The sequence below is a fragment of the Roseicyclus mahoneyensis genome, from assembly GCF_003148775.1.
GTDB classification, from domain to species: domain Bacteria; phylum Pseudomonadota; class Alphaproteobacteria; order Rhodobacterales; family Rhodobacteraceae; genus Roseicyclus; species Roseicyclus mahoneyensis.
On the sequence record NZ_QGGW01000009.1, the window covers coordinates 57,672 to 114,036 of the forward strand.

The window sequence follows — 56,365 nt, forward strand, 5'->3', positions numbered from 1 at the left end:
GTTGAGGGTGAGCCTGTTGCCGTCGACGACCTGCCGGACTGGTTCCGCACCTGGTCGGCCACCGGCCTGCTCGGCGTGGAAGACAAGAACGGCGATGGCCTGATCCAGTACTACAACGAACGTAGCCCGGCGATGCAGGAAATGGCCGCCGAGCGTGGCTGGGAAGGCAACGAACTGGTGACCTTCAACCAGGACATCCTCGTTCTTGCCAACCCTGAAATCGCGCAGCTTCCGGGCTGGGTCATCGCGCTGATCGCCGCAGGCGGCATCGCGGCGGCACTGTCCACGGCGGCGGGCCTTCTGCTGGCCATCTCTTCGGCCATCAGCCACGACCTCATCAAATCTGTGATCAACCCCAACATCTCGGAAAAGGGCGAACTTCTGGCCGCCCGGATCTCGATGGCGGGTGCGATCGCGCTGGCGACATGGCTGGGCCTCAACCCACCGGGCTTCGCGGCCCTTGTGGTGGCGCTGGCCTTCGGTCTGGCAGCGGCCACGCTGTTCCCGACCCTGATGATGGGGATCTTCTCGAAGCGGATGAACGCAGCCGGTGCGACGGCGGGCATGCTTGCCGGTCTGATCCTCACCTGCGCCTATCTGTTCACCTACCTCGGGATCTTCTTCATCCCCGGCACCAACCTGCTGGAAAACACCGCGGCCAACTACCTGTTCGGCATCCCGCCGACCCACTTCGGCCCGATCGGTGCGCTGGCCAACTTCGCCGTGGCCTATGCCGTGTCCAGCATGACGGCAGCCCCGCCGCAGCACATCCAGGACCTCGTGGAAAGCGTTCGCATTCCGCGCGGCGCCGGTGGTGCGCTGAACAAGTAAGGCGAAAGCCGATCCCGGAGCCTGCGACACCGCGGGCTCTGGTCAATCACGCGGCGCATCCCGACCCTTCGGGGTGCGCCTTTTTCTTGGAAAGCACTGGCCATGACCGCCGACATTGCCGCCATTCTTGCCCAGACCCATCCCTATGACCTGCTGACGCCCGAGGAACGGCAGGCGCTGGCCGAACAATCCGGCATCCGAAAGGTGGCGCCGGGCGAAACGGTCTATGTCATCGGCAAGCCCGTGACCGCCCTGTGCCTGATCCTGAGCGGTCGGATCGAGATCACGGACGATGGTGGCGACCTCTTGTCGATCCTCGGCCCTCGCAATTCCTTTGGCGAACGCGGGCTTTTGCGCGACGGCATAGCACCCGTCACCGCCACAGCGACCGAGACCAGCGAGGTGCTGGCCATCCCCGCGCCGGTGTTCAAGGCGCTGGTTGCGGCCCAGCCAAGGGTGCTCAAATTCTTCGACCGCACCCGGCCCACCGCTGCGCGACGGCAAGACATCACCACGATGGCGCTGTCCGACCTGATGACGCGCGACCCGCTGACCTGTGCACCGGAGACCCCGCTGATCGAGGCGGCGCGCAAGATGCGCGACCTGCATGTGTCGTGCATCATTGCAACCGTCGATGGCGTGGCGAAGGGCATCTTGACCACCGGCGACATCACCGGCCGTGCCGTGGCAGAGGGACGCCCGACCGACACGCCCGTCAGCGCTGTGATGACCTTGGATCCCATCGCCCTGCCTCCGACTGCATTGGTGGCAGATGTGCTGCACGCGATGGTCGAACGTGGCATCACTCACATGCCCGTGGTCGAAGGCGGACTGCTGGTCGGCATCCTGACCCAGACAGACCTCACCCGGTTTCAGGCCACCTCCTCCGCTGCGCTCATCCGCGAGATCGCGGCATCACCCGACAGCGCGACGCTCGCCCGGATCGTCGCCCGCATCCCCGACCTTCTGGTGCAACTGGTCGGCGCGCAGAACCCGCATCAGACCGTGACGCGCCTGATCACCGATATCTGTGATGCCACCACGCGCCGCCTGCTCGTGCTGGCCGAGGCGAAACTGGGCCCGCCGCCAGTGCCCTACCTGTGGCTGGCTTGCGGATCGCAGGGGCGGCAGGAACAGACCGGCGTGTCCGATCAGGACAATTGCCTGATCCTCGACGATGCCGCCACGCCCCCCGATGACGCCTATTTCGCGGAACTTGCCAAATTCGTCAGCGACGGCCTCAACGAAGCGGGCTATTTCTACTGCCCCGGCGACATGATGGCGACCAACATCAAGTGGCGCCAACCGCTGCGGGTCTGGCGGCAGTATTTCCGCGGCTGGATCGCCACCCCCAATCCCGAAGCACAGATGCTCGCCTCGGTCATGTTCGACCTGCGCGCCATCGGCGGTACAACCGCGCTCTTCTCCGACCTGCAGGCCGAAACGCTGGCCGCCGCCTCGAAGAACTCGATCTTCGTCGCCCACATGGTGTCGAACTCGCTCAAGCATCAGCCGCCGCTTGGCCTTTTCAGGGGCTTTGCCACCGTGCGGTCGGGTGAGCACAAGAACACCATTGACCTCAAACACGCGGGCGTCGTGCCCGTGGTCGACCTTGGCCGCATCTACGCGCTGACCGGGCAGCTGACGCAGGCCAACACCCGCGCGCGCCTCTTGGCCGCGATCGAGGCGCGCGCCGTCTCCTCCTCGGGCGGGCGCGACCTGCTCGATGCCTATGACATGATCGCCGACACGCGGCTCGCCCATCAGGCCGCCCAGATCAAGCGCGGCGACAAGCCCGACAATTTCATGCCGCCCGCCGATCTCAGCGATTTCGAGCGCAGCCACCTGCGCGACGCCTTCGTCGTCATCAAGACCATGCAGAACGCCGCCGCTTCCGGCCGCGGCTACCTCAACTGAAAGAACCCCCAAACTCATGTTCTGGTCCCTTGTCACCGTCATTTTCGCAGGTCTCTCCGGGGCCGGCATCGGCCTTGTGCTGCGGTCTCTCACGCGCGACCGCCTGCCCAAGGGTATCATCCCGGTCTGCGCGGGCCTGACCATGATCGTGGCGACCATAGCCCTTGAATACAGCTGGGAATCCGGCGTACGGCGCACAATGGCCGGGGATCTGGTGACCGTGACCACCCGCGAGCAACAGGCCTGGTATCAGCCTTGGACCCTTGTGCGGCCATGGGTGCGCGGCTTCATCGGCTTCTCGCCGTCCGAAAACGTGGAAACCGCGCCCGGATCGGGCATACTTGCGGTGCAATTGCGCATCCAGGAGCGCTGGCAGCCGCAGATCGTCCGTCCGGCGCTGGTTGATTGTGAAAACGCCCGCTGGACCGACCTCATCGCTACCACGACCTTCACCGAAGCCGGAGAGCCCGAGGGCGCGATCTGGCGCGAAACCGGCATGGAAGATCCCATCGTCAGCGCCGTCTGCGGCGGGGAGACTGCAGGCAGCTGACACCGCAAGACCGGGCCGGGGGCGTCGCGCGGACCGCCACTGACCCACCCAGAGACCGGGGCAAGGAGGAGGCCCCCGACCGATGTTCACCCGGCTATCCCTGCGTCTGCGCATCTTTTTGTTCTTCGCCCTTCTGGCCTTGGGCGGCTCGGCCCTCGTGATTGCGGGCCTGACCATCGGCTACATCCGGCTGGGCGAGGCGCATGCGCTGAATTCCTTCGTTATGGCAGGCCTCGTCGCGGTCTTCGCCATCGGCGGTCTGACCACGTGGGTCTGGGTGCTGTTCGACGAGCATGTCGCGCGCCCCGTCGAACGGCTGGCCGCCGACCTGCGTGCCCGCGCCCATGCAGATGTGGACCAAGGCATCGACCACGCCATCGGCCGCTATCTTGGCGATCTGGCCCCCGCCGCCGATGCAATGGCCACCAACCTGACCCAGACACGCAATGCCATGGCCATGGCCGTGGGGCGGGAAACCGCGCGTCTGGCCACCGAAAAGACCCGTCTGGAAACCCTGCTGGCCGAGGTGCCCGACGGCGTCTTGTTCTGCACGCCGCATCATGCCATCGCGCTCTACAACGGTCATTGCCGCGAACTGCTGGGCGAGGCCGAGGGTCTTGGCCTTGGCCGCCCGGTCGGTGGCCTGCTGCGCATGGGCCCGATCCTGCAAGCCTATGATCGCCTCGCCGCCAAAGACACCGACGAGGGCACCGACATCCTTGTGACAACGCGCGCGGGCGCCCGCCTGCTTGAGGCGCGCTTGCGCCTGTTGCGGCTGGAGGGGCAGGAAACCGACCGCCCTGGCTATGTTCTGACGCTGCGCGATGTGACCGCCGACCTCAAGGTGCAGGCAGAGCGCGCGCATCTGCTCAACCAGTTGCTCGACGGCGTGCTGGCCCTGCTGCCTGAGCTTCCCGAGAGCCCGGCCCGGAGCCGCCTTGCCGGACTTGCCGCCACAACGGCCGCCCAAAAGGCCCGGACCGACACTGACTGGTGGCCGATGGAGGCGCTGTCGGCCCCGGATCTGGGCGCGGGCCTTGCCGACCGTCTTGCGCGCAAGGGCCTGACGATCACCTCCGACCTGCCCGATACGGCGCTGCGCTGCGACGGCTTCGCCATCACGCGCCTGTTCGAACGTCTCGCCCTTGACTGGACCGGCATCGGCGCGACAACCCTGACCCTGACGCTGGCCAGCCGGACCCCCGAGACCGCCATTCTCAGCCTCGAAGGTGCCGCCGCCCGGCCCGACGCGGCGCTGGATTGGCTGGCCGCACCCTTGTCGCCCGGCATGGTCGGATTCACCGGGGCCGATGTGCTGCTCAGCCACGGCACCACCCTCACGGTCGAACCCGCAGGGCCCGGTCGCCACGCCCTGCGGCTTAGCCTGCCGCGCGCGAACCCCCGCGCCACCGGGCCGGCACGCGTGGTGATGTATGATTTCGACCTGCTGAACGCGGCCATTCCCGAAAACCTCGCGGCGACCGCACTGAAATCGCTCAGCTTCGTGATCTTCGACACCGAGACAACCGGGCTGAACCCGCAGGTCGACGAGGTCTGCCAGATCGCGGCCGTGCGTGTGGTCAACGGCAAGATCGTCCCGGGCGAACGTTTCGACATGCTGGTCAATCCCGGTCGCACGATCCCGGCCGGCTCCACCGCCGTCCACCACATCACAAACGAGATGGTGGCCGATGCCCCCCCGGTGGAACAGGCGCTGGACCGCTTCCATGCCTTTGCCCAAGGTGCGGTGCTCGTCGCCCATAATGCGCCTTTCGACATGAGCTTTCTCAGGCGGCGCGAAATCCAGATCGGCAAACGCTTTGACCAGCCGATCCTCGACACGGTCCTGTGTTCTGCGATCCTCTACGGGCAGTCGGCGGAACACACGCTCGACGCGCTTTGCGCGCGGCTTCATATCGAGATCCCCGAGGCCGACCGCCACACCGCAATCGGCGACGCGCTTGCTACAGCGCAGGCCTTTCGCAAGATGATCCCGATGCTCGAAGCGGCAGACCTGCCCAATCTGGGGGCACTCATCAAGGCTTTCGACCGCCACAGCCGCCTGATCGAGCATCTGAATTGACCAAGGTGGCCGCATCGGCCAACCCTGCGCCAAAAGGACATTTGTAAGCACCATGGCCCGAACGCCGCTCTACAAGACCGCCGAGACCGAGATGATCCGCCGCATCCGTAGCGGAGATTGGGCCGTGGGCCTTCGCCTGCCCAATGAATTCGTTCTGGCCGAAGAATTCGGCGTCAGCCAAGGCACCATGCGTCGTGCGCTCATGTCGCTCGAGGGCATGGGCTATCTCGACCGCAAACCGGGACGGGGCACGCTGGTCGCCGATCAAGACAGCGTGGCCGCACCGCCGGCCCCCGCGGCCTGCCTGCGCGACATCACCGGCGAGGTGCCGGCTTTCGAGGTGTTCCGCGCCCGTGCCCTGACCCGCGGAGCCGATCCGGCCGAGGCCGATCTGTTCGGCACCAACCGCCTGTCGGTGCTGGAGCGGACCCTGCGCCGGGACGGCGCTCGCGCCGGTCTGGACAGCGTCATCATGCCCGAGGCGATCTTGCCCGCGCTAGACGAGGATGCCGCCGTGCCGCTGGAAGACCTGCTTGCAGATTCCGGGCTGACCTCAGCCGCAATCGAGGATCAGCTCAGCGCCACCGTCACCAGCATGAGCGACAGCGTGGCGCTGTCATGTGACCGCTACACAGCACTGCTGGTCCTGACACGCACCGCCCGCGACAGAATGGGCAGGCCCCTCGCGCGCCAGACAATGCGCCTGATCGCAGACGGTCTGACCTACGGCCGTTAACCCTGCATCAAGGTTAACGGCCCGGCGCGCTCCCGTCCCAGCTTCTCTGTTTCGAAAATATCCCCGCCGGAGGCATCCACGCTCACCCACAAGCGCAGCGCATAATCGCTGCGCCTCAGATCCCGTCGATGCAGACGTATTTCGTGTCGAGGTAATCCTCGAGCCCCTGGCTTCCGCCTTCCTTGCCCATGCCGCTCTCCTTTACCCCGCCGAAGGGGGCCTCGACGGTCGTGATCAGGCCCGAGTTGATGCCGATCATCCCGTATTGCAGCGCATCGTTCATGCGGAAGGCCCGACCGAGGTCGCGGGTGTAGACATAGGACGCAAGGCCAAAGACGGTATCATTGGCCATGGCCACGGCCTCCGCCTCCGTCTCGAAGGCAAAGACCGGTGCCACCGGCCCAAAGATCTCTTCGGTCGCAAAGGCCATGTCCTGCGTCGCCCCGGTCAGCACCGTGGGCTGGAAGAAGGTCCCGCCCAGCTGGTGACGCGATCCGCCCAGCACAACGGTCGCGCCCTTGCCCTTGGCGTCATCGAGCAATTCCTCGACCTTGGCCACGGCGTCGAGATCGATCAGCGGCCCTTGGGCCACGCCCGCCTCGCGCCCGTCGCCCACCTTGAGCGCCTTGGTCTTTTCAACCAGTTTCTCGACAAAGGCATCATGGACCGAGGCCTGCACATAGATCCGGTTCGCACAAACGCAGGTCTGCCCCGAGTTGCGGTATTTCGACACGATGGCCCCGTCGGCCGCCGCGTCCAGATCGGCATCCTCGAAGACGATGAAGGGCGCGTTGCCGCCCAGTTCCATCGACAGCTTCTTGACAGTATCGGCAGAGGCGCGGATCAGTTCCTTGCCGACCTCGGTCGAGCCGGTGAAGGTCACCTTGCGCACTTCGGACCGTTCCATCATCGCCCCCGCGATGGCGCGCGCCGATCCCGTGACCACGTTCACCACGCCGCTCGGATAGCCCACCTCTTCGGCCAGCGCCGCCCAGGCAAGGCCCGAATAGGGCGTCGCCGTCGCGGGCTTGGCCACAATGGGGCAACCCACCGCCAGCGCAGGTGCGATCTTGCGTGCCAGCATGGAGGAGGGGAAATTCCACGGCGTGATCATCCCCACCACGCCGACCGGATGCCGCGTCACAAGGATGCGCCGTCCGTTCACGCCCGCGGGCACGATCTCGCCCTTGGCTCGGCGCGCCTCTTCGGCGAACCAGCGGACGTATTGCGCGCCGATGGCGATCTCGCCCTTGGCCTCGGCCAGCGGCTTGCCCATCTCGATGGTCAGGAGTTCCGCCAAAGCGGTCTGATTGTCCATCAGCGCGTCATGCAGCTTCCAGAGCAGGCCCACGCGGCTCATCAAGTCCAGCGCCGCGAAGGCCGGGAAAGCGGCCGCGGCGGCGTCGATGGCGCGATGTGTCTCGGCCGCACCGCAGGCGGGCACGGTGCCGATCACCTCGCCCGTGGCAGGGTTCGTCACGTCGATCGTTTTGCCGCTATCGGCCTGCACCCAAGCCCCACCGACATGGTTCGCCTCACGCTTCCAACTCTGCCAATCGCTCATCGCATCTCTCCCATTCTCTCGGCCAAATCTAGCATCCGGCACGAAAATCCCCATTCATTGTCATACCAGCCAAAGACCCGCAGCATGCCGCCCTTGGCGCGCTTGATCTCGGGACCCTGCACGATCAGCGACTCGGGCCGCGCCCGTAGGTCGGTCGAGACCAGCGTCTGATCCGTGAAGCCCACGATCGGCCCCGCCCGGTCGCGGAAGAAGGCCTGCGCCACCTCGGCTTGCGGCTTTTCGCGGGTGATGACGGCCAGATCGACACAAGACACGGAGGCCACAGGCACCCGCACCGCCGACCCGGTGATCCGCCCCGCCAGATGCGGCAGCACCGCGTCGACCAGCGTGGCCGCGCTTGTCGTTGTCGGCACCATCGACAGGGCGGCCGCGCGGGATCGGGCGAAATCCTCGCCCATCGGCTGATCCACTGTCGGTTGGCTGCCGGTGTAGCAATGCACCGTCGTCATCAGCGCAGACTCCAGCCCCCATTCCGCGTCGATCATCGCGGCCAAGGGCGCCACGGCATTGGTGGTGCATGACGCGTTCGACACGATCTTGTGCGCCGCCGTCAGCGCGCCATCATTGGCGCCGATCACCACGGTGATATCCGCTTGCGGCGAGGGCCCGGAAACCAGAACCCGCGCTGCCCCCGCATCCAGCCCCGCCTCGGCGAAGCTGCGGGTCCGCGCCAGCCCTGTGCATTCCATCACCACATCGATACCGCGCAGGTCCAAAAGCGCCAGATCGGCCACCTGCGTGAAGGGCAACACCCGCCCGCCGACGCGCAAGACTCCCTCACCCACCGCGACTTCCTCGGGCCAGGGGCCGAAGACGCTGTCATACTGGAACAGGTAAGCGCAGGTTTTCAGCGGCGCGATGTCGTTCAGCGCCACGATCTCGATCCCGGGCCAGCCGCCCTTGAGCCAGGCCCTTAGAACAGACCGCCCGATACGCCCGAAGCCGTTGATGGCTACCTTGATGGTCATCCGATCCCCCCTGCCTGCGCTCAGTGATGCCCCTGCCCGAGCCGGGGCGCAAGGCCCCCTCCCCCCCGGCACAAGGCTGGGCTATAAGCGCCGCAGGTGACAGAGCGGAGACGGATCATGGACGGCGAGACCCGGCAAAGGCGCGTGACCTCAAGCCATTGGGGGGCCTTCGAGGTGGTGACGGAGGGCTGTCGCATCATCGAGGCGCACCCATTCGGACCTGACCCGCATCCGCCGTCGATCCCCGCGATCCTGCCTGCCGCCGTGCATCATTCCAGCCGCGTCGCCCGCCCCTCCATCCGCCGCGCCTGGCTTACCACGCGGGACAGGACGGGTCGTGGCGACGGCGATTACGTGACGCCGCCCTGGGACGAGGCGCTGGACATCGCCGCGCAGGAAATCGACCGCATCCGCAAGACCCATGGCAATGGCGCGATCTACGGCGGGTCCTACGGCTGGGCCTCGGCCGGGCGGTTCCACCATGCCCAAGGCCAGATCCACCGCTTCCTCAACTGCATCGGCGGCTATGTGGCCAGCTTCGGCAGCTATTCCACCGGCTGCGCGCAATCCATCATGCCCCATGTCTTCGGGGAGAATTTCCTCACCCTCACCTACGAGGCGCAGGACAGTTTCGCCACCATCGCGCGGCATACCGAAACGCTGGTCATGTTCGGCGGCATCAATCCCAAGAACAGCCAGGTCTCGATGGGCGGCATCACCGAGCATCAGACGGCGGGCTGGTTCGACCGCTTCACCGAGACGGGAATGACCCGCGTCAACATCGGGCCCCAGCGCACGGACGCGCCCGAGGGCTGCGACTGGCTGCCCTGCCGCCCCGGCTCCGACACCGCGCTGATGCTGGCCTTGGCGCATGTGCTGGAGACCGAGGGGCTGGCCGACCACGCCTTTCTCGACCGCTACACGGTGGGCTATGACAGGTTCCGCGCCTATCTGATGGGCGAGACGGACGGCACGCCGAAAAGCCCGGACTGGGCCGCGCCGCTGACGGGTGTCGCGCCCGCTACGATCCACGATCTTGCCCGCCGCATGGCCAGCACGCGCACGCTGATCACGGTCGCATGGTCGCTGCAGCGCCAAGAACACGGCGAACAGCCCTATTGGATGTCGGCCGTGCTTGCCGCGATGCTGGGGCAGATCGGCCTGCCCGGTGGCGGTGTGGGCTATGGCTACGGCGCCATCGGCGGCATCGGCAAGGATTTCAGGCCCTTGGGCGGTCTGACCCTGCCCCAAGGCACCAACGCCGTGCCCGACGTGATCCCGGTCGCACGCGTGGCCGACATGCTGCTGCACCCCGGCCAGCCTTACGATTTCAACGGCCAGCGCCGGGCCTACCCCGACATCCGGCTGGTCTATTGGGCGGGCGGCAATCCGTTCCATCATCACCAGGATCTGAACCGCCTGCACGAGGCCTGGACCCGGCCCGAAACGATCATCGTGAACGAGCCGTGGTGGACCGCCACCGCACAGCGCGCCGACATCGTCTTTCCCGCCACCACGCCTTACGAGCGTGAGGATATCGGGCGCAGCCCGCTCGACGACTACCTGTTCCACATGCCTGCGCTGATCCCGCCCGTGGGTGAGGCGCGCGACGATTATGCCATCTTCGCAGGACTTGCCGAACGCCTTGGCCTTGGCGTGACTTTCACCGAGGGGCGCGACCCTGCGCAATGGATCGGCCATCTCTACGACGGCTTCCAAGCCCGCGCGACCGCGGCAGGTGTCGAGGTTCCGACCCTCGACGCCCTGCGCGCGCGCAACTGGATCAAGCTCGACATTGCGGCGGAGGAACAACCCAAGCCGATCCTCCGCGCCTTCCGCGCGGACCCCGATGGCGCGGCCCTCAAAACCCCCTCTGGCCGGATCGAGATCTTTTCCGCCACCATCGACAGTTTCGGCTACGACGATTGCCCCGGCCATCCGGTCTGGCTTCCCCCGAAAGAATGGCCTGGCACGGCAAGCACCGATGCGCCCCTGCATCTCGTCTCGCCGCAACCGGGCGACAAGCTGCACTCCCAACTCGAAGCGGCCTTGGCCGATATCGAGGGGGCGCGGCCCGAGACTATTCTTATACATGAAACGGACGCTGCCGCGCGGGGCGTTGCCACGGGGGATCTGGTGCGGGCGTTTAACGCGCGCGGCGCGGTTCGGGCAAGGGCGCGGGTGACCTCCGACATCGTGCAAGGCGTTGTGGCGCTTCCTACCGGCGCATGGTTTGGCGCGCCGGGCGGCAACATGGATGCCAATGGCAACCCCAACGTGCTCACGCGGGACGTCGGCACATCACGGCTGGGTCAGGGCACAAGCGCACATTCGGCCTTGGTGGAAGTGGAGCGGCTTTGACAGCCGCAAAACCGCAGTTCTACCTGCCGCACATCTCGAGATTTCCGGCACATTTTCCTCCCGGAAAAGGTTACCGCCGCTCCGCCACATACTCTGCCACCGCCCTTTTGTAGAGCTCCCGGATGCGCGCCGTCACCGGCCGCGACCCATCGCCCACCGGCTTGCCGTCGATCGAGGCCACAGGCGTCTGCGCCCCGAACGTGCCGGTCAAAAACGCTTCTTCCGCACCGGCAACTTCAAAGAGCGAATAGTTCTTCTCGAAGATCTGGATGCCATCCTTGCGGCACAGGTCGATGACCTTTTGCCGCGTCACCCCATTCATGCAGTAATCGCCCGTCGAGGTCCAAACCTCGCCCTTGCGCACGATGAAGAAATTGCACGCATTGGTCGTGTTCACGAAGCCATGCGGGTCCAGCATCAACGCTTCATCCGCGCCCGCCTGTTCCGCCTGAAGGCAGGCCAGAACGCAGTTCAGCTTGGAATGGGAGTTGTATTTCGCATCCTGGCTCATCGGCAGGCCCCGCACCTGCGGGACCGTGGCCAGCCGGATGCCCGCCGAATGCAGTCGGTCCACGGGCTTCGAATGTTCCATGATGATGACCAGCGTCGGCCCTGACCGTGACAGCGATGGGTGCTGGAAGGGCCGCACCTTGACCCCGCGCGTCAGCATCAGGCGGCAATGCACATCCGTGTGCATCCCGTTGGCTTTGCGCGTCATCTCCAGCGCGTCCATGATGCCCGTGCGGTCCATGCCCACATCAAGGCTCACCGCCTTGCAGCTGTCAAAAAAGCGATCCATGTGCTCTTCGAAAAAGGCCCAGACGCCGTCGTAAAGACGCATCCCCTCCCACATGCCATCACCCAGCAAGAACCCGCTGTCATAGACCGAGACCGTCGCCTCGGGGCGGGGTTTCAGCGCGCCGTTGACGTAGATCACGATGTCGGCGTTGCGCGGGTCTTCCAGCGCGTCATGGGTGGTGGAATGGTCGGTCTGCATCTTGCGTCTCCGTGGACTGTCCTGTCAGGGATGACGCGAGGCGCGCGGTGGGTCAATCCGGGGCGAGCATGTAGCCTTCGCCGCGCACGCTTCGGATCGGGTCATGGCCAAGAGCCGCGCGCATCCTGCGGCGGGTGCGGTTGAGCTTGACATCGATGGTGCGCAGCCCGTTCTGGGTCTGTGAGCCATAGGCGAGGCGCAACAGTTCCTCGCGCGGCCACACCCGCCCCGGCATGTCGAACAGCGGCCCGAGCAGGCGGAAATCCTCGAGCGACAGGGTGGCCGAAGACCCTGCTACGCTCACCGTCATCGCCGCCTCGTCCAGCGTCAGGCCGCCCGCCCTGCACCGGCTGGCCAAGGCGACGGGACGGCAGCGCCGCATCAAGGCGCGCAGGCGAAGGGTAAAGGCGTCAGGACCATCGGCCGGGTCAAAGGTCTCGATCCCGAACTGCGGGCCAGGGGCGGGTGTGGCACCTTGCGGTCCGATCAGGACGATACCCAGTGTTGCCGTGTGCATCGCGGCGCGAAGGGCGGCAAGGTCGGCGTCTTCCGCCGCCGCGCCGAGGATCACGTAGTCCGGACGTCCGCGCGCCACGGCGTCCAGCAGCATCCTATGCGTGTTACAGCGCGCAAGGTTGGCCAGCCTGTCTCCCAGCCCGGTCAGGAACGTCCCTACCCCGACGCTCCCCGCATCGGCGACGCCGACGAGGGGCTCTGCTAGATGCACGATATCGCGATTGCACGGGTCCACGCCTGCCCGATCAGCCCAGCGCGTAGCCGGCGCCGCGAACAGTGCGGATCGGGTCGCCATGATCCCCGGCTTTCAGCGCCTTGCGCAAGCGGCCCACATGCACGTCCACCGTACGGCTGTCGACATAGATGTCACGCCCCCAGACCCGGTCGAGCAGCTGCTCGCGGCTCCAGACGCGGCCGGGGCGCTCCATGAAGGCCGTCAGCAGGCGGAACTCGGTCGGTCCAAGGCTGAGCTGTTCCTTGTTGCGGTAGACCCGGTGTTCGGCCAGATCGACAAGGATGTCGTCATATTCCAGCCGCTCGCCCACGGTGGCGGGGCGGACGCGCCGCAACTGGGTGCGCAGGCGCGCAAGCAGTTCGGCCACGGAATAGGGCTTGGTGATGTAGTCATCCGCACCGGTTTCCAACCCGCGGATCTTGTCGACCTCTTCCGAGCGTGCCGACAACATGATGATCGGGATGCGCGCGGTTTCAGCGCCCATCTTGAGCTGACGGCAGACCTCGATCCCAGAGACATGGGGCAACATCCAGTCCAGCACGATCACATCGGGCGGCGTCTCGCGCACCATGTCGAGCGCGATGTCGCCCGCTTCGGCGGTCATCACCTGAAACCCTTCGGCCTGGATGTTGTAGGCCAGAACCTCGCGCTGCGCGGGTTCATCCTCGACCACGAGCACCAGCGGTTCGCCAGCCATCGGCCTGTTCCTTGTTACTTCGTCACGCCCGCGTCATGCGGCGTGCGGTCTTGCTTGGGGCGGTCCTCGTCGGGCATGTCGCCGGTCACAAGGTAGATCACCTGCTCGGCGATGGAGGTGACATGGTCGCCCATACGCTCGATGTTCTTGGCCATGAAATGCAGGTGCATGCAGGTCGTGATGTTGCGCGGATCTTCCATCATGAAGGTCAGGTATTCGCGGAAGAGCGCCGAATACATCTGGTCCACGTCGATATCGCGGGCGCGCACGTCGGCCGCCAGCGCCGCATCGCGCTGGATATAGGCGTCGAGCGCATCCTTGAGCATCAGTTCCACCTGCCGAGCCATCCGCCGCAGCGAGGCGCCGGTGCCGTTGACGGGCGGCTGGTCGATGATCGTTTCGGTCCGCTTGGCGATGTTCTTGGCGTAATCCCCGATGCGTTCCAGATTGGTGGAGACACGGAAGACCGTCAGCACCGTGCGCAGGTCGCTTGCGATGGGCTGGCGCTGCGCGATGATGCGCGCCGCCTCGTCATTGACCTGTTCCTCGAGCGCGTCGATGGCCGCGTCGTTCGCCCGAACCTCGCGTGCCAGTTCGACGTCGCGCAATTCAAGCGCTTGCGTGGCCTTGGCGATGGCATCCTCGACCAGCCCACCCATGCGCATGATCTGCGCCTGTATACCTTCGAGGTCGCGGTCGAAACTTGCGACGATATGTTCGGAATGCGCCATGGTACCTGCCTGCCCTTGTGCCTCAGCCGATCCGGCCGGTGATGTAGCTTTCGGTCCGGGGATCTTCGGGGTTGGTGAAGATCTTGGACGTTTCGCCGAATTCCACCAGCGTGCCGAGGTGGAAGAAGGCGGTCTTCTGACTGACGCGCGCGGCCTGCTGCATCGAGTGGGTCACGATGACGACCGAATAGCTTTGCCGCAATTCGTCGATCAGCTCCTCGACCTGCGCGGTTGCGATGGGGTCAAGCGCCGAACAAGGCTCATCCATCAGCAAAACCTCGGGGCCGGTGGCCACCGCGCGCGCGATGCACAGGCGCTGCTGCTGACCACCCGACAGACCGGTGCCCGGCGCATCGAGACGGTCCTTTACCTCGTTCCAGATCGCCGCGCGCCGCAGCGATTTTTCGACGATCTCGTCCAGTTCGGCCTTGGTGCGGGCCAGCCCGTGGATCTTGGGGCCATAGGCGACATTGTCATAGATCGACTTGGGGAAAGGGTTGGGTTTCTGGAACACCATGCCCACTTTGGCCCGCAACTGCACCGGGTCGATGCGCGGGTCGTAGATATCTTCGCCATCGAGATGGATGTCACCCGTCACACGGCAGATGTCGATGGTGTCGTTCATCCGGTTCAGGCAGCGCAGGAACGTCGACTTGCCGCAGCCCGACGGGCCGATGAAAGCCGTGACGGTATGGTCCTCGATATCCACATCCACCGATTTGATGGCATGCGTGTCACCGTAAAACACCTCGACCCCACGGGCCTTCATCTTGATCTGTTTCGTTTCCACGCCACGCTCCGTCAGTCGCATATCGTTCATGTTGCTATCCTCCACGGCGGTCACCACCGGCGCTCGAATTTGTTTCTGAGGTAGATGGCCATTCCGTTCATCAACACAAGGAAGCCAAGCAACACCAGAATGGCCGCCGAGGTCCGGCTGACGAAGCCGCGTTCGGGGCTGTCGGCCCAAATGAAGATCTGGGTGGGCAGTGCGGTGGACGCGTCAAAGGGCGAGGATGCCGCCGAGGTGATGAAGGCGTTCATCCCGATCAGAAGCAGCGGCGCGGTTTCGCCCAGGGCCTGCGCCAGCCCGATGATCGTCCCGGTCAGGATGCCGGGCATCGCCAGCGGTAGGACATGGCCGAATACCACCTGCTGTTTGGATGCGCCGACACCCAATGCGGCCTCGCGGATCGACGGCGGTACGGCCTTCAATGCTGCGCGGGTGGCAATGATGATCGTCGGCATCGTCATCAGCGCCAGCGTCAGGCCGCCGACGAAAGGCGCGGACCGCGGCAGGCCGAACCAGTTGAGGAACACCGCAAGCGCCAACAGACCGAACACGACCGATGGGACGGCGGCAAGGTTGTTGATGTTCACCTCGATGAAGTCAGACAGTTTGTTCTTGGGGGCGAATTCCTCAAGGTAGATCGCCGCACCGATCCCGATGGGGAAGGAGATCAGGAAACAGGTGAGCAGAGCCCAGAAGGTGCCGACCAGCGCGCCGCGCAGACCCGCAAGCTCGGGAAAGCGCGAATCCGCGTTGGTGATCAGTCCCCAGTTGAGCGGGGTCGCGATCATTCCGGCCGTGTCGAGCGCGTCGAACCAGCCGATTTCCCGATCGTTCACGCGGCGCTGCGCCTCGGGCGTGGCGCGGTCCACGTTGCCCTTGTTGAGCTGGTCGAACGGGTCGGATACGGGAACCGTAATGCTGATGGTCTGGCCAATCAGCGACGGGTTGGCCACGATACGGTCGCGCAGGTAGAATTGCGCGCCGTTGGACAAGATGTTGCGCACGGCGCGGGCGTCGCTCTCGGGGTCAGCGTCAGGCAGGTTGGACAGCAGCGACGCGGTCAACACTTCCTGAAACCCGCCGCGCGGCAGACGCTCCTCGGCCACTTCGGCGGGATCGACGAAAACCTGCAGCGTCACATGGGTCTGCACGAAGGCGGTGTAGCCGGTGCTGACCAACGAGGCGACAAGGATGAAGAGCACCGTGAAAGCGGTCAGGATCGCGCCGATGCCGAAGCCCTGCAGGATCAGGTCGGCGCGCTTGCGCTTGGCGATCTTGGCCGAGCTTTCGGTCAGCGAGCTCTTGCGGGGGCCACCGGTGCCCGAATTGGTGATGTCAGCCATGGGTCCAGCGCCTCAATCGTAGATTTCGCGGTACTTGCGCACGATGCGCAGGGCCAAGATGTTGATCCCGAGCGTCAGGATGAACAGCATGAGGCCCAGCGCGAAGGCGGCAAGGGTTTTCGGGTTGTCAAAGGCCGTGTCGCCGATCAGCAGGGTGACGATCTGCACCGTGACGGTGGTCACACTGTCAAGCGGGTTGATGGTCATCCGCGCGATCAGGCCCGCGGCCATCACCACGATCATCGTTTCGCCGATCGCCCGGCTGACGGCGAGCAAGATGCCGCCAACGATGCCCGGGATCGCAGCCGGGAACAGGACCTTGAGCATTGTCTCGCCCCGTGTCGCCCCCAGCGCGAGCGACCCGTCGCGCAGGCTGCGCGGCACGGCGGTCAACGCGTCATCGGCGAAAGAGGAGATGAAGGGGATCAGCATGATGCCCATGACACCGCCGGCGGCAAGCGCCGTGTTGGACGACACCGCGATACCCAGATCTGCCCCGGTGCCGCGCAAGGCGGGGGCGACGACGAGAATGGCGAAGAAGCCATAGACGACCGTTGGCACACCCGACAGGATTTCGAGCACGGGCTTGACCACTGCGCGAACGCTCTTGGGGGCAAATTCGTTGAGGTAGATCGCCGTCAGAAGCCCGATGGGCGTGGCGATCAGCATCGCCACAGTGCCGATCACGACAGTGCCCAAGATCACCGGCAGCCAGCCGAAGGCCCCGACGGCGGCGACCTGGTCAGCGCGGATCGGGATCTGCGGCTCCCAGCGCGTGCCGAACAGGAAATCCATGACCGGCACCATCTCGAAAAAGCGATAGGCCTCGTAGACGAGCGCAAATACGATACCGACCGTGGTCAGGATCGCTACGAGGGAGCAGGCCACCATGAGGCCATGGACGATCCGCTCTGCCGCTTGCCGGGCGCGAAACTCGGCTGCGACTTGGCGGCGCACGAAGAAAAGGATGACGGCCGAAAGGGCTGCGACGACCACAACCATCAAGAGGTCGGCGCCGGCATAGAGCGATGTCAGGCGCTCGGCGGCGGCCAGTTGCCAATCGGGAGGCGTGCCGAAGGTCTGCCCGCGCGTGATCGACTGGATGGTGGCAAGGACCAAGTCCACTTGGCCCGCACTCATGTCATCCAGAACCCCATCGGGCAAACCGCCTATGACCATGCCGTTGATGACCGGTGTTTTCAGCACGAGGTAGACACAGATCACCACGAAGACGGGCACCAGCACGCTCAGCAGCGCGTAAAGACCGTGGAAGTACGCGAGGGAATGGGTCCGCGTGCCGCCCGCCTGAATGGCAAGCGCAGCGCTGCGGTTGAGCAGGAAGCCCGAGACCGCAAGGGCCGCAAGGATCATAAACGCTAGGAGGGTCATCGGGATCACGCCTGCTATGGTCGGGTCAATTCTGGCGGAAGAAACCTGCCCGGCGCATCGACCGGGCAGGCTGTTTCAGGGCGGTCCTGATTTACTCGGGACGTGCCATCGGGGTCAGTGCCAGCGTCGCCGCCTGTGCTGCAGCGCGGTCAGCATCCGGAAGCGGGACCATGCCGCGCTCGGACTGGTAGCCGCCCGGGCCGATCGATTCTTCGGAGATGAACTCTTCGATGAATTCCATCAGGTTCGGGATCACGCCGACATGTGCGTTCTTGATGTAGAAGAACAGCGGACGTGCAACGCCGTAGTCAAAGCTTGCGATCGTGTCGAAGCTGGGAGCGACACCGTTCAGCGCAACGCCTTGAATCGTGTCGAGGTTTTCGAACACGAAGGAATAGCCGAAGATGCCCAGAGCGTTCGGATCGGACTGCAGACGCTGGACGATCAGGTTGTCGTTTTCGCCGGCTTCGATGAACGGGCCATCGGTGCGCATGCGCGAGCAGTTCTCTTCAACCCAATCACCGTCGAAGCCGCCTGCCTGGACAAACTCAAGCTCTTCACAGCCGACATGCATTGCCAGTTCGACAAATGCGTCGCGGGTTCCGGATGTCGGCGGCGGGCCAAGCACGATGATTTCGATATCGGGCAGGGACGCGTCGATGTCGCTCCAGCGCTGGTAGGGATTGTCTGCCCAAACGCCGTCGACCGGAACCTGAGCGGCCAGTGCGAGGTAGACCTGCTCGAGGGACAGATCCCAGCTGAACTCGCTTGCGCGGCTGATAGCCAACGACAGGCCGTCAAAGCCGATCAACGCTTCGGTGATCTCAGTGACGCCGTTCGAGGCGCAGAGGTCGAATTCCGACTGTGTCATGGCGCGCGACGCGCCGGTCAGGTCAGCGTGTGCAACGCCAACGCCGCCGCAGAAGATCTGCATGCCGCCGCCGGTGCCGGTCGATTCTACGATCGGCGAGGTGGCGCCGGTGTTGTTGCTGAACTGCTCGGCAGCGGCCTGGCTGTAGGGGAACACGGTGGACGAGCCGACAACGCGGATTTCTTCACGGCCCTGCGCGAAGGCGACGGTGGCCGAAGCGGCCAGAACTGCGATCGCAGCCGTGGAAAGCTTGAGGTGAGACATGACTTCTCCTGATATCTGCACGGGACGATTTACGTCCTCGACCCGCTGGCTATCGGCCTTTGATGACGGTCATGTTTCAGAATTGTAACGGCTGTATGACAATGCGCGACGGACGTTGCATGAAAGACGGAAAATCAACCAAACTATTGACGTATATGCAAAAAAAGTTGCGCGCCCGGCAAAACCGGGCGCGCATACCGGGGCGAGGGGGCCCCAGCAAGGTATCCAGAAGCCAATGATGGTCCGGCAGTTCGCTGGTCTAAACGACCGTCACCATCAAATCGCCCACGCCGGACACATGGCCATGCATGACATCGCCGCGCAGGATCGGACCAACGCCCGCGGGCGTGCCTGTCATGATCACGTCGCCCGGCATCAACTCGTCATAGCGCGACAGGATCGAGATCATTTCGGCCGTCTTCCAGATCATCTGGTTCAGATCGCCCTGCTGCTTGATCTCTCCGTTCACCTTGAGCCAGATCGCCCCTTCGGAGGGATGGCCGATGCGCGAGACGGGCACCAAAGGCGTGCAAGGGGCTGATTGATCGAAGGATTTCCCGATCTCCCACGGACGGCCCAGTTTCTTCGCCTCGCCCTGCAGGTCGCGCCGCGTCATGTCCAGGCCCACGGCATAGCCGTAGACATGGTCGAGAGCGGTCTCCACCGGGATATTCCGGCCCCCCTTCGACAAAGCCACGACCAGCTCGATCTCGAACTGCACGTCGCTGGATTCGGGCGGGTAGGGAAAGTCGCCGAAGATGATGTTGTCGGGGCTTTTCTGAAAGAAGAAGGGCGGTTCCTTGTCGGGGTCATGCCCCATCTCGATGGCATGGGCGGCATAGTTGCGCCCGATGCAATAGACGCGCCGCACCGGGAATGTCGCGGTAGATCCGTCGACGGGGAATCGGCTCACGGGCGCGGGCGGGAAAAGATCGGTCATGATTTTTGGTCCTTGATGGGCTGCGACGGTCCTGCGGTTGTCTGCGGGACCGTCGCACGCGATAGCATCACGTTTCGGTCAGGGTCGAGGACTTGTGCCAGAACACGAACCGGCGCTGGGTCCAGACGACGGACATGAAAATCGCAAGGCCGATGAAGCTGAGATAGATGATCAGCGAGAAGACGCGCGCCGTATCGAGGTTGGTGGAGGCCACGCGGATCAGGTCGCCGAACCCGCGACCACCGCCCAGAAACTCGCCGGTGATTGCGCCCGCCATGACACCGACCGAGCCGATCTTGAGACCGGTGAAAAAGTGCGGCATCCCTGTAGGCAGCTTCATCTTGATGAGCGTCTGCCACCGCGACGCGCCCATGGTTTTGAACAGCATGCGCGCGTTTTCATCGGCCGCATGCAGGCCCGCTGCGGTACCGACGATGATCGGGAAGGTGGCGATAAAGGTCGCCAGAGCCACCTTGCTCTCGATGCCAAAGCCAAGCCACGCGATGAAGAGCGGCGCGAATGCCACCTTGGGCATGGTGTCAATGGCGACGAGATAGGGCATCACGGCACGCTCGCCGAATGTCGTCTCACCGACCAGAACGCCGAGCGAAAAGCCAATCCCAGTGGCGAGGATGAAGGCCCACATGACAGTCTTGAGCGTGATCCACAGTGGCGTCAGCATATAGCCGCCGGTCAGCAGGTTGTGGCCCACGAAATAGAGCTCTTCCGCCGTGTCGCCCGGCGAGGGCAACAGGATCGGCGACACGAGACCGGTCATATGCGTGCCCTGCCAGATCGCCAGAAACAGCACGAAGATTGCGGTCATCGACACCCAGCGCGGCACCCGGTCGAACCAAGAGACATTCTCCACCCAGACCGTGCTGGGCGGCGGGGCTTCGCGGTCTGCCCCATCATAGGTCATGGTCATGCCAGCGCTCCTTCATCCAGTTGCGAACGGATACGGTCCACCAGCGCCCCGAACCGGGGCGTTGTCATCATCTCGAGCGTTCGGGGGCGCGGCAGGTCGACCACCACCTCCTCGACGAAGCGGCCGGGACGGGGCGACATGACATAGACCACGTCCGACAAGATCACGGCCTCCTGGATCGAATGCGTCACAAGGAATGCGGTTGCATTGCGTTCCATGCAGATGCGCTGCAACTCCATGTTCATGAAATCGCGGGTCAGTTCGTCCAGCGCGCTGAAGGGTTCATCGAGCAGCAGGACCGAGGGTTGCGACACGAGCATCCGGCAGATCGCCGCGCGCTGCGCCATGCCGCCCGACAGTTCATTGGGGAACACATGTTCGAATCCGGTCAGGCCCGCCATCGCCAGCAATTCACGGGCGCGGCCATGCGCCTCTTTAGCGGCGCGCTTGCCATCCCGGATCTCAATCGGAAGGACGATGTTTTCCAGCACATTGCGCCACGGAAACAAGGTGGCCTGCTGGAACATCATGCCGATGTCCTCGCGCGTGCCAAGCACCGGCTTGCCTTCCAGCATGACGCTGCCCGACGAGGGCGGGGTCAGGCCCGCCATGATCTTGAGTAGAGTGGACTTGCCGCAGCCGCTTGCCCCGATCACCGATGAGAAACTCCCCTCGACGAGCGTCAGATTGACGTCATCGAGGGCGTGAATCCCGCGGCGGGCGTAGAACTTGTTCACCCCCCGCAGGACATAGACCGGCCGCGCGGTGTTCGCGGCCGGTTCCTGTTGGTGTGCGACGTTCACGGCAGGGTGTTCCACGCGTCGACGAAGGCGTTGGTATAGACCACCGAAAGATCCGCGATCGGTGCGTCCAGTTCACCGCTGGCCACGAGGTTGTCATGCCATTCCTGCCAATGCTCGGGCGTGTTGTAGCCCCAGCCCAGCGAAGGATCATGCGGCAGACCCTTGAGCAGCACGGCATCGAGCAGCGCATTTGCAAAGGCGCGATCCTCGATCTCCTGCGGGTTGGCGGCAGCCAGATGATCGAGGACCACGTCACGGTTGGCCGGGTCGCGGGTGAAGATCGTGGCCCGCACCAGCGCGCGGCCAAAGCCTTCGACGATCTCGGGGTTCTCGTTGACGTAGGAGGTCATCGCCGCGTAGCCGTTGCCGAACAGCGTGTCGAACTGCGCCGGCGTGACGTCCCGCATGGGCATGCCGCGATAGGTGATGATCGCCCGGTCGGCGAGTGAGCCGACATAGGCGACGATATCTCCGCGCTGCAGGCCTGCGGTAGCCGGTCCGCCATCGCCCACAGGGATGAAGGTGTAATCGGCAGGCTCACTCATCCCGTATGAATTCAGGATCGCACGCGCAAAGCCCACTTCGGCGCCATCGGCGGTGCCGACGCCGATGGTCTGTCCGCGCAGGTCCTCGGGCGTCTGGTAGGGGGCATCTTCTTGCACAAGGATGCCGAACGAGCTGCGCGGCAACGAGTTGTACAGGAACGTTACCTCGACGCCGCGCGCATTGGCGACGATCACGGGGGCGGGACCCGGCCGGCCGAATTGGGCCTGACCCGAGGCCAGTGCCTGAAGGATCGCGGAGGATCCGTTCACTGCCTGCGCGTCGATCGCAATACCCTCGTCGGCGAAATAACCCTCGCCGATGGCGACGAATACCGGGAACGAGTTGATGGCCGAGGGGCTGGGCGACACGTAGGTCACGGTCGTCATGTCCTGGGCCATTGCCGGAACGGCCAGCGCCACGGGCATGAGCCCGAGCGTCGCCGCGATAACACCCCTGCGGGTGAGCTGTCCAAAGGTCGTCATGGTGTCTGTCCTCCCTTTTTGTCCGATCAAACCGCATGCGACGTTGTCCCGCCGCATACGGGTCTTGCCAAGCGGGTCGATACGCGGATTTTGTCAGGCGGGCCGTCAGGCCTCGACCGCATCCTTTGCGTATTTTCCGCTGGTTTGCGGGGGCAGCGCGGGCAGCCCCTTCTGCGTCCGCTCCAGCCGCGTCTCACGCGGCCATGTGCGGTGCAGATCGTCCTTTACCGTGATGCGCAGCTGACCAAGCCCAGAGCATTCCAGTTCGATCGTGTCGCCGTTCTGGATGCTGCTGAGACCACGGTGGTTCGTGCCGGTTGCCAAGATGTCGCCGGGTTCGAGCGTATGGATCGAGCTTGCCCAGGAAATGCAGCGCGCGATGTTGTGAGCCATGTCGCTGGTGTTGAAATCCTGCTTCAGCACCCCGTTCACCCGCAACTGGATGGCCATGTCATAGGGGTCGGCAATCTCGTCGGCGGTCACGATCCAGGGGCCCGTGGGCGCAAAGGTCTCGCGCGATTTGCCTTGGAAGAACACGTTGCGTTCAGGCGGCAGACCACGGGCGGAGCCGTCCATGAAGTTCATGTAGCCGAAGATATGATCCATCGCTTCGGCCTCCGAGATGTTGGAGGCGCGCTTGCCGATCACCACCGCAACCTCTGCCTCGCATTCGAAGTTCGAGGCGGGCGCGTCGGGCAAGATCATGGTGTCGCCCGGGCCGATGATGGCGCCCATCACCTTGTGAAAGGCGTTGATCGGCGGCGGTTCGGGCAAGGTGCCGTCTTCCATGTAATTGGTCGCCATACACACGATGTTGCGCGGGCGCGGCAGGGGCGCCTGGATTTTGACCGAGGACAGGGGCACGCCCGTCGCCGCCTTGACGAAGCTCTCGATCTGGGCGCGGTAGGCGTCGAATTGCGCAATCAGCGCGGCCATCAGATCCTCGCGCGACAGGTGCGGCAGGTCGGTCAACAGGCTGGTCACATCCACCGCCTCGTCGCCGCGCAGTACGAACACGGCGTGGTCGTTTCCGTAGAACAGACGCATCCCATCCCCCCTTTTCTGATTGGTCGCAACTTTATCGACAATTTCAGGATTGTCGATTCTCTTGGATCTTGCAATACATTTTCGATGAAAGGTGTCGGGCCAGCCCGACGGATGCCGTGTAGGGGTATGCTCCGCCCGCTTGCCATGAGGGATCGAATGACTTACCTGCGGCCAGCCGTTGGCGCCCCGACCGCGTCGCCCCCCGGGAAAACCCTCATGTCTGACAAGCTTCAGTCGCTTGGCATATCCGTTTACCATGAAATCCGGCAGGACATCTTGATGGCGCGACTGCCGCCGTCCCAGAAGCTCGGGCTCAAGTTCCTGTCCGAGCGCTACAATTGCGGTGCCTCACCGATCCGCGAGGCGCTGAACCAGCTGACGGTCGAAGGCTGGGTGGTGCGCATCGACAAGCGCGGGTTCTTCGTGGCGGACGCATCGCCCGAGGATTTCGCCGACATCTTGCACAACCGCTGTTTCATCGAGGGCGAGGCCCTGCGCAGGTCCATCGCACTGGGCGGTGCAGCGTGGGAGGAAGAGGTGCTGCTGACCCATTTCCGGATGAGCAATCTCGACCGCCGGGAAGGCGATCCGTCCAGTGCGGATGTCGCGGCATGGGAAACGGCGCACCGGAATTTTCACAAGGCGCTGATTTCGGCCTGTGGGTCGCGGCTGATGCTGGAAAACTGCGCGCGGCTTTACGACCTCAACATTCGTTATCGCGTGCTGGCGCGGCGCAAGTCACACACAAGCCGCCGGGTCTCGGACGAACATGACGAGATCAAGACCCTGACCCTCAGACGCGATGCCGATGGCGCGGTCGATGCGCTGGTGCGGCATTACCTCGCGACGGGTGACTTCCTGTTTCCGAAAGACTGACCCGCGATCAGCCCCGTGATGCGGCATCGCGCGCGGTCATGCCTTTCATGATCGCACCCAGCACCCGCACGCGCCCCTGTCGTGGCAGCATCGCAAGCGACCATCCCAAGAGCTTTGCCAATCCGCCCGGCCGTACCGTGCCGCGTCGCCCCAATGCCGAAAGGGCCGCGCGCGCGACCGTGTCCGGGCTGGCCGACCGACCCATCTGCATGCCCGCGCGCGCGGCGAAACCTGTCCCGACCGGACCGGGCGCGACCGACAGGACATCGACGCCGCGCTGGCGCAATTCGGGCGCGATCCCTTCGGCGAAACTCTGCACGAACCCCTTGGTGGCGGCATATGTCGCCGACAGGGGCGCGCCGCTGAACCCCACGAGTGAGCTGAACACGATGATCCCGCCGCGCCCCCGATCCGCCATCCGACGCCCCGTGCCATGGACCAGTTCCACAACCGACCGGCAGTTGAGATCGACCATCCCCGCTTCTTGCGCGAGGTCTTGCTGCAAGAAGGTCCCGATCGACCCATAGCCCGCTGCCGCCACCACCAGCCCGATCTGCGCGGTTTCGGGGCGCGTCAGCAGGTCGCTGACCGCACCCGCTTGCGACAGGTCCAGCGCCACCACCGTGACGCGGACGCCGAAGCGTTCGCCCAGATCCAGCGCCAGATCCTGCAAGGCAGCCTCTCGGCGCGCGACAAGGATCAGGTCGAACCCCTGTTCCGCAAGGCGGCCGGCAAAGGCCCGCCCGATGCCGTCGCTGGCCCCGGTGATCAGGGCGGCGGGGCCGAAACGGGCTTTCAGGGCGCTGTCCTGGCCGGGGGTCATGCTCATCTGGTCGTCCTTTTCATGGCGTTTCATCTCATGCCCCGGCCAACCGGGACGGCATCGCGTCGATATCTGATGCGTCAGCGCGAACGCTCGCCGGCCGTGGTCGCGACAGCGTCAGCGCGAACATCTGCGGGGTGAAGGCAAAGGCCAGCGTGACCGACAGCGCCACGCCACCCGCCACCGCCATCGCAAAGGGCGGCCAGAACCCGCCGCCGCCAAGGATCAGGGGCAGGAAGCCGCCAACCGTAGTGATGGTTGTCGAGGTGATGTGCCGGGCCGATCCCGCCACCACATCGACCATCGCCGCGCGGTCGCCCTTTGCCGCGCGCGCGTCCGCCTGAAGGCCGGACAGCACGATGAGCGCCGCGTTGATCGACACCCCGATGGAGCCGATCACGCCGATGATCGCGTTGATCCCGAACGGATAGTCAAAGACCGCCAGAGCCAGCATCGACATCCCCGCCGAAAGGCCCGCGACGGCAAAGGCGATCCCCGTCAGGCGGAAGGAATTGAAGGTCATGACCACGACCGCGATCGACAGGGTTATGAGCAGGCCGAGTGGCGCGATCAGGGCCTGCACAGTGCTGTTGCGCGCATCGCTGTCGCCGCCGGTTTCCAACCTGATGCCTGCGGGCGGGCTGTAGCCCTCGGCGTCCAGCAGCGCCATCGCCTCGGCCAGCGCGACGGCGGGCAGGACGCCGGGCATGAGGAAGGCCTGAACTGTGTTGACCCGTTCGCCATTGCGACGCGTGATCGTGCTTTCCGAAGGTTCCAACCGCAAGCTGCCCAGCGTGGATAGCGGCACGGCGGGATAGCCGCCCGCAGCCGCTACCTGTGCGGCGCCGGGCGGCAGGATCGGCATGTCGCCGATGGCCACCGGGTCGCCGCGCAGGCCGGCACCCAGCCTGACACGCACCGGCAATTCCTCGGTCCCTTCCAGCAGCGAACCGCCGGTGACGCCCTCAAGCCCGGCCTCCATCTGGCGGGCGATCTGGCCAAGGTCGAGACCCAGAAGCCGCGCGCGGGCCTCGTCGACCTGAAGCGTCAGCTTGGGCGTTCCGCCCGCGACGCCTGTGCGCACCATGGCCACGGTCGACACTTCGGCCAACCGCGCCCGCAGATCGTCGCCCGCCAGCCGCAGCGCGTCGATGTCCTGGCCCACCAGCCGCAATTCCACCGGCGCATTGACGGGCGGGCCTTGGGTCAGACCCCGGATGACGAACCGCGCTTGTGGATAGGCAGCCGGCAGATCGGCCTGAAGCGTGCCCAGCAAGGCTTCCGTCGCGGCGGGCGATGCGGTGCGGATCAACGCCTGCGCGAAAGCCGGGGCCTGATCGCGGTCGCCAATCATGTTGTAGTAGAAGGCGGGGGCGGATCGCCCCACCACCCAGGCCACGTCGAGGATGTCGCCTTCGACCGCCAGCCGCGCATCGACGACGCGCACCACGCGCAGCGTCTCGGACAGGCCGGTGCCTTGGGGCAGGTCAAGCTCGATATGGAACTGGTCGCGGTCGACCCCGGGAAAGAATTGCGGCGTCAGGCCGGGCAGCGCCAGGAAGCCGATCAAGGGCATCACCAGCGCCAGCGCCACCGTCCGCACGGGATTGCGCATGGACAGGTCAAGCACGGCGCGGAAGCCGCGCAACAAGACGCCCTCGCGGGGCGGTGTGCCATCACCCGGGCGGAGCCAGCGACCGGCCAGCGCAGGCGTGATCGTGACCGCGACAATCAGCGACCACGCCAGCATGACGATGACCGAGATGGCGATGGAGCCCACAAAATCCCCCGCCGGGCCCGGCAACAGCAGCAGTGGCAGGAAAGACAGGATCGTGGTGATGGTCGAGGCCACCAGCGGCATGGTCAGCCGTCGCACCGACCCCGCCACGGCCTCCAGCCGCGTCAGCCCCGCGCGCAGCCGCTTGCCGACCTCGTCGGTCATCACGATGGCCGCATCGACCAGCAGGCCCAGCGCCACGATCAGGCCGGTCACGCTCATCTGGTGGATCGGCACGGCCAGCACGTTGAGCGTGGCGACCGAGGCCAGCGTGACCACCGGCAGAACCATCGCCACGATCAGCGCCGACCGCGCGCCGAGCGTGACGAACAAAACCGCCACCACCAGCGCGACGCCGATGGCCATGTTCAATCCCACCTCAGCCAACCGGTCGGACGTGTAGCGGCTCTGGTCAAAGACCGTCTCGACAGACAGGCCCCAGGGCAGCGCCTCGGACTGATCCGCCACCGCTGCGCGGATGTCGGCCATCCAGCGATCGACCTGCAACCCCTCGCTCAGCTTGGCGGAAATCAGGATCGCGGGTCGGCCCTGATGCAGCGCCGCCTCGGCCAGCGGCAGGCGCGGGCCGCGCGTGATCTGGGCGACATCGCCCAATAGCGTCACGCGGCCCGCCGCATCCTCGCGCAGCACGACGGCGCGCAGGCGGTCGAGCGAGGTGATCTCGCCGGTCAGATCCAGCACCAGATCGGTCTCGTCGCCCCGCAGCCGGCCCGCCTGCACCTTGGCATCGGCCGCGCCGATGGCGGCCGAGGCCTCATCGGCGGTCAGGCCAAGGGCTGCGGCCGCGTCTGGGTCGAGCGTCACCAGAACCTCTTCGTCGGGAGCCCCGTGCAGATCGACAAGGCTGGTGCCGGGCACCCGGCGCAACCGGTCGGCCAGCGCCTCGGCCTCGCGGGCGGCGCGGGTCAGGCTGAAGCCATCGGGCATCGCCAGAGCGAAGATCGCGGCATAGCCCCCTGCCCCGTCGCTGTCGAATTCGGGGGGCAGCACACCGGGCGGAAACTCGCTTTGGGCATCGGCCACCGCATCGCGGACCTGCGCCCAGATCTGTTCGATGGTGTCGGGGTCAATCGTCTCGATCAGTTCGACCGAAATGACCGAAATGCCGGTCGAGGAGGTGGACTCGACCGTGTCGATCTCGGGGATGGTGCGCAGTTCCGTCTCGATCTTGGCGGTCACCAGCGCCTCGACGCGGGCGGGATCGGCGCCGGGAAAGACGGTGGTGATCGTGGCGAAGATATTGGTGATGGTCGGATCTTCCTGCCGCCCGATCGACACCAAAGCCGAGACACCGGCCGACAAGATGACCAGAAGCGCCAGCATAACCAGACGCGGCTGGCGAAAGAACACGGTATCGAGGCCGGTCATCGCGCCGCACCCACAGCCAGCGCGGCCAGAACCAGTTGGCCCGAGGCCACGCGATCGGGCGATTCGGCCACGATGCGCGCGCCGGGGGGCAACTGACCGCGCAGGTAGACGCGCGCGCCCTCGGTATGGATCACCTCGACGGCTGCGGGCACCGTGCGGTCGCCCTGCGGCGTCTGCTCCAGCGCCATCACCGACCAGCTGCCCCGCACGCCTTCGCGCAGGCCCGAAAGCGGCGCCCAGAACCCCGGTTCTTCTACCCTTTGTTCGAGGATGAGGGCGACCGTGTTGCCCAGCACGGCTTCGGGTCTTGACGGCAAGGTCAGCACGACCGCCCGGCTACGGGTGGCGGGGTCCAGATCCGGGCGGATCTGGCGGATGGTGGCGGCCTGAACGCTTCCGCCCAGATCAACCATGACCGCATCGCCCACGGAAAGACCCGCCGCCAGATCGGGCGGCAACCCGATCCGCGCCCGCGCGGGCGCGGCATCAAACAGCACCAGCACCCTCTCGCCGGGGGCCACCGTCTGGCCAGGATCGGCCAGCCGCGCGCCCACGCGGGCGGCGAAGGGCGCGGTCAGGACCGACTGGTCGAGCCGCACATCCACGCCCGCGATACGCGCCCGGATCGCGGCCATGCCCGCCTCGGCCCGCTGAAGGGCAAGTCGCGCATCATCTTGCGCCGCGACCGACCGGACGCCGCGTTCGGTCAGGGCATCGCTCCGCGCAAGCGTCAGGCGGGCCAGTTCCGCATCGGCGGCCAGCGCGGCAAGGTCCGCCTCCAGCGCCGCGCGTTCGGGGATCAGGATGCTGGTGTCGAGCAGCGCCAGAACCTGCCCTTCGGCGACCAGATCGCCCTCTTCTACCAAAACCTGCCTCACGCGACCGCCCGGCTCGAACCCAAGATCGGTCCGCGCCGCGGCTTCGATCTGGCCAGTGAAGCGGCGGGTGACGGTGTAGCCAGCCGACATCTCGACCGCCATCGCGGCGACAGGCACGGGCGCGGGGGCAACATGCGAGACCGGGGCGGCTGATCCCGCGATCAGACCTGCGCCACCCGCCACAGCCCCGACCGACACGGCCACAACGGCAAGCGTCGCCAGCCCCTGCCCCAGCTTGCGCAGCCCGGACACGCCCCGCGCCATCAGACGGCCCGCCCCTTGGCCTGCAATATCGTGGGCACATTGTTCCAGTCCGGGGCCTGATCGGCCGCATAGCCCGCCACCCAACCGGTTGCGATGCGCCGAAACAGCCGCATGGCCCGCAGATGCGCCCCGGAACGCAGGTAGGCCAGCATCGCGTCGCGGTCGTGCCAGACCGAGACCGTGTGGTGCACCCCGGCGATGATGCGCGCCTGTGCCGAAAGGTTTCCTTCGGCCGCTCTGGCCTGCGCCATCGACCTGACGGCGTGCCACCAGAAGATCGGCGCAAGCCCCGGGTGACGCAGCCGCAGCCCGGTGATCGATACATGGAAACTGCCCGCTGGCATGGACATGTCCTCGTGGTTTCGACGCGGCATGGCACAGGCCATCGCCCGGGCGGGGCGTTGGCGGATAGCTTGCCGTCCGCGGTCTTGTGGGGTTTCATCAGGCTTCTGGAGCTGATAAGTAAGTGATGCTAACTTCGAGTCAAGCAAAAAGTAAGTGCCGCTTACACTGGAGCATGAGATGTCCAAGTCACCGCAGGCACAGACACGGCCCGGCTATCATCACGGCGACCTTCGCGCGCAATTGATCGCGGCGGTGCGCGATCTGGTGGAGACCCATGGCCCCGAAGGCTTTTCCGTGGCCGAGGCGGCGCGGCGGGCGGGTGTCAGTTCAGCCGCCCCCTACAAGCATTTCAAGGACCGCCCGGAACTGCTTCGTGCTGTCGTCAGCGAGGCGATGGACCGCCTGCACGCGGCCATGGCGCGCGGAGCGGCGGCGCATGCGCCCGGCTCGCTCGAGGCCATCGCGGCGATCGGCATGGCCTATGTCGATTTCGCACGCGGCGAACCCGGTGTCTTTCGGCTCGTGTTCGGCCTCACTGAAGGGCATGAAGAGGACGCCGAGTTGATCGAAAAGGGCGAAAGCTGCCTTGGCGTCGTGGTGCAAGCGGTCGCGGTCCGGATGGGGCTTGCCCCCGATCACGCTACGGTCGCGCGCAAGGCCTACATGCTGTGGGCCTTTGTCCATGGTCATTCCTTCCTGACCATCGACATGAAGAACAAGGACATGGGCACCGATACCGATGACTGGACCTATCTGCTGGAGATCAGCCGCGCTGTTCTCGGGCCCGGCTGACAGGTGCGGCGTGGCCGGGCTATTGTGCTTGCTTGGGAACCGGCGCGGGCGGTCGGCCGGCCGCGTCCAGACGGCGCTGCAGCACGGTCAGAAAGGCTTGGGCGGGGCGGATCATCGGCACGCGCGCCGCGCGCAGGATGCAGAGCTGGACCTGACCGAGGGCCAAAGGCAAACGACCGATCCCCTCGGGCAGGGTTGCAGGGTCAAAGACGGTTTCGGGAAAAATCGCGATCCGAGGCGCGGAGTACAGCATCTGCGCGACCTGCGCGGCGGGCAGGGCCGACACCGCACCGGCCGACAGGCGATTGCGGCGCAACAAGTGGCTGACCGCCACGCGCGAGCCCGTGCCCTCGGGCGGCAGCACCAGCCTTTGCGTCACCAGATCCCACAGACCCGCCGGAACCGTCACGGCACCCACCCCCTGCCACGCGACCAGCGCAACGGGCTGCGCATGCAAAACCTCGGTCGTCTCGTCCGTTTCGGGGTTCGTCAAGAGCGCCAGATCGGCTTCGCGCCGTTGCAGTACTGCGGGGCTGTCGGCTGTGGCGATCTCGACAGAAACACCGGGAAAGGCATCCTCGAACTCGCGCACCGCGGCCAGAATGACACCCGCGCCGATGTCAGACCCAAGGCTGAGCCGCAAGACACCGCTCAGCCCCTCGCGCAGGCTGGCCAGCTGGGTGCGGAAATCGTCGAACTCGGTCAGGTGCCGGTCGATCAGATCCAGAAACAACTCCCCTGCCGTAGTCAGCCGAACGCCACCGGGGATGCGGTCGAACAGCGGCAAGGTCATCTCATCCTCGAACGCTTGCACCGACCGGTTCAGAGCCGAGGGCGAAACCGCCAATAATTCCGCAGCCTTGCGGATCGACCCCGTGCGCTGGATCAGCCTGATCGCCCGATAGATCCTGAGATGTCGCATGCCATTTCCAGGGGTGATGCAGAAATTGCATCACGGTGCCGTCAAAATAACGGCAGACAAGACGGGGTCAATCCGTGTTGCCTATGCTGCGGTAGCGAAATGGCTGCCGTTTCCGGGGGACTCACCTATGAAAAAAATTCTTCTGGCCAGCGCATTGTCGTTGGTCACGGCCCATGCTGCATCTGCAGAAATCCGCGTCGGCATCCTGCATTCGCTGACCGGCACCATGGCCATCTCTGAGACAACACTGCGCGATGTCATGCTGATGCTGATCGAACAGCAGAACGCGGCCGGTGGCCTTCTGGGCCAGCAGATCGTGCCCGTCGTGGTCGATCCGGCCTCCGACTGGCCGCTGTTCGCAGAGCGCGCGCGCGAATTGCTGACCGTGAACGAGGTCGATGTGATCTTCGGCGCCTGGACCTCCGTGAGCCGCAAATCGGTTCTTCCGGTGCTTGAGGAACTGAACGGCCTGATGTTCTACCCCGTGCAATACGAGGGCGAAGAATCGAGCCGCAACGTGTTCTACACCGGCGCAGCCCCGAACCAGCAGGCGATCCCGGCGGTCGACTACTACCTCAACGAACTGGGCGTCGAGGTCTTCGCGCTGTTGGGCACCGATTACGTCTATCCGCGCACCACCAACCGGATTCTCGAGCAATATCTGCTTGATGCGGGCATCCCGCAGGAAAACATCTTCGTCAACTATACGCCCTTCGGCCAGTCGGACTGGTCTTCCATCGTGGCTGATGTCGTGGCACTGGGCGCGGGCGGCCAGCAGGTTGGTGTGATCTCGACCATCAACGGCGACGCCAACGTAGGATTCTACGCCGAACTCGCCGCACAGGGCGTTTCGGCCGATGACATCCCCGTGGTCGCCTTCTCTGTCGGCGAAGAGGAACTGGCGGGCTTCGACACCGCTCCGCTGGCGGGCCACCTGGCCGCATGGAACTACTTCATGAGCGCCGACACGCCGGAAAACGAGGCCTTCATCACCGCATGGCACGAATTCATCGGCGACACCAACCGCCCCACCAATGACCCGATGGAGGCCCATTACATCGGCTTCAACATGTGGGTTCAGGCGGTCGAAGCGGCTGGCACCACCGATGTCGATGCGGTCCGCGCGGCGATGTACGGCATCGAGGTTCCGAACCTGACCGGCGGCACGGCGGTGATGCTGCCCAACCACCACCTGACCAAGCCTGTCCTGATCGGCGAGATCCGCGCCGACGGCCAGTTCGACATCATCAGCCAGACCGAGCCCGTTGCCGGTGACGCATGGACCGACTTCTTGCCTGAATCGGCTGTGCTGGAAAGCGATTGGCCGGGTCTGGGCTGCGGGATGTACAACACCGTCACGCAGACCTGCGTGCAGATCGAATCCAACTACTGAGCCTTGCGTTCGAACGGGCGGCCCCGGTGCGGGGTCGCCCATCCTTTTCCTGCCGGGCAGTCCAAAATCATGATCCGACCTCTTTTCGCCGCCATGCTGGGGCTGCTCCTGCTGATCGCACCTGCGTCGCGCACGCAGGCGCAGGACACCGCAGCGGGGCCGCTTCAGACGCTTTTGCAAGCGCAGGCCGATCTGGTGGCCAATGCCTCGCGCGGGACCGTGCAGCAGGTGCTTGATGCCCTGATCGCAAGCGACCTTGACGGCGTGCCGACCCTTCTGACCCGATGGCAGGCGCGCGCGTTGTACCAGCGCAGCAGCGACGGCCTGTTCGTCTATGTCGAAACCGAGGGCGCCAACCCGCTGACCCTGATCGACATCGACACCGGCGCCGAAGTCGGCACCGCGTCCAGCCGCGAGGTTGCCCAGTTGCGCCCCAATCGCGGCGTGCAGACGGTGATCGCCAGCGCTCTGGTCGAATTCCAACTGTCCTCGGAAGACCCAGCCGACCGGCTGGCGGCCTTGGCCGCGATTTCCCGCGCGCCCGAGGATTTTCACCTGCCGATCTTGCAAGATCTGATGGCGACCGAGACCGATGACGATGTGCTTGAGGTGGCCGAAGTGCTGCTGCCGCGCCTGATCATCGCCTTTGATCGCGATGACGCGGACCGGGTCGCCGCAATCGAAAGCCTTGCGGGCAATGTTTCGATCGCCGCCCGCGCGGCGCTGAACCCGCTGCTGGTCACGACGACGGAAGTGGCGGCCTCCCTGCCCGATGGGGCCAACATCGCCCGTGTTCTGGAACCGGGCGCCGGCCTGTCGCGCGAAGCTGCCTATGCCATGTTGGTTGCGGCCGAGCTTGCGCCACCCCTCATCCCCCGCGCGCAGATCCGCGAAACGTTGGCCGCACAGGTGGTCGACGGGCGCGTCGGTGGCCTACCCGTGGCGCAACTGAATACCGAAGACGCCCGCGACCGTGCCTATGCCGCGCTGGTGGCCGAGGGTCTGGCGCCCCCCGCGCCCACCGACGCCGAGATCGACGCCGCGGTATCGTCCCATGTGTTCTACGAGGTCTACCGCGAGCCGTCACAGGCCGTGACCACTGCCGCGCGCGCCACGCTCGACGGGATCGAGACGCGCGTGGGGCTGTTCCGTGTGCTCGACCTGTCGCTCGATGGGCTGTCGCTGGCCTCGATCTACTTCCTGGCGGCCATCGGCCTTGCCATCACCTTTGGCGTCATGGGCGTTATCAACATGGCCCATGGCGAGTTCATCATGATCGGCGCCTATACCGGCTATGTCGTGCAGACCCTCGTGCCCGACTACACGCTGTCCATCGCCATCGCGATCCCGCTGGCCTTCATGGTCACGTTCGCAGGCGGCGTGGCGATGGAGCGGCTGGTGATCCGCTGGCTGTATCACCGCCCGCTGGAAACGCTGCTGGCGACTTTCGGTATCTCCATCGCGCTGCAACAGATCGTGCGCCAGATCTTCGGCACACAGGCCCGCCCGCTGACGCCGCCCGAATGGCTGGCAGGATCCGTTTCGCTCAACGACGTCGTCTCGATCAGTTCGATCCGCATCGCCATCTTCTTGCTCGGCGTGGTCTTCTTCGTAGCATTGTGGCTGACCCTCAATCGCACTCGATTGGGGCTGGAGGTGCGGGCCGTCACGCAAAACCCGCGGATGGCGGCATCGATGGGCATCAACCCCGACCGCATCAACATGCTGACCTTTGGCCTTGGGTCCGGCATCGCGGGGATCGCGGGCGTTGCCATCGGCCTGTTTGCGCAAGTCGTGCCCGACCTTGGGTCGAACTACATCGTGCAGAGCTTCATGACCGTGGTCGTGGGTGGCGTCGGCAACATCTTCGGCACGCTGATCGGCGCGGGGATGATCGGCGGCTTGCAGAAATACATCGAATGGCTGAACCCGACGAACACGCTGGCGGCCCAGACCTACATGATCCTCTTCGTCATCTTGTTCATCCAGTTCCGCCCGCGCGGCATCATCGCCTTGCGCGGCCGTGCGGCGGGGGATTGAGATGGAGAATTCGATCTTTGTCCGCAACCGGTCGGTTCCGATCTTCATCGGTGTGCTGACGCTTCTGGCCATCGCCGTCACCGTCCTGTCCGAAGGCTATGGCACCGGCGCCTTGTCCGTCAGCTTCACCAAGGTTCTGGGCATGACGCTGTGCCTGTGTCTGGCCGCGCTCGCCATGGATCTGGTCTGGGGCTATTGCGGCATCCTCAGCCTCGGGCATTTCGCCTTTTTCGGGCTGGGCGGCTACATGATCGGCATGTGGCTGATGACAGCCCGCACCGAACAGGTGGTGCGCGCCAACCTGCAAAATGCGGTGATCCCGCCCACCGAGGCCGAAATCAGCGCCGCCACCGCGTCGCAGATCTTTTCGGTCGTGGGCGCGACGGATTGGCCATGGATGTGGGCGGCCTCGGACAGCCTGATCCTGAGCCTGTTGCTGGTTGTGCTGGTGCCGGGACTGCTGGCGCTGGTTTTCGGCTGGCTGGCGTTTCGCAGCCGGGTCACGGGCGTCTACCTGTCGATCCTGACGCAGGCGATGACGCTCGCGCTGTCGCTTTACCTGTTCCAGAACGACACGGGCCTACGTGGAAACAATGGCCTGTCTGGCCTGCAGAATATCCCCGGTTTGGAAACAGTGGGTCAGGATCGCATCTCGATCTGGTTCTTCTGGGGCTCCGCCCTTGCGCTTGGTCTGGCCTATATCGGTGCTGCCTGGATGGTGTCGGGCAAGTTCGGCAGCATCGTCCGCGGCATCCGCGACGATGAGCAGCGCGTGCGGTTCCTGGGCTACCGGGTCGAGGTCTACAAACTGTTCATCTTCACCTTCACCGGCATGCTCTGCGGCATCGCAGGCGCGCTCTACTATCCGCAGGCGGGGATCATCAACCCTGATGAAATTGCCCCCATCGCCTCGATCTATCTGGCGGTCTGGGTCGCCATCGGCGGGCGCGGGCGACTTTACGGGGCGGTCATCGGGGCGGCGGTCGTGTCGCTTCTGTCGACCTATTTCACCGGCGGGCGCGCGCCCAACCTGAACCTTGGCCTCTTCACCATCGACTGGGTCGATTGGTGGCCCGTGCTCTTGGGTCTGGGCTTCGTCTTGGTCACGCTCTTCGCACCCAAAGGTCTTGGCGGGCTGGTCGACGTCATTGTGCGAAAGGACCGCAGATGAGCACGCTTCTGGAGGTGCAGGGTATCTCTGTCAGTTTCGACGGGTTTCGGGCCATCAACAATCTGAGCTTCGTGATCGGACTGCCCGAGATGCGCGCCGTGATCGGACCCAATGGCGCGGGCAAGACGACCTTCATGGATATCGTGACCGGCAAAACCCGGCCCGACAGCGGCACCGTGCGCTGGGGCGAGACGGGCACATCGCTGCTGTCCATGTCCGAGGCGCAGATTGCGCAGGCGGGCGTGGGCCGCAAATTCCAGCGCCCGACAGTGTTCGAGGATCAGACCGTCTGGGACAACCTGCGCCTGTCGCTGAAAAAACCGCGCGGGCCGATCGCCGCGCTGATGGACCGCGTGACCGAAGCCGACCGCACCCGCATCAGTGAGGTCGCTGCCGAGATCGGGCTTGCCGACCACCTTGACCGCCCGGCGGGCATCCTGAGCCACGGGCAGAAGCAATGGCTGGAAATCGGCATGCTGCTGGCGCAGGACCCCAAGCTCTTGTTGGTCGATGAACCCGCCGCCGGCATGACGACCGAGGAACGCGAACACACCACGGCGCTCTTGAAACGGCTGGCGCAAAACCATGCCGTCGTCGTGGTCGAACACGACATGGAGTTTGTCCGCCGGCTGGAGTGTCGTGTCACCGTGTTGCACGAGGGATCGGTCTTGGCCGAAGGATCGCTCGATCATGTGATGGCCGATCAACGCGTCATCGAAGTCTATCTGGGGCGCTGAGATCATGCTGGAAACCCGCGACCTCACGCTCCACTACAGCGGCAGTCAGATCCTGAACGGCGTGTCCCTGACAGCCGAAAAGGGGCAGGTGACCTGCGTCATGGGCACCAATGGCGTCGGCAAGACATCCCTGATGAAGGCTATTTCCGGCACGCATCAACGCTCCGGCGGGGAGATCCTGTTCGAGGGGAAGGCCCTGCCCAAACTGCCCTCGCACAAGCTGGCGCAGATGGGCGTGGGCTATGTGCCGCAAGGCCGGATGATATTTCCGCTGCTCACCGTGCGCGAGAATCTGGAAACCGGTCTCGCCTGCCTGCCGCGCGGGGGCCGCGTGGTGCCCGAGCGCATCTACGAGATGTTCCCGGTCCTGAAAGAGATGCAGAACCGGCGCGGCGGCGACCTGTCAGGGGGCCAGCAGCAGCAATTGGCGATCGGCCGCGCGCTGGTCACGCGGCCAAAGCTCTTGCTGATGGACGAGCCGACCGAGGGCATCCAGCCCAACATCATCCAGCTGATCGGGCGCGTGATCGAACAGCTGCGCGCCGAGGGCGAGATGGCGATCGTTCTGGTCGAACAGTATTTCGATTTCGCCTTCGATCTCGCCGACCGCTTCTATGTGCTGAGCCGGGGCGAGACCGTGTTTTCCGCGCGCAAGGCCGAAACCACGCGGGATGCCGTGCAGGCGGCGTTCAACCCGCACGGCTGATGCGGGGATCAGGCCGCCGCTTCGTTCTCGAAGGTCGCGGCGAATTTCTCGAAGAACGACGCCGACAGCTTCTTGGCCGTGCCCTGGATCAGACGGCTGCCAAGCTGCGCCAGCTTGCCGCCGATCTCGGCCTTGGCGGTGTAGCTCAAGGTCGTCACGCCCGGCTCCGCCTCTACCAGCGTCACATCGGCCCCGCCGCGCGCAAAGCCCGCGGGCCCACCGCTGCCCTCGCCGGTCAGCGAAAAACCACCCGGTGCGTTGGTGGTGTCGAGCGTCACCTTGCCGGTGAAGCGTGCCTTTACCGGGCCGACCTTGAGCACCACCTTGGCTTCCAATTCGGTCGGCGAATGCATGATCAGCTCTTCGCAGCCCGGGATGCATTGTTTGAGAATCTCTGGGTCGTTCAGCGCGGCATAGACGCGGTCGCGGGGCGCGTTGATGACGATCTCGTCGGCCAATTCCATGGGGTCAGTCCTTTCAGCAACAGGGAAACTTGATCCGCGCCAGCACATCGGCCTGCGCAGGTGTCAGGGGCGGAAACAGACGGGCGAGCAGGCCGCCGGGGCGGGCAACGACCGGGGCGGGTGCGGGCAGAATATCTTGCATCATGCCACCGCGCCTGCGCGGCGGACCTGCACGATCTGGGCGAGGATCGACAGGGCTATCTCCTCGGGGGTCGTGGCGCCGATATGCAGGCCCGCAGGCGCGACCAGCTGGGCCAGCGCCTCTGGATCGGCACCCTTGGTGGCAAGGCTTTCCTTGAGCGTCGCGGATTTGCGCGCGCTACCGACAAAGGCGGTGAAGCGTGCGCGGCAGGCCAGCGCGCGGCTCAGCGCTGCGGCGTCGCCCCTGCCTTGTGTGGCCACGACCACGAAGATGTCGCGCGGGCTGTCCCCTTCGGGCAGATCACCGGCGACGCGGAAATCGAAGCTGCGCGCGAGCGTCGACAAGGCGCGGGCGACAGGACCATCGCCCAAGATCACAAGGTCGGGCGAGGGCACGAAAGGTTCCACATAGATGTCGAGCGATCCCTTGCTGGCGCAGCCGTTGCGCTCATAAACCATACCGTCGCGGATCTCGCAGGGCTCCACCCCTTCGGCGGCCAGCCGGTCATCGGGGCGCAGCGCGACCAGCACCGGCTCATTGCGCTCGATGGCCTTTTTCGCCGCCCGACCGATCGCGCCCCGTGCACAGCCGCCGCCGACCCAGCCTTCGAGGATCTCGCCCTCGGCCGAGACGATGGCCTTGGCGCCCGCCTTGGCCGATGTGGCATCAACCGTGCGCACGACGGTCGCAAAGGCATGGGGCGTGCCCGCGTCGCGCAACCGGCGGCGGGTGTCATCGAGCGCGTCCATGTCGGGGGGGGCCAGCTTCATATCCGGTCAAGCTCCTGCGCAAGCGCCGCGATGCGGTCGAGCGTGTTGGCGGGGTGAAAGGCGTCGAGATGCGGAAGGGCCGCGGCCATGCCCTGCGCGACCGGGGCGTAATCGGCCCAGCCGGCCAAGGGGTTCAGCCAGACGATGCGGCACCCCCGGCGCTTGAGTTCGACCAGCGCGTCGCCGATTTCGGCACCCTCGCCGGTGTCGTAACCATCAGACAAGATGAACACGATTGTCCGCCCATCGACGAAACGGCGGGCATAGGTCCGGGCAAAACGCGTCAGGTTTTCCCCGATCCTCGAGCCGCCGCCAAACCCATCGGACAGCAGCGTCAGCTTGTTCAGCGTGCGCATCGGATCGGGGTCGCGCATCGCCTCGGTGATCCGCACAAGGCGGGTGTGGAACAGGTAGGCATCGGCGGTGGCGTCGTGGCGCATCAGGCCGACCAAAAAGGCAAGGAAGGGCCGCGCATAGGCCACCATCGAGCCCGACACATCGCACAGCGCCGCAATCTTGACGGGGCGGTCCGGCCTTGTGCGGCGTGGCAGGTGCAGCGGCTCGCCCCCGGTGGCAAGGCTTTGGCGCAGCGCGCGGCGCAGGTCGATCTGCGCGCCCTTGCGTGCCGCGCGACGGCGGCGGGACCGGCGGTCGCGCAAGGCACGGCCAAGGGCTTGGGCCACGCGTTCTGCTTGTGCGATATCCTCGCGGCTGACGATGTCGCGCAGGTCTTTCTTCATCAGGCTGTCGACACCCGTGGCCACCAGCCGCCCCTCGCCGCCGCCCTCGGCCTGCCCTTCGTCACTGCCATCCGGCGCGTGGCGCTCGCCTGCCCCCGCAGCCTCGGGACCTTCGGCGGTGGCGGTGCTGCGGGTGTGGGACAGGTTCGCGTCGCCGCCGGGCGCCATGCGGGTCGCCACCCGCCCGCCGTTCAGCCAAAAAGCATCAAACATCGCGTCGAACGCCCGCGCCTCATCCGCCGATCCGGTGCAAACGGCGCGCAAAGCCATCCGCGCCTCGGCGGGATTGCTCGCCTGCACCTGCGCAAGGGCGGCCAGCGCGGTCTCGGCCTCGCCCACGCCCAGCCGCAAACCATTGCCACGCAGATGCGCCATGAAGCCCGCCACCCGCGCGGCGGGGCCCGCATCGCGCGTGGCGAATTTCGTGACGCGGGTCATGCCGCGACACCCGCCAGCCGCTGCGCGACCTCGGTGGTGAAATTGGCGCGGTCGCGCTGCGTCTTGAGCAGCGTCGCAAGGCTCGCCTGCAAGATCACCGGATCATCGGTCAGGTCATTGACGCCAAGCCCCGCAAGCGCGGCGGCGAAATCCAGCATCTCGGCGATGCCGGGCTTTTTCTCGAGTTCTTCCTTCCGCACCGATTGCACGAAGCCCACGATCTGCGCAGCCAGATGGGCTTCGATCTGGGGGCAGCGGCTGGCGATGATGGCGATTTCCGTCGCGCGGTCTGGATAGTCGACATAGGCGTAAAGGCAGCGACGGCGCAAAGCGTCCGACAGGTCGCGTGTGCCGTTCGCGGTCAGGATCACGATGGGCCGGGCGGTCGCGGTGATGGTGCCCAATTCGGGAATGGTGATCTGGAAATCCGACAGAACTTCCAACAGATAGGCCTCGAATTCCTCATCCGCGCGGTCGATCTCGTCGATCAGCAGGACGGGCGGCATCTCCTGCGTGATCGCTTCGAGAAGTGGGCGCTTCAGCAGGTAATCCTCGGAAAAGATCCGTTCCTCGACGGCCTTGCCGGTCTCGCCCGCCTCGGCGCTGGCGCGGATCGCCAGCAACTGCCGCTGGTAGTTCCATTCGTAGATGGCGTGGCTGGCGTCCAACCCCTCGTAGCATTGCAGCCGGATCAAACGCGCCTCGCGGGCTGCGGCCAGCGCGCGCGCCACCTCGGTCTTGCCGACGCCCGCCGCCCCTTCGAGCAGCAGGGGTCGGCCCAAGGCCACGGCCAAGGCAAGCGCCATCGCCAGATCGGGCGCGGCGACATAGCCCTGCCGGGCGAGGTCATCGGTGAGGGTTTGCCAATCTGCCATAAGTCAGTGGCGGGGACGCGATACGCCCCCGCCCTCCTGTTTCAGCCGTGCAGGCCAAGACCGTTGGCGATCTTCCAGATCCGCCAATGGTCGTGCGGCATATGGCTCTGGCGCAAGCCAAAGGCCCGGAACGCGTCATGCACCGCATTCGAGAAGGCCGGCACACCGCCCACGTTCGGGCTTTCGCCCACGCCCTTGGCCCCGATCGGGTGATGCGGGCTGGGGGTCGTCGTGTGGTCGGTCGTGTAATGCGGCGTTTCCCACGCGGTCGGCACGAAGAAATCCATCAGCGTGCCGGTCTTGCAGTTGCCCATCTCGTCATAGGCAATCTCTTGCCCCATCGCGATCGCCAGTGCCTCGGTCAGACCGCCATGCACCTGCCCCTCGATGATCATCGGGTTGATGCGGGTGCCGCAATCGTCCAGCGCGTAGAACTGCCGGATCTCGTGCACACCGGTATCCACGTCGATTTCCATCACGCAGATATAGGCCCCGAACGGGTAGGTCATGTTCGGCGGGTCGTAATAGCTGACCGCCTCAAGCCCCGGTTCCAGACCCGGAATGGCCTGATTGTAGGAGGCGAAGGCGATTTCCTTCATCGTCTTGAAGCGCTCGGGCGCGCCCTTGACCACGAAACGGTCCACGTCCCATTCCAGATCGTTGTCGTGGACCTCGAGCAGATAGGCCGCGATCATCTGCGCCTTGGCGCGGATCTTGCGGCCCGCCATCGCCGTTGCGGCACCGGCCACGGGGGTGGAGCGGGAGCCGTAAGTGCCGAGGCCATAGGGGGCAGTATCGGTATCGCCTTCCTCGACGGTGATGCTGTCGGCAGGCAGGCCGATTTCCGACGCAAGGATTTGGGCAAAGGTCGTCGCATGCCCCTGCCCTTGCGAAATCGTGCCCAGCCGCGCGATGGCCGATCCGGTGGGGTGGATGCGGATCTCGCAGCTGTCGAACATGCCAAGCCCAAGAATGTCGCAGTTCTTGACCGGCCCCGCCCCCACGATTTCCGTGAAATGCGTCAGGCCTATGCCCAGCAGTTTCCGCGTCTCGCCCCGCTTGAAGGCTTCGACCCGCTCGGCCTGTTCCTTTCGCAGCCCCTCGTAATCGACCGCCGCCAGCGCCTTGTCCCACGCGGTGTGATAGTCGCCACTGTCGTATTCCCAGCCCAAGGCCGAGTGATACGGGAACTGATCCGCCTTGATGAAGTTGATACGCCGCAGTTCTGCCGCGTCCATCCCCAGCTCGATGGCAAGGATTTCAACCATCCGCTCGATGAAATAGGCCGCTTCCGTCACGCGGAAGGAACACCGGTAAGCCACGCCACCAGGTGCCTTGTTGGTGTAGACGCCATCGACGGCCAGATAGGCTACGGGGATGTCATAGGACCCGGTGCAGATGTTGAAGAAGCCCGCCGGGAATTTGGTCGGGTCGGCGCAGGCGTCGAACCCGCCATGGTCGGCGGTGACATGGCACCAGAGGCCGGTGATCTTGCCTTCCTTGGTGGCCGCGATCTTGCCCTTCATCCAGTAGTCGCGGGCGAAGGCCGTGGTCATCAGGTTGTCCATCCGGTCCTCGACCCATTTCACCGGCTTGCCGGTGACGATGGAGGCGACGACCGAACAGACATAGCCCGGATAGGCGCCGACCTTGTTGCCAAAACCGCCGCCGATATCGGGCGAGATCACGCGGATGTTGTGTTCCTCGATGCCGGAAATCAGCGACACAACGGTGCGGATCGCATGGGGCGCCTGGAACGTTCCATAAAGCGTCAGCTTACCGTTCACCTTGTCCATGCTGGCCACGCAGCCGCAGGGTTCCAGCGGGCAAGGATGGGTGCGGTGGTAGTAGACCATTTCCTCGGCCACCACATCGGCCCCCGCCAGAACAGCCTCGGTTGCGTCCTTGTCGCCCTGTTCCCAGGTGAAGATGTGGTTGTGGTGTTTGCGGGGGCCATGCGCGCCCACCATCTTGCCTTCGAGGTCTTCGCGCAGCACCGGCGCATCGGGTAGCAGCGCCTTGAACGGGTCCACGACGACGGGCAGCTCAGAATATTCGACTTCGACGGCCTCGATCCCGTCGGCGGCGGCGTAGCGGTCGGTCGCCACGACGAAGGCCACCTCCTGCCCCTGATAGAGCACCTTGCCATCGGCCAGCACCATCTGCTTGTCGCCCGCGAGCGTCGGCATCCAGTGCAGGCCAAGCGGCGCCAGATCGGCGGCCGTCAGCACGGCCAGAACGCCCGGAACCTTCAGCGCTGCCTCGGTGTTGATCGACACGACGCGGGCATGGGCGTAGGGGCTGCGGACGAAGTCGCCAAAGAGCATGCCGGGCATCTTGATGTCGTCAACGTAGTTGCCCTTGCCTTGTGTAAAGCGCGCATCCTCGACGCGCTTACGCTGGGAACCCACGCCCTTGAGCTTCTCGACGCGGTCCTCGCGGCTGATCGGGGTCTGATCGGTCATTCCGCGGCCTCCTGGCTGGCATTCATCACCGCGGCGGCGGCGAGAATGGATTTCACGATGTTCTGGTAGCCCGTGCAGCGGCAGAGGTTGCCGGCGATGCCGAAGCGGACCTCTTCCTCGGTCGGGTTCGGGATTTCCTGCAGCAACCGGTGCGCGCGGGTGATCATGCCCGGCGTGCAATAGCCGCACTGAAGCCCGTGATGTTCCTTGAACATCTCTTGCAGGATATGAAGCTTGCCGGGTTCGCCCAAGCCTTCGACGGTGGTGATCTCCTTGCCCGCGACCTGCGCAGTGAAGACGGTGCAGGCCTTGATCGACCGCCCGTCGATATCGACGGTGCACGCACCGCAATGGCTGGTTTCACAGCCCACATGCGGGCCGGTGATGTTGAGCTGCTCGCGCAGGGTGTGGATCAACAATTCGCGCGGTTCGGCCAGAATGTCCTTGGCCTCGCCGTTCACGGTGATCTGGTAATGCTGCTTGCCCATGGCTGGCGTCCTCCTCAGGCGCGGCTGACGGCGCGCAGGATGGCGCGGCGGATGATGATGCCGGCCACGTGCATCTTGAACGCAACGGGGCCACGGTTGTCCTCGGTCGGGTCGATGGCGGCAGTCGCTGCGGCCACGGCCGCGTCGATGGCGGCGGTATCGCAAGCCGTTCCCACTAGCGCCGCGCCTGCCTCCTCCGACCAAATCGGGGTATCGGCAAGGTTGGTCATGGCGATCGAGGCGGCGGTGCAAGTGCCGCCTTCCATCGTCACCAGCGCGCCGCAGGCTGCGGTGGCATAGTCACCGATCTTGCGCTTCTGCTTCTCATAGGCGTAGCCGCCCGTGTTCACGTCGAAGGAGATCGCGGTCAGGATCTCATCATCGGCGCGCGCGGTCATGTAAGCGGCCTCGTAATAGTCGCGCGCGGCGACCTCGCGGCTGCCGTCCGGTCCCACCAGATGCAGCGTCGCATCAAGGCATTGCATCAACCCCGGCATGTCGTTGCCTGGATCGCCATTGGCGACATTGCCGCCGACGGTGCCCATGTAGCGCACCTGCGGGTCGGCGATCTGGAGCGCCGCTTCGCGCAAGATCGGCGCGGCCTGCGCCAGCCCGTCATGCACAATAAGATCGTGCTGCGTGGTCATCGCGCCGATGGTGACGCGGCCGCCCTCGATGCGGATGCCCGACAGGTCCGCAATGTCCTGAAGATCGACCAGATGCGAAACCGCCGCCATGCGGAGTTTCATCATCGGAATGAGGCTGTGGCCGCCGGCCAGAACGCGCGCCTCGTCGCCATGCTCCGACAGGAGCGCGATCGCGGACGCCACGTCTGCCGGTCGATGGTACTCGAACCGTGCAGGTATCATGTCTTCCTCCCTTGTGCGCGCTATTGACGCACTCGCCCCATCTGTATGCGGCGGTGTGCGCAGGGCGAGGCGGAAATGAACGACGCGAGACGGACGCTTCACGAACTGCGAAATGGCTGCACGAGTTGCGAGGTCACAGTCCCAGCAGGTCCCGCACCTCGCTCAGGCGCGAGCGGCTGACCGGAACCTTGCCAAGAGACGGGACACCTTCGAAATAGATCACGCCGCTGTCCTTGAGACGTTCAAAGCTGGTCACATGGGCGGGATTGACCAGATAACTGCGGTGAACCCTGACGAAATCAGTACCGTCCAGCCGCTTTTCCGCCTCGGATATCGACCAGGGGCAAAACACCCGCTCGGCCCCACGATAGAGAATCGTGTAATGCCCCTCGGCCCGGAATGCGGCGATGGAGGCAGGCTCAGCGAACAGGGTCCGCCCGTCGCGTTCATAGGGCACAGGCTGAAGGCGGCGGGCAGGCTCAGGTGGTTCGGGCGCGATGGGGGTCGGCGCGGGCACCATTCCAACATCGACGACCGCCTCTCCTTCCGCCGCTTCGGGAAAGAAAGTGGCACCTGCCAGCAAGAAGGCACCGCAGATCACAAAGGCCGCAAGCGTCACCACGATGGCCAGCGTTTCGTTGCCGAGGATCAGGTCGAACTCTGGCAGCGGCGCCTCGAGGAAACTGGTGTTCCAGATGGCGATATAATGCAACGCGACCACCGCAAGCGCGAAACACAGCGTACCCAGAAGGACATTGCGACGCGTCCGATCCCAATAGGCGATCCAGACCGCCAAGGTGGCCAGCACCAGCGAAATGGTGACCGAGATGACAATACCGCCAAGCGTGTATTCAGCAACACAGGCCTGCATCCCCGCCATGCCGGTGTAATGCATGCCGAGGATACCCGTGCCCACGACCAGACCCGCAACGGTGATGCGCACGGGCGTGCGTTTGCGAAAATGCAGAATGATCAGGCCCAGCCCCACCACAAGGATACCAAGCAGCGCCGAGATCAACGTCACCAGCGGATCGTAGAAGAACAGGATCGGCAGTTGCAGGCCCAGCATGGCGACGAAATGCATCGACCAGATGCCGCCGCCCAGAACGAGCGCGGAGAGCGCGACCCGCAGCTTGCGTTCGCCCGCAGGCACGCGGGACAGGCCACGCGCCATGGACAGACCCGTAAAGCCCGCCATCAGCGCAATCGCGAAGGACGCGAGCACCAGCCATGCATTGTGTGAAAAGTCCAATGGCACGACCTCGCCCCTCCCCTGGCTTGCCCGTGTCTGCCAGTGGCGCGATGCGCGATGCGCCCCCAGCCCGCCAACTGTGTCCGAGCGTCGGGCTACGCGCAAGAAGGCGATTGGGCAAAGGACCGGCTCTAGGGGCGGACAACGATCTTGCAGGGAGAAACGTGGTCCTAGGTTCCGCAGGCGTCACGCAACTGGCGCACGGCGGCCTGCGTACCGTCGATGATGGGGATCGGGCAGCGATCCTGCAGTCGATGGGCCAATCCGGCAAGGGGTCCGCCGCCCAGAACCACGCTTTGCGCCCCATCGACGGCGCAAGCCCGGCACAGGTCCAGGATCGCCAGACCAAGAGTATCGGCCACGTCAGCGGGATCATGCCGCAACGGGCCGGGGGGGCTCACGATCCCGACAAGTTGATCGAGCACGCCATGCTCATGCGACTTGTGATGCAAGGGCGCAGCGACCTCGGGGGCGAAGGTGACGATGGCAAAGGGGCCACCCCGGCGCCGAACCTCGGCAAAGGCGGCCTCGGCGATGCCGATAACCGGCAGATGCGCATGCGCCGCCCGGACCTCGGGCGCGCCAGTGTCCCCGAAGGAGGCAAGCACGATCCCGTCGAAATCACCCTCCTGCTGCGCAATGGCCGCCAGCACCCCGGCCACAGCCGCCCGCCCGTCTTCCTCGGTCACGATCAAGGATGGCCCGAAGGCCGCAGGAACGGTGGTAAAGCGGTCCCCCGGGTGCGCCACGGCCTGCGCGGCGGCATTGATGCGCGCCGTCACACCGGGCGACGTGTTGGGGTTCACGATCAACAGCCGCATCACAAGATGACCGATGGTAGCCACAAGACGATGGCGGGGAAGAGATTGACGAGGATCAACGCCACCAGCATCGCGCCGATGAAGGCCATGAGTGATGGAATGATCTTGGCGATGGAGATCTTGGCGATGGCGCATGTGATCAGCACGACCGAGGCCACCGGTGGCGTCTGCTGCCCGATGCCGAGGTTGATGGTCAGGATCAGGCCAAAATGCACCCGGTCGATGCCCAGTTGATCGGCCAGCGGCAGGAAGATCGGGACCAGCATCAAGATCGCGGGCGTCCCGTGGATGATCGTGCCCGCCAACAGGAAGAACACGTTGATCGCCAGCAGCACGACCCAGTAGTTGTCCGACAGGCCCAAGATCGCCTGCGCGATGGTCTGGGGGATCTGCTGGTTGGTCATGTACCAGCCCAGAAGCGTCGAGGTGGCCACGATGAACATCAGCATTGCGCTGCGCTTGCCCGCGATGCGGAAGGTATCGAGAAGATTGCCCAGCCGGATCGTGCGGTAAAGGAAGGCCGCCAGAACGATGGACCAGAAGGCCGCGATGGCGCCCGCCTCGGTCGCGGTGAAAATGCCGCCCAGAATGCCCACAAGAATCAAGATCGGCAGAGTCAGGGGAATGGCGGCATCCTTGCCGGTTTCCAGCACGCGCTTGAGGCGGAACTCGCCCTCGGTCGGATAGCCTTTGCGGACGGAGATGATGTAGGCCGTCGCCATCAAGAGCCCGCAGACAAGGATGCCGGGCAAGATACCGGCGGCGAACAGCTCGGCGATCGAGGCGTTGGCCACATAGGCATAGAGGATCAGGTTCAGCGACGGCGGCACGATGATCGCCATCGTGGCCGAGGTCGATGTTACGGCGGCGGCAAAGGCGGCCGGGTAGCCGCGTTTCTTCATCTGCGGGATCATCACCGAGCCGATGGCGGCAGCATCCGAGGTGGCGGTGCCCGAAATCTCGGAAAAGAACAGCGATGTCAAGATGTTGACATGCGCCAACCCGCCCCGGATATGCCCGACCAGACTGGAGGCGAAGGCGATCAGCTTTTCCGCGATGCGCCCCTGATTCATCACTTCGCCCGCGATCATGAACAACAGCGCCGCGACAAGCAGGTAGTTGTTGGCGCCGCCAAACGGGATCAGGCCGATGATTTGCGGCACGACGGCGGGATCGATGATGATGAGCGTGGCCGCCGTGACGCCCAGCACGAAGGCGATGGGCAGGCCCGCGATCAGCAAGACGACAAGAAGGATCAGGATGATCCAGCCGGGATCGAGAAACATCACGCGTCGCTTTCGGGCAAGAGGTCGTCAGGATGAACCTGCCCGGTCAGCAGACCGGCCAGACGGGTGACACTGATGAGCGCGATCAAGGCTCCGCCGACGGGCATCGTGTAGCGAAACAGCGCCATCGGCAGGTCGACCGAGATCATCATGCGGCTGCCGAAACTGGCCGCCGCGATACCGCCATACCAGGCAAGCAGCACACCGAACCCGGCGATCAGGATCAGGTTGCCCGCCATCACCGCGCGCTTGACGCCCGGCGGCAGGATGCGAACCACCGCATCGAACCCCAGATGTTCCGAGGTGCGGGTCAGGTAAGCGGCGCCGATGAAGGTCAGCGCGGCGAGGATATGGGCAGGCAACTCTTCCGACCAGGAGACGGAATTGTTGAACACGAAGCGGCTGACCACCGCGATGTTGAGCAGCACGAAGAGCAACCCGGCCAAGCCGATCACCGCCGCGTCCAACGCGCGCGTCAGCCAGAGATCGAGGCGGGCGATAAGGGTGGTAAGGCTGGCCATGGCCGGGTGCTCCTGTCGCATCACTCGATGCCAAGCGCCGCGCGGGTCGCTGCGATCATGTCGGCACCGATCACGTCAACGAAGGTCGGGCTTTCGTAAAGCGGTGCTGCAGCAGCCTGAAACGCGGCGAAATCGACCTCATTGATGGCGATACGGTCACCCAGCTCGGCGATCACGCGGGCATCGGTTTCCGTGCCCCAGTCAAAGGTCCAGGGCGCAAGCTCGGCCGCGACGGTCATGACGGTTTCCCGCAGGGCAGGGTCGAGCCCGTTCAAGTAGGGTTCACCGAAAACCAGAAAGGTCGGCAGGTAGACATGGTTGGACAGCGACATGTAATCCTGCACCTCGTAGAGGCGCGCGCTTTCCACGATCTCGGCCGGATTTTCCTGCCCGTCGATCACACCCTGATCAAGCGCGGAATAGACCTCGCCAAAGGACAGCGGTGTGGCGTTCGCGCCCAACGTGTTGAACATCTCGACGCGCTGGCGGCTGGTGGGGGTGCGGATCTTGAGACCCACCAGATCGGCGGGCACCACGATGGGGCGCACGTCATTGGTGATCTGGCGGAACCCGTTGTCCCACATCGCGGCCAGCATCATGCCGGTGCCATCGAAACCCGCGGCCATCATCTCGCCCGCAGGGCTGGCCGCAAAGGTCTGGACCGCGGCGCGGTCCTCGAACAGGTAGGGAAGGTCGAAGATCGCAGTGCGCGCATTGATCTGCGCGATGGCCGAGGCCGAGAGCGAGGCGTGATGCGTACCAAGGCCAAGGCCCTGCAGCACGTCTTCCTCGGAGCCGAGCGTGTTCGACATGAAGATCTGCACGTCGATGGCGCCTTCGGTGGCTGCCTCGAGGCGGGATTCGTATTCGAGCAAGAAGACATGCGCGAACGACCCATCCGGCAGTGAGGAATTGATCTGAAGGACGGTTTGCGCCGAAGCGACGCCCGGCAGGGCGAGGCTCGCGGCCGCGATGAAAAGCGAATTTCTCAGGAGCGTCATGTCTCGATCCTTTCGAGGGGAGGCGGGGAAAAACAATGCCCACCCATGCAAAAATATTTTCCGTTGCCCGCCATGATAAAAATGCATTTTCATGGCCAGCCGGCGCCAAGGATTCTCCGACGCTCAAGAAACGGGCAACAATCGGGGGGGTCTGACCAAGCAATCCGCTCTGGACCGGGTCAGATCTCGTCAAGCGAATCATGGATGGCTTCGATGGCGCTCAGCCTTTCGCGTCCAGCCGGACCCGATCTTTCGATCGCGGCGGCCGCCAGCAGACCGCAGATCGCCATGACGCCGACATGATCGAACAGGGCCCCCGCGCCGGTGGTGCTGCACGGCAGGGTCCACCTGACTGGCCCCGCACCAAGCTCGGTCAGGTCGCCGATCAGGGCCACATCCGCGCCGCAGCCCGTCACATGCCGCAGCACCTGATCGAGCTGGCGTGGCGGCCTGCGCAGGGCGAACACGATCACGCAATCGCCCGGACCGATCCCGGCAAGGCTTTCAGCCAGTGTCTCCCCGTCGCGCGGCAGGGTCGCCACGTCGGACCGGACCTGCATCACCTGCCATGCAAGGTAGCGGGCAAAGCCCTGACCGGCCCGAAAGCCGACCACCCACAACCGGCGCGCCGCGACCATGGCCGTCACGAGGCCCGCGATCTCGGCCTCGTCCAGCGCCGCAAGGCTTTGCTCAAGGTTGCCGTGGCACTGTGCGAGGTGACGGGCCACCAGCCCTTGCGAGGGGGTTCCATCCCCCCCGACCCGGAACAGCGCAGTTCCCGCCACCTGTTCGGCCCGCACGGCTTGCCGCGCCTCTTCAAAGGACGCGTAGCCGATCTTGCGGACAAAACGGGTCACCGTGGCGTTGGACACGCCAGCAAGCTTGGCGATTTCCGTGGCGGTATATCCTGCCAACTGGCCGGGGAAATGCACGATGGCATCGGCAAGGCGCTTTTCGCTGGGATGAAATTCCGGCGTCGCCTTGCGGATGCGGGTCAGAAACGAGGTCTTTGGCGCTGGCGACATGGCGATGAAAATATCCTTTCGCGGCGCGAACCCGCAAGCTCTTATGCGCGTCGCGATCGGGCAGAATCGTCCCGCCGGGCCCTCCGATCATGGTCGGGCTGCCCGCTGCAGGCAGCGCTCTGTCCCCGCAGCGCTCAATTTCCAAGCACCCGATCGCGTGCAAGCCCACAAAGCCGACGATTTCCAACATCGGCCCGGCCGACATCCAAACGCTTTTGACCCATCCCCAAGCGCCATGCAGCCTGTTGGTGCGCAGAGCATTTAGGGTTCCGCCCGGGTTCGGGGTCTGGTCCGAGAAATGCGGCCGCGTCGGCAAATTCCGGCACGGTACACGGCGGGCCAAAATCCCGGGAGAGCACTGCGCATCTTGTTCGGCCGCTCCCCTCGAACGTCGCTGTCTTCGGTCGGACGTCTGCCATCATCCTGTCGGAGGACCCGAAGTTGACGAAAACAACCCTCGCCGCGACCACCGCCCTTGCCCTGACCCTGTCCACAGGCCTTGCCACTGCGCAGGAGCGCACGGAGTTTTCCGTCGCATGGTCGATCTATGTCGGCTGGATGCCCTGGGGCTATCTGGACGAAAGCGGCATCATGGATGCTTGGGCGGAACGCTACGGCATCACCGTCGATATCGTGCAGATCAACGATTATGTGGAATCGATCAACCTTTACACAGCGGGCGAATTCGACGGGGTGTCGGCCACCAACATGGACACGCTGTCGATCCCGGCAGGATCGGGCGTGGACACCACGGCACTCATCGTCGGCGATTTCTCCAACGGCAACGACGCGGTGATCCTCAAGGGCGAGGGGACACTGGAAAGCCTTGCGGGCATGCCCGTCAACCTCGTGGAACTGTCGGTATCTCACTACCTGCTCGCCCGTGCGCTCGACAGCGTGGGACTTGAGGAACGCGACCTTGCGGGTGTCATCAACACCTCCGACGCCGACATGATCGCGGCCTTCGCCACCGATGACGTGCAGGCGGTCGTCACCTGGAACCCGCTGGTCTCCACCATCGCCGAGGACCCTGCCGCCAATATCCTTTTCACCTCCGCCGACATCCCCGGCGAGATCATCGACATGATGGTGGTCAACACGGAAACGCTCGCCGCCAACCCCGATTTCGGGCGCGCCTTGGTGGGGGCGTGGTATGAGTTGATGACGATCATGTCGTCGGACACGCCCGAAGGCGTCGCGGCGCGCACCGCCATGGCCGAGGCCTCGGGCACGGACCTTGCGGGCTATGACGCGCAACTGGCCTCCACCCAGATGTTCTGGAACCCCGCCGATGCGGTCGCCTTCGTGCAAAGTCCGGCGCTGCCGGAGACCATGGTGAGCGTGGCCGAGTTCCTGTTCGAGCGTGGCATTCTTGGCGAAGGGGCACCGAGCGCCGATTTCGTCGGTGTCGAATACCCCGGCGATGTGGTCACGGGTGATCCCGCCAATATCCGCCTGCGCTTCGATCCCAGCTTCATGCAGATGGCGGCCGACGGGGCGCTGTAACGGCAAGCGGACGGGGTCCGGGTCATGCGGCTGATCAACCGATATCCCGGCCCCGTGGGCCGCGTGGCACTGGCCGCCCTGCCCTTCGTGCTGGTGGGACTTGTCTATGCGCAAGCCTCGGCCGCGCGGCTGGCCGAGAACCCGCAGGACCGCATCCTGCCCTCCTTCGCCACCTTGGGCGGAACCGCGTGGCGGCTCTTGACCGAGGAAGACCGGCGGTCGGGCGAGATCCTGTTCTGGGGCGATACCCTGTCCAGCCTGTCGCTTCTGGCGGCGGGCGTTGGCATCGCCGCGCTTTTGGGGCTGGTGCTGGGGGTAGCCATAGGGCTGATCCCGCTGATCCGGTCCAGCCTGCAGGGTTTCGTCGCCGTCGTCTCGATGATCCCGCCGCTGGCGGTGCTGCCGATCCTCTTTATCACGCTGGGCGTGGGCGATACCGCCAAAATTGCGCTGATCGCCATCGGCATAACGCCGTTCCTGATCCGCGACCTCACGGCGCGCACGCTGGAATTGCCGCAAGAACAAGTGGTAAAGGCGCAGACGCTGGGCGCTTCGACGCTGGGCATAGCCCTCTCGGTCGCGCTGCCGCAGATCCTGCCGCGCCTGATCTCGGCGATACGCCTGTCGCTTGGCCCCGCATGGCTGTTCCTGATCGCCGCCGAAGCGGTCGCTTCAGACAGCGGGCTTGGCTACCGCGTGTTCCTTGTCCGCCGCTTTCTGGCGATGGACGTGATCCTGACCTATGTGGCGTGGATCACGCTGCTGGCCTTCCTGATTGACTGGGGGCTGGCGCGCCTGTCGCGCTGGCTGTTCCCGTGGGCGGAGGCGCGGGGATGACGCTGGTTCAGGTCGACGGCATCTTTCAAAGCTACGGCCCGCGCCCAATCTTGGAGCGGGTGTCGCTGTCGGTGGGTGAAGGCGAATTCATCTCGATCGTGGGCGCGTCCGGCTGCGGGAAATCCACCTTCCTGCGGCTGCTCTTGGATCAGGAACGCCCCACGCGCGGCCAGATCACGGTCGACGGCCAGCCGTTGAAGGGAGAGCCAGACCGCACGCGCGGCATCGTGTTCCAGCGTTATTCAGTGTTCCCCCACCTGACCGTCCGCGACAATATCGTGGCCGCCGAAGGCTTGTCGCGCCCGCTGGGCCGCTTGTTCGGCCCCGCCCGCCGCGCCGCGCGCGCCCGCGCCGATGCCACGCTCGACCGGATCGGGCTGGCGCATGTGGCCCACCAATATCCCGCCGCGCTGTCAGGCGGCATGCAACAGCGCCTTGCCATCGCACAGGCGCTGGCGGCCAAGCCCCGTATCTTGCTGCTCGATGAACCCTTCGGCGCGCTCGACCCCGGCACGCGCGAGCAGATGCACGCTTTTCTGACCGATCTGCGCCAGGAAACCCCCATGACCGTCTTCATGGTCACCCACGACCTGCGCGAGGCGTTCAAGCTGGGCGACCGGGTCATCGTCTTCGACAAGACCCGCTGGGACCCCCATGACCCCGCCGCCTATGGCGCGACGATCACCTATGATTTTGACGCCCGCAACGGCGGCATCCCCTATCAACTGAAAGAGGACCAAGATGGATCATCTCACCCCGCGGCGCAGCCGGCCGCATAGCCCGCGCCTTGCGCCGCGCGACGACCGGCGCGCGCATCACCCCGACCTGACGAAGCTGCGCGGCTGGCGCGCGATGCAGGCTGAGGCCGACATTCCCGGTGACCGCTGGGACGAAGAACGCCGCTGGGCGCTGCGCATGGGGCTGACCGGCGCCGACAGCATCGAGGACAAGTCGATCCCCACCTTCGCGCGCGGCGAGCTGCCCCATTACGCGGGCATCAACACCTTCCTCAAGGCGCCCTACGCCGAGGATGTGACCGAGGTGAAGCATTACGACGCCACCGTCCTTGGCATCCCCTTTGACGGCGGCACCACCTACCGCCCTGGAACGCGCTTTGGCCCGCAAGGCTTGCGCAAGATCAGCGCGCTTTACACGCCCTACAACTATGAGCTGGCCGTCGACCTGCGCGAACAGATGACGCTCTGCGATGCGGGCGATGTGTTCACCATCCCCGCGAACCTCGAAAAGAGCTTCGACCAGATCAGCCGTGCAGTCAGCCACGTGTTCAGCTCCGGCAGCTTCCCGATCATGATCGGGGGCGATCATTCGATCGGGTTCCCTTGCGTGCGCGGCATCGCGGAATGCACCTCCAAGAAAATCGGGATCGTGCATTTCGACCGCCACGCCGACATTCAGGAAAAAGACCTCGACGAGCGGATGCACACGACGCCGTGGTTCCACTCTACCCTCCTGCCCAATGTGCCGGCCAAGAACCTCGTGCAGGTGGGCATCGGCGGCTGGCAGGTCCCGCGCGAGGCGGTGAAGGTCGCGCGCGAGCGGGAAACCAACATCATCACCATGTCCGACATGGAGAAGATGGGCATCGACAAGACCGCCGAGATGGCGCTGGAAATGGCATGGGATGGCGTCGACATGGTCTACATGTCCTTTGACATCGACAGCATCGATTGCGGCTTTGTCCCCGGCACCGGCTGGCCCGAACCCGGCGGCTTCCTGCCGCGCGAGGCGTTGGCGCTGGCGTCCAAAGTGGCCGCCGAAGGGCTCTGCGGCATGGAACTGGTCGAGGTCAGCCCGCCCTATGACACCTCCGACATCACGGCGCTGATGGGCACGCGGGTGATCGTGGATGTGCTGGGCTCGATGGTGGCGGCAGGCAAGATGGGCGCGCACAAGCGCCATATCGACAAGCCCGTGACCATCCCGCATGGCGAGTTCACCGGGCGGAGGTGGTCCAATGCCCCATGATCACCACCACCACGGGCACGGGCACCACCATCACCCGCATGATCACAACCATGCACACGGTCCCGCCGATCACCTCCATTCGCACCTGACGCCCGAGGATAGCGCCGCCGATCTGCAGATCCTGACCGCGCAATTCATCGACGGTTTCGTGACCGCCGCCGACAAGGCCGCCTATCTGCAGCTCGCGGGCGTTCCGCTGGAACGGCCGGGCAAGGCCGGGGCCAGCACGCTGAAACTGGTGGATGTGGAGTTGAAAACCGAATGGCAGGTCGGCACTGCTTCGCCGTCCTTTGGCACGCGGGAACTCAGCTACCTGCCCTTTCCGGGGTCGATGATCCGGGAACGCACCAACATGGCATTGGTCTACGTCTCGATGGACGAAAAGGACAGGCTCGACATCCGCGATTTTCTGGCGACGCGCGACCTGCCCTGATGACCCGGTCGGTTTGCCCCTAGCGCTGCGGCTGGGGCAGACCCTCGGGATACTGGCGCGTCACGATGGCCAGCAGATCGTCCCAGACACCGGGTGCCGCCCCCAGCGTCAGGCCAAGCGTGGCATCGGCCGGATAGGCGAATGTGACCCCGCCAGCCTCGCGGATCATCAACAGGCCCGCCAGACTGTCCCACGGGTTCATCGCCGGCTCCACATAGGCGGCAAGCCTGCCCGCCGCGACATTGGCCAGCATGTTGGCACCCGATCCGTTGCGGTAGAACATTCCGCCCGCCTGCATCAACCCTTGGATGATGCCCACGATCGGTTCGGGTTCGGACCGGTTCGAGGCACCTACTGCCACAAGGCCCTGCGTGATCGCCCGCGTCGGATCAAGCGTCAGGCGTTTGCCGTCAAGGGTAACCCCCCGCCCCGCGCGCGCCGCGAAATGTTCGCCCGCCATCGGCACGTCGATCACGCCCAGATGGGTTTCCGTCCCTTCGATCAGCGCGATCACCACGCACCAATGCGGCAGGCCCATGAGGAAGGGCACGGTGCCGTCGATGGGGTCGATGACCCATGTCAGGCCGGACCGCCCGGCCATGGCGCCACCTTCCTCGCCCAGAATTGCGTCATCGGGAAAGGCCGCTGCGATCTCGGCCCGGATCATGTCCTCGACCGCGCGATCTGCGATCGACACGAGATCGAGCGCGCCGGTCTTGG

The 56,365-nt window shown here is 65.1% G+C and carries 53 protein-coding genes and 1 riboswitch (2 of these 54 only partly in view); of the genes, 18 read left to right on the plus strand and 35 right to left on the minus strand.

The window, feature by feature from the left end; all coding sequences use genetic code 11:
- The 5 genes from C7455_RS16090 to C7455_RS16110 form a co-directional block, all read left to right on the plus strand.
- Positions 1–831 carry the end of a sodium:solute symporter family protein gene (locus C7455_RS16090; protein WP_109669951.1) on the plus strand. 951 nt of this gene lie to the left of the window's left edge, so only the last 831 of its 1,782 coding nucleotides appear in the window; its start codon lies beyond the left edge, outside the window; the stop codon is at positions 829–831.
- 102 nt (positions 832–933) lie between these two features.
- Positions 934–2,748: a DUF294 nucleotidyltransferase-like domain-containing protein gene (locus tag C7455_RS16095; RefSeq protein ID WP_109669953.1), complete on the plus strand. Its 1,815-nt coding sequence runs from the start codon at positions 934–936 to the stop codon at positions 2,746–2,748.
- Positions 2,749–2,764: 16 nt separating this feature from the next.
- Complete coding sequence (locus tag C7455_RS16100) at positions 2,765–3,298, plus strand: hypothetical protein (RefSeq protein ID WP_109669955.1); 534 nt, start codon at positions 2,765–2,767, stop codon at positions 3,296–3,298.
- Positions 3,299–3,380: 82 nt separating this feature from the next.
- Positions 3,381–5,381: a 3'-5' exonuclease gene (locus C7455_RS16105; protein ID WP_109669957.1), complete on the plus strand. Its 2,001-nt coding sequence runs from the start codon at positions 3,381–3,383 to the stop codon at positions 5,379–5,381.
- Between the two features lie 52 nt (positions 5,382–5,433).
- Positions 5,434–6,117: a GntR family transcriptional regulator gene (locus C7455_RS16110; RefSeq protein WP_109669959.1), complete on the plus strand. Its 684-nt coding sequence runs from the start codon at positions 5,434–5,436 to the stop codon at positions 6,115–6,117.
- Positions 6,118–6,232: 115 nt separating this feature from the next.
- Here the strand turns inward: C7455_RS16110 and C7455_RS16115 are convergent, their stop codons facing one another.
- Together C7455_RS16115 and C7455_RS16120 are read right to left on the minus strand one after the other, a co-directional pair.
- Positions 6,233–7,681, minus strand: coding sequence for an NAD-dependent succinate-semialdehyde dehydrogenase (locus tag C7455_RS16115; protein WP_109669961.1), 1,449 nt, complete (start codon positions 7,679–7,681; stop codon positions 6,233–6,235).
- Positions 7,678–8,670 carry a type I glyceraldehyde-3-phosphate dehydrogenase gene (locus C7455_RS16120; RefSeq protein WP_109669963.1) on the minus strand — a complete coding sequence of 331 codons (993 nt, stop codon included), beginning with the start codon at positions 8,668–8,670 and terminating at the stop codon, positions 7,678–7,680. Before C7455_RS16120 ends, C7455_RS16115 begins: the two co-directional genes overlap by 4 nt.
- Before the next feature lie 117 nt (positions 8,671–8,787).
- Between C7455_RS16120 and C7455_RS16125 the strand changes: the two genes are divergently transcribed.
- Positions 8,788–11,031, plus strand: a complete 2,244-nt coding sequence (locus C7455_RS16125; protein ID WP_109669965.1) for a molybdopterin-dependent oxidoreductase — start codon at positions 8,788–8,790, stop codon at positions 11,029–11,031.
- A 70-nt stretch (positions 11,032–11,101) separates the two neighbouring features.
- Here C7455_RS16125 and C7455_RS16130 read toward each other — a convergent pair whose 3' ends face one another.
- The 13 genes from C7455_RS16130 to C7455_RS16190 form a co-directional block, all read right to left on the minus strand.
- A complete protein-coding gene (locus C7455_RS16130) occupies positions 11,102–12,028 on the minus strand; it encodes an aminotransferase class IV (protein WP_109669967.1) in 927 nt (308 codons plus the stop codon).
- Positions 12,029–12,080: 52 nt separating this feature from the next.
- The gene (locus tag C7455_RS16135) at positions 12,081–12,638 is read right to left on the minus strand and encodes a winged helix-turn-helix domain-containing protein (RefSeq protein WP_170119109.1); all 558 of its coding nucleotides are present in this window, start codon (positions 12,636–12,638) and stop codon (positions 12,081–12,083) included.
- Between the two features lie 151 nt (positions 12,639–12,789).
- Positions 12,790–13,476: a phosphate regulon transcriptional regulator PhoB gene (gene phoB / locus C7455_RS16140; RefSeq protein ID WP_109669971.1), complete on the minus strand. Its 687-nt coding sequence runs from the start codon at positions 13,474–13,476 to the stop codon at positions 12,790–12,792.
- Positions 13,477–13,490: 14 nt separating this feature from the next.
- On the minus strand, positions 13,491–14,207 hold the full coding sequence (gene phoU, locus C7455_RS16145) for a phosphate signaling complex protein PhoU (RefSeq protein ID WP_109669973.1): 717 nt from the start codon (positions 14,205–14,207) through the stop codon (positions 13,491–13,493).
- A gap of 22 nt (positions 14,208–14,229) precedes the next feature.
- Positions 14,230–15,027, minus strand: a complete 798-nt coding sequence (gene pstB / locus C7455_RS16150; protein ID WP_109670129.1) for a phosphate ABC transporter ATP-binding protein PstB — start codon at positions 15,025–15,027, stop codon at positions 14,230–14,232.
- 20 nt (positions 15,028–15,047) lie between these two features.
- Positions 15,048–16,343: a phosphate ABC transporter permease PstA gene (pstA, locus tag C7455_RS16155; protein ID WP_109669975.1), complete on the minus strand. Its 1,296-nt coding sequence runs from the start codon at positions 16,341–16,343 to the stop codon at positions 15,048–15,050.
- 12 nt (positions 16,344–16,355) lie between these two features.
- Positions 16,356–17,732, minus strand: a complete 1,377-nt coding sequence (pstC, locus tag C7455_RS16160) for a phosphate ABC transporter permease subunit PstC (protein ID WP_109669977.1) — start codon at positions 17,730–17,732, stop codon at positions 16,356–16,358.
- A 91-nt stretch (positions 17,733–17,823) separates the two neighbouring features.
- Complete coding sequence (locus C7455_RS16165) at positions 17,824–18,867, minus strand: substrate-binding domain-containing protein (RefSeq protein ID WP_109669979.1); 1,044 nt, start codon at positions 18,865–18,867, stop codon at positions 17,824–17,826.
- Between the two features lie 259 nt (positions 18,868–19,126).
- A complete protein-coding gene (locus tag C7455_RS16170) occupies positions 19,127–19,807 on the minus strand; it encodes a fumarylacetoacetate hydrolase family protein (RefSeq protein ID WP_109669981.1) in 681 nt (226 codons plus the stop codon).
- A 67-nt stretch (positions 19,808–19,874) separates the two neighbouring features.
- Complete coding sequence (locus tag C7455_RS16175; protein ID WP_109669983.1) at positions 19,875–20,735, minus strand: ABC transporter permease; 861 nt, start codon at positions 20,733–20,735, stop codon at positions 19,875–19,877.
- Positions 20,732–21,538 (minus strand): ABC transporter ATP-binding protein, encoded by an 807-nt coding sequence (locus C7455_RS16180; protein ID WP_109670131.1) that lies wholly within the window; start codon positions 21,536–21,538, stop codon positions 20,732–20,734. The genes C7455_RS16175 and C7455_RS16180 overlap by 4 nt, the downstream gene beginning before the upstream one ends.
- A complete protein-coding gene (locus C7455_RS16185) occupies positions 21,535–22,566 on the minus strand; it encodes an ABC transporter substrate-binding protein (RefSeq protein ID WP_109669985.1) in 1,032 nt (343 codons plus the stop codon). The genes C7455_RS16180 and C7455_RS16185 overlap by 4 nt, the downstream gene beginning before the upstream one ends.
- 105 nt (positions 22,567–22,671) lie before the next feature.
- Positions 22,672–23,613, minus strand: coding sequence for a fumarylacetoacetate hydrolase family protein (locus C7455_RS16190; RefSeq protein ID WP_109669987.1), 942 nt, complete (start codon positions 23,611–23,613; stop codon positions 22,672–22,674).
- 216 nt (positions 23,614–23,829) lie between these two features.
- Here C7455_RS16190 and C7455_RS16195 point away from each other — a divergent pair, with 216 nt between their 5' ends.
- Entirely contained in the window at positions 23,830–24,489 is a 660-nt protein-coding gene (locus tag C7455_RS16195) for a GntR family transcriptional regulator (protein WP_170119110.1), read from the plus strand.
- A gap of 7 nt (positions 24,490–24,496) precedes the next feature.
- On the opposite strand, the gene C7455_RS16200 is transcribed toward C7455_RS16195, so the two are convergent.
- From C7455_RS16200 to C7455_RS16215, 4 genes are read right to left on the minus strand one after another with little or no spacing between them, the layout of a single operon-like run.
- Positions 24,497–25,318: an SDR family NAD(P)-dependent oxidoreductase gene (locus C7455_RS16200; RefSeq protein WP_109670133.1), complete on the minus strand. Its 822-nt coding sequence runs from the start codon at positions 25,316–25,318 to the stop codon at positions 24,497–24,499.
- A gap of 28 nt (positions 25,319–25,346) precedes the next feature.
- Positions 25,347–28,478 (minus strand): efflux RND transporter permease subunit, encoded by a 3,132-nt coding sequence (locus tag C7455_RS16205; RefSeq protein WP_109669991.1) that lies wholly within the window; start codon positions 28,476–28,478, stop codon positions 25,347–25,349.
- Entirely contained in the window at positions 28,475–29,620 is a 1,146-nt protein-coding gene (locus tag C7455_RS16210) for an efflux RND transporter periplasmic adaptor subunit (RefSeq protein WP_109669993.1), read from the minus strand. The genes C7455_RS16205 and C7455_RS16210 overlap by 4 nt, the downstream gene beginning before the upstream one ends.
- The gene (locus C7455_RS16215) at positions 29,620–29,970 is read right to left on the minus strand and encodes a hypothetical protein (protein ID WP_211315505.1); all 351 of its coding nucleotides are present in this window, start codon (positions 29,968–29,970) and stop codon (positions 29,620–29,622) included. The genes C7455_RS16210 and C7455_RS16215 overlap by 1 nt, the downstream gene beginning before the upstream one ends.
- 172 nt (positions 29,971–30,142) lie before the next feature.
- On the opposite strand from C7455_RS16215, the gene C7455_RS16220 reads away from it, so the two are divergent.
- Positions 30,143–30,757 (plus strand): TetR/AcrR family transcriptional regulator, encoded by a 615-nt coding sequence (locus C7455_RS16220; protein ID WP_109669997.1) that lies wholly within the window; start codon positions 30,143–30,145, stop codon positions 30,755–30,757.
- 19 nt (positions 30,758–30,776) lie between these two features.
- Here C7455_RS16220 and C7455_RS16225 read toward each other — a convergent pair whose 3' ends face one another.
- Entirely contained in the window at positions 30,777–31,679 is a 903-nt protein-coding gene (locus C7455_RS16225) for a LysR family transcriptional regulator (protein ID WP_109669998.1), read from the minus strand.
- Between the two features lie 127 nt (positions 31,680–31,806).
- Here C7455_RS16225 and urtA point away from each other — a divergent pair, with 127 nt between their 5' ends.
- From urtA to urtE, 5 genes are all read left to right on the plus strand, one after another.
- Complete coding sequence (gene urtA / locus C7455_RS16230; RefSeq protein ID WP_109670000.1) at positions 31,807–33,072, plus strand: urea ABC transporter substrate-binding protein; 1,266 nt, start codon at positions 31,807–31,809, stop codon at positions 33,070–33,072.
- A 69-nt stretch (positions 33,073–33,141) separates the two neighbouring features.
- Positions 33,142–35,112 (plus strand): urea ABC transporter permease subunit UrtB, encoded by a 1,971-nt coding sequence (gene urtB, locus C7455_RS16235; protein WP_109670002.1) that lies wholly within the window; start codon positions 33,142–33,144, stop codon positions 35,110–35,112.
- A gap of 1 nt (position 35,113) precedes the next feature.
- Positions 35,114–36,283: an urea ABC transporter permease subunit UrtC gene (gene urtC, locus C7455_RS16240; protein WP_109670004.1), complete on the plus strand. Its 1,170-nt coding sequence runs from the start codon at positions 35,114–35,116 to the stop codon at positions 36,281–36,283.
- Positions 36,280–37,020: an urea ABC transporter ATP-binding protein UrtD gene (urtD, locus tag C7455_RS16245; RefSeq protein ID WP_109670006.1), complete on the plus strand. Its 741-nt coding sequence runs from the start codon at positions 36,280–36,282 to the stop codon at positions 37,018–37,020. The genes urtC and urtD overlap by 4 nt, the downstream gene beginning before the upstream one ends.
- Positions 37,021–37,024: 4 nt before the next feature.
- Positions 37,025–37,726, plus strand: coding sequence for an urea ABC transporter ATP-binding subunit UrtE (gene urtE / locus C7455_RS16250; protein WP_109670008.1), 702 nt, complete (start codon positions 37,025–37,027; stop codon positions 37,724–37,726).
- Between the two features lie 8 nt (positions 37,727–37,734).
- On the opposite strand, the gene C7455_RS16255 is transcribed toward urtE, so the two are convergent.
- The 14 genes from C7455_RS16255 to C7455_RS16315 all read right to left on the minus strand — a co-directional run bounded on the left by C7455_RS16255 (position 37,735) and on the right by C7455_RS16315 (position 50,883).
- The gene (locus C7455_RS16255; protein ID WP_109670010.1) at positions 37,735–38,190 is read right to left on the minus strand and encodes an SRPBCC family protein; all 456 of its coding nucleotides are present in this window, start codon (positions 38,188–38,190) and stop codon (positions 37,735–37,737) included.
- A gap of 13 nt (positions 38,191–38,203) precedes the next feature.
- Complete coding sequence (locus C7455_RS20625) at positions 38,204–38,335, minus strand: hypothetical protein (protein ID WP_281269421.1); 132 nt, start codon at positions 38,333–38,335, stop codon at positions 38,204–38,206.
- Positions 38,332–39,102 carry an XdhC family protein gene (locus tag C7455_RS16260; protein WP_245904379.1) on the minus strand — a complete coding sequence of 257 codons (771 nt, stop codon included), beginning with the start codon at positions 39,100–39,102 and terminating at the stop codon, positions 38,332–38,334. The genes C7455_RS20625 and C7455_RS16260 overlap by 4 nt, the downstream gene beginning before the upstream one ends.
- The gene (locus C7455_RS16265) at positions 39,099–40,280 is read right to left on the minus strand and encodes a vWA domain-containing protein (protein WP_109670012.1); all 1,182 of its coding nucleotides are present in this window, start codon (positions 40,278–40,280) and stop codon (positions 39,099–39,101) included. The genes C7455_RS16260 and C7455_RS16265 overlap by 4 nt, the downstream gene beginning before the upstream one ends.
- Positions 40,277–41,155: an AAA family ATPase gene (locus C7455_RS16270; protein ID WP_109670013.1), complete on the minus strand. Its 879-nt coding sequence runs from the start codon at positions 41,153–41,155 to the stop codon at positions 40,277–40,279. The genes C7455_RS16265 and C7455_RS16270 overlap by 4 nt, the downstream gene beginning before the upstream one ends.
- Positions 41,156–41,196: 41 nt before the next feature.
- Positions 41,197–43,620, minus strand: a complete 2,424-nt coding sequence (locus tag C7455_RS16275; RefSeq protein WP_109670015.1) for an aerobic carbon-monoxide dehydrogenase large subunit — start codon at positions 43,618–43,620, stop codon at positions 41,197–41,199.
- Positions 43,617–44,108 (minus strand): (2Fe-2S)-binding protein, encoded by a 492-nt coding sequence (locus C7455_RS16280; RefSeq protein ID WP_109670017.1) that lies wholly within the window; start codon positions 44,106–44,108, stop codon positions 43,617–43,619. Before C7455_RS16280 ends, C7455_RS16275 begins: the two co-directional genes overlap by 4 nt.
- Before the next feature lie 14 nt (positions 44,109–44,122).
- Entirely contained in the window at positions 44,123–44,977 is an 855-nt protein-coding gene (locus tag C7455_RS16285) for an FAD binding domain-containing protein (RefSeq protein WP_109670019.1), read from the minus strand.
- Between the two features lie 133 nt (positions 44,978–45,110).
- Positions 45,111–46,235, minus strand: a complete 1,125-nt coding sequence (locus C7455_RS16290) for an MHYT domain-containing protein (RefSeq protein ID WP_245904380.1) — start codon at positions 46,233–46,235, stop codon at positions 45,111–45,113.
- Positions 46,236–46,399: 164 nt separating this feature from the next.
- Entirely contained in the window at positions 46,400–47,074 is a 675-nt protein-coding gene (locus tag C7455_RS16295; protein WP_146200030.1) for an aspartate/glutamate racemase family protein, read from the minus strand.
- Positions 47,050–48,336 (minus strand): TRAP transporter large permease, encoded by a 1,287-nt coding sequence (locus C7455_RS16300; protein WP_109670023.1) that lies wholly within the window; start codon positions 48,334–48,336, stop codon positions 47,050–47,052. Before C7455_RS16300 ends, C7455_RS16295 begins: the two co-directional genes overlap by 25 nt.
- Positions 48,336–48,857 (minus strand): TRAP transporter small permease, encoded by a 522-nt coding sequence (locus C7455_RS16305; protein ID WP_109670138.1) that lies wholly within the window; start codon positions 48,855–48,857, stop codon positions 48,336–48,338. The genes C7455_RS16300 and C7455_RS16305 overlap by 1 nt, the downstream gene beginning before the upstream one ends.
- Positions 48,858–48,877: 20 nt before the next feature.
- A complete protein-coding gene (locus C7455_RS16310; RefSeq protein ID WP_109670025.1) occupies positions 48,878–49,858 on the minus strand; it encodes a TRAP transporter substrate-binding protein in 981 nt (326 codons plus the stop codon).
- A gap of 179 nt (positions 49,859–50,037) precedes the next feature.
- Positions 50,038–50,883 (minus strand): MurR/RpiR family transcriptional regulator, encoded by an 846-nt coding sequence (locus C7455_RS16315; RefSeq protein ID WP_109670027.1) that lies wholly within the window; start codon positions 50,881–50,883, stop codon positions 50,038–50,040.
- A 250-nt stretch (positions 50,884–51,133) separates the two neighbouring features.
- A riboswitch (guanidine-I (ykkC/yxkD leader) is annotated at positions 51,134–51,239 on the plus strand.
- An 85-nt stretch (positions 51,240–51,324) separates the two neighbouring features.
- Between C7455_RS16315 and C7455_RS16320 the strand changes: the two genes are divergently transcribed.
- From C7455_RS16320 to C7455_RS16340, 5 genes are read left to right on the plus strand one after another with little or no spacing between them, the layout of a single operon-like run.
- Positions 51,325–52,389 carry a putative urea ABC transporter substrate-binding protein gene (locus tag C7455_RS16320; protein WP_109670029.1) on the plus strand — a complete coding sequence of 355 codons (1,065 nt, stop codon included), beginning with the start codon at positions 51,325–51,327 and terminating at the stop codon, positions 52,387–52,389.
- 24 nt (positions 52,390–52,413) lie between these two features.
- Entirely contained in the window at positions 52,414–53,226 is an 813-nt protein-coding gene (locus C7455_RS16325) for an ABC transporter permease (protein WP_109670031.1), read from the plus strand.
- Positions 53,223–54,005, plus strand: a complete 783-nt coding sequence (locus tag C7455_RS16330; protein WP_109670033.1) for an ABC transporter ATP-binding protein — start codon at positions 53,223–53,225, stop codon at positions 54,003–54,005. Before C7455_RS16325 ends, C7455_RS16330 begins: the two co-directional genes overlap by 4 nt.
- A complete protein-coding gene (locus C7455_RS16335; protein WP_109670035.1) occupies positions 53,968–55,212 on the plus strand; it encodes an agmatinase family protein in 1,245 nt (414 codons plus the stop codon). Before C7455_RS16330 ends, C7455_RS16335 begins: the two co-directional genes overlap by 38 nt.
- Positions 55,202–55,645: a hypothetical protein gene (locus C7455_RS16340; protein WP_109670037.1), complete on the plus strand. Its 444-nt coding sequence runs from the start codon at positions 55,202–55,204 to the stop codon at positions 55,643–55,645. The genes C7455_RS16335 and C7455_RS16340 overlap by 11 nt, the downstream gene beginning before the upstream one ends.
- A gap of 19 nt (positions 55,646–55,664) precedes the next feature.
- Here the strand turns inward: C7455_RS16340 and C7455_RS16345 are convergent, their stop codons facing one another.
- On the minus strand, positions 55,665–56,365 hold the 3' portion of the coding sequence (locus C7455_RS16345) for an inositol monophosphatase family protein (RefSeq protein WP_109670039.1). It continues 109 nt past the right edge of the window; 701 of the gene's 810 nt are visible here — the last part of the coding sequence; its start codon lies off the right edge, out of view; it ends in the stop codon at positions 55,665–55,667.

Excerpts from the sequence above, each read along its gene's own strand:
- C7455_RS16095 (WP_109669953.1), top strand. The coding sequence starts at position 934 with ATGACCGCCGACATTGCCGCCATTCTTGCCCAGACCCATCCCTATGAC.
- C7455_RS16100 (WP_109669955.1), top strand. The coding sequence starts at position 2,765 with ATGTTCTGGTCCCTTGTCACCGTCATTTTCGCAGGTCTCTCCGGGGCC.
- C7455_RS16105 (WP_109669957.1), top strand. The coding sequence starts at position 3,381 with ATGTTCACCCGGCTATCCCTGCGTCTGCGCATCTTTTTGTTCTTCGCC.
- C7455_RS16110 (WP_109669959.1), top strand. The coding sequence starts at position 5,434 with ATGGCCCGAACGCCGCTCTACAAGACCGCCGAGACCGAGATGATCCGC.
- C7455_RS16115 (WP_109669961.1), bottom strand. The coding sequence starts at position 7,681 with ATGAGCGATTGGCAGAGTTGGAAGCGTGAGGCGAACCATGTCGGTGGG.
- C7455_RS16120 (WP_109669963.1), bottom strand. The coding sequence starts at position 8,670 with ATGACCATCAAGGTAGCCATCAACGGCTTCGGGCGTATCGGGCGGTCT.
- C7455_RS16125 (WP_109669965.1), top strand. The coding sequence starts at position 8,788 with ATGGACGGCGAGACCCGGCAAAGGCGCGTGACCTCAAGCCATTGGGGG.
- C7455_RS16130 (WP_109669967.1), bottom strand. The coding sequence starts at position 12,028 with ATGCAGACCGACCATTCCACCACCCATGACGCGCTGGAAGACCCGCGC.
- C7455_RS16135 (WP_170119109.1), bottom strand. The coding sequence starts at position 12,638 with ATGCTGCTGGACGCCGTGGCGCGCGGACGTCCGGACTACGTGATCCTC.
- phoB (WP_109669971.1), bottom strand. The coding sequence starts at position 13,476 with ATGGCTGGCGAACCGCTGGTGCTCGTGGTCGAGGATGAACCCGCGCAG.
- phoU (WP_109669973.1), bottom strand. The coding sequence starts at position 14,207 with ATGGCGCATTCCGAACATATCGTCGCAAGTTTCGACCGCGACCTCGAA.
- pstB (WP_109670129.1), bottom strand. The coding sequence starts at position 15,027 with ATGAACGATATGCGACTGACGGAGCGTGGCGTGGAAACGAAACAGATC.
- pstA (WP_109669975.1), bottom strand. The coding sequence starts at position 16,343 with ATGGCTGACATCACCAATTCGGGCACCGGTGGCCCCCGCAAGAGCTCG.
- pstC (WP_109669977.1), bottom strand. The coding sequence starts at position 17,732 with ATGACCCTCCTAGCGTTTATGATCCTTGCGGCCCTTGCGGTCTCGGGC.
- C7455_RS16165 (WP_109669979.1), bottom strand. The coding sequence starts at position 18,867 with ATGTCTCACCTCAAGCTTTCCACGGCTGCGATCGCAGTTCTGGCCGCT.
- C7455_RS16170 (WP_109669981.1), bottom strand. The coding sequence starts at position 19,807 with ATGACCGATCTTTTCCCGCCCGCGCCCGTGAGCCGATTCCCCGTCGAC.
- C7455_RS16175 (WP_109669983.1), bottom strand. The coding sequence starts at position 20,735 with ATGACCATGACCTATGATGGGGCAGACCGCGAAGCCCCGCCGCCCAGC.
- C7455_RS16185 (WP_109669985.1), bottom strand. The coding sequence starts at position 22,566 with ATGACGACCTTTGGACAGCTCACCCGCAGGGGTGTTATCGCGGCGACG.
- C7455_RS16190 (WP_109669987.1), bottom strand. The coding sequence starts at position 23,613 with ATGCGTCTGTTCTACGGAAACGACCACGCCGTGTTCGTACTGCGCGGC.
- C7455_RS16195 (WP_170119110.1), top strand. The coding sequence starts at position 23,830 with ATGTCTGACAAGCTTCAGTCGCTTGGCATATCCGTTTACCATGAAATC.
- C7455_RS16200 (WP_109670133.1), bottom strand. The coding sequence starts at position 25,318 with ATGAGCATGACCCCCGGCCAGGACAGCGCCCTGAAAGCCCGTTTCGGC.
- C7455_RS16205 (WP_109669991.1), bottom strand. The coding sequence starts at position 28,478 with ATGACCGGCCTCGATACCGTGTTCTTTCGCCAGCCGCGTCTGGTTATG.
- C7455_RS16210 (WP_109669993.1), bottom strand. The coding sequence starts at position 29,620 with ATGGCGCGGGGCGTGTCCGGGCTGCGCAAGCTGGGGCAGGGGCTGGCG.
- C7455_RS16215 (WP_211315505.1), bottom strand. The coding sequence starts at position 29,970 with ATGTCCATGCCAGCGGGCAGTTTCCATGTATCGATCACCGGGCTGCGG.
- C7455_RS16220 (WP_109669997.1), top strand. The coding sequence starts at position 30,143 with ATGTCCAAGTCACCGCAGGCACAGACACGGCCCGGCTATCATCACGGC.
- C7455_RS16225 (WP_109669998.1), bottom strand. The coding sequence starts at position 31,679 with ATGCGACATCTCAGGATCTATCGGGCGATCAGGCTGATCCAGCGCACG.
- urtA (WP_109670000.1), top strand. The coding sequence starts at position 31,807 with ATGAAAAAAATTCTTCTGGCCAGCGCATTGTCGTTGGTCACGGCCCAT.
- urtB (WP_109670002.1), top strand. The coding sequence starts at position 33,142 with ATGATCCGACCTCTTTTCGCCGCCATGCTGGGGCTGCTCCTGCTGATC.
- urtC (WP_109670004.1), top strand. The coding sequence starts at position 35,114 with ATGGAGAATTCGATCTTTGTCCGCAACCGGTCGGTTCCGATCTTCATC.
- urtD (WP_109670006.1), top strand. The coding sequence starts at position 36,280 with ATGAGCACGCTTCTGGAGGTGCAGGGTATCTCTGTCAGTTTCGACGGG.
- urtE (WP_109670008.1), top strand. The coding sequence starts at position 37,025 with ATGCTGGAAACCCGCGACCTCACGCTCCACTACAGCGGCAGTCAGATC.
- C7455_RS16255 (WP_109670010.1), bottom strand. The coding sequence starts at position 38,190 with ATGGAATTGGCCGACGAGATCGTCATCAACGCGCCCCGCGACCGCGTC.
- C7455_RS20625 (WP_281269421.1), bottom strand. The coding sequence starts at position 38,335 with ATGATGCAAGATATTCTGCCCGCACCCGCCCCGGTCGTTGCCCGCCCC.
- C7455_RS16260 (WP_245904379.1), bottom strand. The coding sequence starts at position 39,102 with ATGAAGCTGGCCCCCCCCGACATGGACGCGCTCGATGACACCCGCCGC.
- C7455_RS16265 (WP_109670012.1), bottom strand. The coding sequence starts at position 40,280 with ATGACCCGCGTCACGAAATTCGCCACGCGCGATGCGGGCCCCGCCGCG.
- C7455_RS16270 (WP_109670013.1), bottom strand. The coding sequence starts at position 41,155 with ATGGCAGATTGGCAAACCCTCACCGATGACCTCGCCCGGCAGGGCTAT.
- C7455_RS16275 (WP_109670015.1), bottom strand. The coding sequence starts at position 43,620 with ATGACCGATCAGACCCCGATCAGCCGCGAGGACCGCGTCGAGAAGCTC.
- C7455_RS16280 (WP_109670017.1), bottom strand. The coding sequence starts at position 44,108 with ATGGGCAAGCAGCATTACCAGATCACCGTGAACGGCGAGGCCAAGGAC.
- C7455_RS16285 (WP_109670019.1), bottom strand. The coding sequence starts at position 44,977 with ATGATACCTGCACGGTTCGAGTACCATCGACCGGCAGACGTGGCGTCC.
- C7455_RS16300 (WP_109670023.1), bottom strand. The coding sequence starts at position 48,336 with ATGTTTCTCGATCCCGGCTGGATCATCCTGATCCTTCTTGTCGTCTTG.
- C7455_RS16305 (WP_109670138.1), bottom strand. The coding sequence starts at position 48,857 with ATGGCCAGCCTTACCACCCTTATCGCCCGCCTCGATCTCTGGCTGACG.
- C7455_RS16310 (WP_109670025.1), bottom strand. The coding sequence starts at position 49,858 with ATGACGCTCCTGAGAAATTCGCTTTTCATCGCGGCCGCGAGCCTCGCC.
- C7455_RS16315 (WP_109670027.1), bottom strand. The coding sequence starts at position 50,883 with ATGTCGCCAGCGCCAAAGACCTCGTTTCTGACCCGCATCCGCAAGGCG.
- C7455_RS16325 (WP_109670031.1), top strand. The coding sequence starts at position 52,414 with ATGCGGCTGATCAACCGATATCCCGGCCCCGTGGGCCGCGTGGCACTG.
- C7455_RS16330 (WP_109670033.1), top strand. The coding sequence starts at position 53,223 with ATGACGCTGGTTCAGGTCGACGGCATCTTTCAAAGCTACGGCCCGCGC.
- C7455_RS16335 (WP_109670035.1), top strand. The coding sequence starts at position 53,968 with ATGGATCATCTCACCCCGCGGCGCAGCCGGCCGCATAGCCCGCGCCTT.
- C7455_RS16340 (WP_109670037.1), top strand. The coding sequence starts at position 55,202 with ATGCCCCATGATCACCACCACCACGGGCACGGGCACCACCATCACCCG.